This is a genomic window from Nonomuraea salmonea (assembly GCF_042428605.1).
Taxonomy (GTDB): Bacteria; Actinomycetota; Actinomycetes; order Streptosporangiales; family Streptosporangiaceae; genus Nonomuraea; species Nonomuraea salmonea.
Genome location: NZ_JBHMCF010000046.1, coordinates 111134 through 167472, shown reverse-complemented (window position 1 = coordinate 167472; position 56339 = coordinate 111134). Strand labels below are relative to the sequence as shown.

52 protein-coding genes (2 of these 52 running past the window's edge) are annotated in these 56339 nt (G+C 73.3%); 27 read left to right on the top strand and 25 right to left on the bottom strand.

All coding sequences use genetic code 11. The features are described from left to right. Positions 1–219, top strand: partial view of a cytochrome P450 family protein gene (locus tag ACFFR3_RS41120; RefSeq protein WP_379484898.1) — the final stretch only. The gene continues 1002 nt to the left of window position 1, outside the view; only the last 219 of its 1221 coding nucleotides appear in the window; the start codon falls outside the window, past its left edge; its stop codon occupies positions 217–219. A gap of 91 nt (positions 220–310) precedes the next feature. Then, on the top strand, positions 311–1504 hold the full coding sequence (manA, locus tag ACFFR3_RS41115) for a mannose-6-phosphate isomerase, class I (protein ID WP_364380244.1): 1194 nt from the start codon (positions 311–313) through the stop codon (positions 1502–1504). Position 1505: 1 nt separating this feature from the next. On the opposite strand, the gene ACFFR3_RS41110 is transcribed toward manA, so the two are convergent. After that, complete coding sequence (locus tag ACFFR3_RS41110) at positions 1506–3080, bottom strand: FAD-dependent oxidoreductase (protein ID WP_379484897.1); 1575 nt, start codon at positions 3078–3080, stop codon at positions 1506–1508. 90 nt (positions 3081–3170) lie between these two features. On the opposite strand from ACFFR3_RS41110, the gene ACFFR3_RS41105 reads away from it, so the two are divergent. From ACFFR3_RS41105 to ACFFR3_RS41095, 3 genes are all read left to right on the top strand, one after another. Then, positions 3171–3758 carry a helix-turn-helix domain-containing protein gene (locus ACFFR3_RS41105; RefSeq protein WP_345404131.1) on the top strand — a complete coding sequence of 196 codons (588 nt, stop codon included), beginning with the start codon at positions 3171–3173 and terminating at the stop codon, positions 3756–3758. Positions 3759–3894: 136 nt separating this feature from the next. Further along, entirely contained in the window at positions 3895–4482 is a 588-nt protein-coding gene (locus tag ACFFR3_RS41100) for an Rv1733c family protein (RefSeq protein WP_345404128.1), read from the top strand. A gap of 19 nt (positions 4483–4501) precedes the next feature. Beyond that, positions 4502–5047 (top strand): GNAT family N-acetyltransferase, encoded by a 546-nt coding sequence (locus ACFFR3_RS41095; protein ID WP_364380249.1) that lies wholly within the window; start codon positions 4502–4504, stop codon positions 5045–5047. Positions 5048–5050: 3 nt separating this feature from the next. Here ACFFR3_RS41095 and ACFFR3_RS41090 read toward each other — a convergent pair whose 3' ends face one another. Next, complete coding sequence (locus ACFFR3_RS41090) at positions 5051–6439, bottom strand: amino acid permease (protein WP_345404122.1); 1389 nt, start codon at positions 6437–6439, stop codon at positions 5051–5053. A 58-nt stretch (positions 6440–6497) separates the two neighbouring features. Next, positions 6498–8039: a long-chain-fatty-acid--CoA ligase gene (locus ACFFR3_RS41085; RefSeq protein WP_364380251.1), complete on the bottom strand. Its 1542-nt coding sequence runs from the start codon at positions 8037–8039 to the stop codon at positions 6498–6500. A gap of 109 nt (positions 8040–8148) precedes the next feature. Here ACFFR3_RS41085 and ACFFR3_RS41080 point away from each other — a divergent pair, with 109 nt between their 5' ends. From ACFFR3_RS41080 to ACFFR3_RS41055, 6 genes are all read left to right on the top strand, one after another. Further along, positions 8149–8910, top strand: coding sequence for an alpha/beta hydrolase (locus tag ACFFR3_RS41080; protein WP_345404119.1), 762 nt, complete (start codon positions 8149–8151; stop codon positions 8908–8910). A 220-nt stretch (positions 8911–9130) separates the two neighbouring features. Continuing rightward, positions 9131–11635: a hypothetical protein gene (locus ACFFR3_RS41075; protein ID WP_379484896.1), complete on the top strand. Its 2505-nt coding sequence runs from the start codon at positions 9131–9133 to the stop codon at positions 11633–11635. 217 nt (positions 11636–11852) lie between these two features. Next, on the top strand, positions 11853–12383 hold the full coding sequence (locus ACFFR3_RS41070; protein WP_379484895.1) for an SDR family oxidoreductase: 531 nt from the start codon (positions 11853–11855) through the stop codon (positions 12381–12383). 191 nt (positions 12384–12574) lie between these two features. Beyond that, positions 12575–13969 carry a family 2B encapsulin nanocompartment shell protein gene (locus ACFFR3_RS41065; protein ID WP_379484894.1) on the top strand — a complete coding sequence of 465 codons (1395 nt, stop codon included), beginning with the start codon at positions 12575–12577 and terminating at the stop codon, positions 13967–13969. A gap of 27 nt (positions 13970–13996) precedes the next feature. Continuing rightward, complete coding sequence (locus ACFFR3_RS41060; protein ID WP_364380261.1) at positions 13997–15169, top strand: family 2 encapsulin nanocompartment cargo protein terpene cyclase; 1173 nt, start codon at positions 13997–13999, stop codon at positions 15167–15169. A gap of 36 nt (positions 15170–15205) precedes the next feature. Further along, positions 15206–16060 (top strand): geranyl diphosphate 2-C-methyltransferase, encoded by an 855-nt coding sequence (locus ACFFR3_RS41055; protein ID WP_364380263.1) that lies wholly within the window; start codon positions 15206–15208, stop codon positions 16058–16060. Here ACFFR3_RS41055 and ACFFR3_RS41050 read toward each other — a convergent pair whose 3' ends face one another. The 3 genes from ACFFR3_RS41050 to ACFFR3_RS41040 all read right to left on the bottom strand — a co-directional run bounded on the left by ACFFR3_RS41050 (position 16061) and on the right by ACFFR3_RS41040 (position 19221). Further along, entirely contained in the window at positions 16061–17332 is a 1272-nt protein-coding gene (locus ACFFR3_RS41050; RefSeq protein WP_345404101.1) for a hypothetical protein, read from the bottom strand. A gap of 71 nt (positions 17333–17403) precedes the next feature. Continuing rightward, complete coding sequence (locus tag ACFFR3_RS41045; protein WP_364380267.1) at positions 17404–18297, bottom strand: MBL fold metallo-hydrolase; 894 nt, start codon at positions 18295–18297, stop codon at positions 17404–17406. A gap of 87 nt (positions 18298–18384) precedes the next feature. After that, positions 18385–19221: an alpha/beta fold hydrolase gene (locus tag ACFFR3_RS41040; RefSeq protein ID WP_379484893.1), complete on the bottom strand. Its 837-nt coding sequence runs from the start codon at positions 19219–19221 to the stop codon at positions 18385–18387. Between the two features lie 114 nt (positions 19222–19335). Between ACFFR3_RS41040 and ACFFR3_RS41035 the strand changes: the two genes are divergently transcribed. Both ACFFR3_RS41035 and ACFFR3_RS41030 read left to right on the top strand, forming a co-directional pair. Further along, positions 19336–20295 (top strand): class I SAM-dependent methyltransferase, encoded by a 960-nt coding sequence (locus ACFFR3_RS41035; RefSeq protein WP_379484892.1) that lies wholly within the window; start codon positions 19336–19338, stop codon positions 20293–20295. Between the two features lie 100 nt (positions 20296–20395). Continuing rightward, on the top strand, positions 20396–21040 hold the full coding sequence (locus ACFFR3_RS41030) for a Dps family protein (RefSeq protein WP_364380276.1): 645 nt from the start codon (positions 20396–20398) through the stop codon (positions 21038–21040). A gap of 70 nt (positions 21041–21110) precedes the next feature. On the opposite strand, the gene ACFFR3_RS41025 is transcribed toward ACFFR3_RS41030, so the two are convergent. After that, on the bottom strand, positions 21111–22007 hold the full coding sequence (locus tag ACFFR3_RS41025) for an ABC transporter permease (protein ID WP_345404089.1): 897 nt from the start codon (positions 22005–22007) through the stop codon (positions 21111–21113). 198 nt (positions 22008–22205) lie between these two features. Next, entirely contained in the window at positions 22206–23060 is an 855-nt protein-coding gene (locus tag ACFFR3_RS41020; protein WP_379484891.1) for a hypothetical protein, read from the bottom strand. A 150-nt stretch (positions 23061–23210) separates the two neighbouring features. On the opposite strand from ACFFR3_RS41020, the gene ACFFR3_RS41015 reads away from it, so the two are divergent. Both ACFFR3_RS41015 and ACFFR3_RS41010 read left to right on the top strand, forming a co-directional pair. Beyond that, a complete protein-coding gene (locus ACFFR3_RS41015) occupies positions 23211–23960 on the top strand; it encodes an HAD family hydrolase (protein WP_345404083.1) in 750 nt (249 codons plus the stop codon). Then, positions 23957–26863, top strand: a complete 2907-nt coding sequence (locus ACFFR3_RS41010) for a pyridoxamine 5'-phosphate oxidase family protein (protein WP_379484890.1) — start codon at positions 23957–23959, stop codon at positions 26861–26863. Before ACFFR3_RS41015 ends, ACFFR3_RS41010 begins: the two co-directional genes overlap by 4 nt. A 6-nt stretch (positions 26864–26869) precedes the next feature. Here the strand turns inward: ACFFR3_RS41010 and ACFFR3_RS41005 are convergent, their stop codons facing one another. The 3 genes from ACFFR3_RS41005 to ACFFR3_RS40995 all read right to left on the bottom strand — a co-directional run bounded on the left by ACFFR3_RS41005 (position 26870) and on the right by ACFFR3_RS40995 (position 30074). Further along, complete coding sequence (locus ACFFR3_RS41005; protein WP_345404080.1) at positions 26870–27997, bottom strand: esterase-like activity of phytase family protein; 1128 nt, start codon at positions 27995–27997, stop codon at positions 26870–26872. Positions 27998–28259: 262 nt separating this feature from the next. Beyond that, complete coding sequence (locus tag ACFFR3_RS41000) at positions 28260–29066, bottom strand: putative protein N(5)-glutamine methyltransferase (RefSeq protein ID WP_379484889.1); 807 nt, start codon at positions 29064–29066, stop codon at positions 28260–28262. Between the two features lie 258 nt (positions 29067–29324). Next, positions 29325–30074 carry a class I SAM-dependent methyltransferase gene (locus ACFFR3_RS40995; protein ID WP_379484888.1) on the bottom strand — a complete coding sequence of 250 codons (750 nt, stop codon included), beginning with the start codon at positions 30072–30074 and terminating at the stop codon, positions 29325–29327. A gap of 77 nt (positions 30075–30151) precedes the next feature. Between ACFFR3_RS40995 and ACFFR3_RS40990 the strand changes: the two genes are divergently transcribed. Both ACFFR3_RS40990 and ACFFR3_RS40985 read left to right on the top strand, forming a co-directional pair. Further along, positions 30152–30865, top strand: coding sequence for a histidine phosphatase family protein (locus ACFFR3_RS40990; protein WP_345404074.1), 714 nt, complete (start codon positions 30152–30154; stop codon positions 30863–30865). Between the two features lie 10 nt (positions 30866–30875). After that, positions 30876–31331, top strand: a complete 456-nt coding sequence (locus ACFFR3_RS40985) for an NUDIX hydrolase (RefSeq protein WP_364376365.1) — start codon at positions 30876–30878, stop codon at positions 31329–31331. 152 nt (positions 31332–31483) lie between these two features. Here the strand turns inward: ACFFR3_RS40985 and hutC are convergent, their stop codons facing one another. Beyond that, the gene (gene hutC, locus ACFFR3_RS40980) at positions 31484–32263 is read right to left on the bottom strand and encodes a histidine utilization transcriptional repressor HutC (RefSeq protein ID WP_364376362.1); all 780 of its coding nucleotides are present in this window, start codon (positions 32261–32263) and stop codon (positions 31484–31486) included. A gap of 169 nt (positions 32264–32432) precedes the next feature. Here hutC and ACFFR3_RS40975 point away from each other — a divergent pair, with 169 nt between their 5' ends. Genes ACFFR3_RS40975 through hutI form a run of 5 tightly spaced genes read left to right on the top strand, consistent with a single transcriptional unit; the run spans position 32433 to position 39305 of the window. Beyond that, positions 32433–33860 carry a purine-cytosine permease family protein gene (locus tag ACFFR3_RS40975; protein ID WP_345404068.1) on the top strand — a complete coding sequence of 476 codons (1428 nt, stop codon included), beginning with the start codon at positions 32433–32435 and terminating at the stop codon, positions 33858–33860. Positions 33861–33877: 17 nt separating this feature from the next. Then, positions 33878–35533, top strand: coding sequence for a urocanate hydratase (gene hutU, locus ACFFR3_RS40970; protein ID WP_379484887.1), 1656 nt, complete (start codon positions 33878–33880; stop codon positions 35531–35533). 46 nt (positions 35534–35579) lie between these two features. After that, the gene (locus ACFFR3_RS40965) at positions 35580–36803 is read left to right on the top strand and encodes an allantoate amidohydrolase (protein WP_345404065.1); all 1224 of its coding nucleotides are present in this window, start codon (positions 35580–35582) and stop codon (positions 36801–36803) included. Beyond that, on the top strand, positions 36794–38134 hold the full coding sequence (locus ACFFR3_RS40960; RefSeq protein WP_379484886.1) for a formimidoylglutamate deiminase: 1341 nt from the start codon (positions 36794–36796) through the stop codon (positions 38132–38134). Before ACFFR3_RS40965 ends, ACFFR3_RS40960 begins: the two co-directional genes overlap by 10 nt. Before the next feature lie 19 nt (positions 38135–38153). Further along, on the top strand, positions 38154–39305 hold the full coding sequence (hutI, locus tag ACFFR3_RS40955; protein ID WP_379484885.1) for an imidazolonepropionase: 1152 nt from the start codon (positions 38154–38156) through the stop codon (positions 39303–39305). A 7-nt stretch (positions 39306–39312) separates the two neighbouring features. Here hutI and ACFFR3_RS40950 read toward each other — a convergent pair whose 3' ends face one another. The 5 genes from ACFFR3_RS40950 to ACFFR3_RS40930 are packed head-to-tail and all read right to left on the bottom strand — an operon-like array spanning position 39313 to position 44542. Beyond that, positions 39313–39783 (bottom strand): (2Fe-2S)-binding protein, encoded by a 471-nt coding sequence (locus ACFFR3_RS40950; protein WP_364376347.1) that lies wholly within the window; start codon positions 39781–39783, stop codon positions 39313–39315. Positions 39784–39798: 15 nt separating this feature from the next. Then, positions 39799–42066: a molybdopterin cofactor-binding domain-containing protein gene (locus ACFFR3_RS40945; RefSeq protein WP_379484884.1), complete on the bottom strand. Its 2268-nt coding sequence runs from the start codon at positions 42064–42066 to the stop codon at positions 39799–39801. Further along, entirely contained in the window at positions 42063–42617 is a 555-nt protein-coding gene (locus ACFFR3_RS40940; RefSeq protein ID WP_379484883.1) for an oxygenase MpaB family protein, read from the bottom strand. The genes ACFFR3_RS40945 and ACFFR3_RS40940 overlap by 4 nt, the downstream gene beginning before the upstream one ends. Continuing rightward, positions 42506–43276 (bottom strand): hypothetical protein, encoded by a 771-nt coding sequence (locus ACFFR3_RS40935; protein WP_379484882.1) that lies wholly within the window; start codon positions 43274–43276, stop codon positions 42506–42508. The genes ACFFR3_RS40940 and ACFFR3_RS40935 overlap by 112 nt, the downstream gene beginning before the upstream one ends. A gap of 51 nt (positions 43277–43327) precedes the next feature. Beyond that, on the bottom strand, positions 43328–44542 hold the full coding sequence (locus ACFFR3_RS40930; RefSeq protein ID WP_364376338.1) for an oxygenase MpaB family protein: 1215 nt from the start codon (positions 44540–44542) through the stop codon (positions 43328–43330). A 193-nt stretch (positions 44543–44735) separates the two neighbouring features. Here ACFFR3_RS40930 and ACFFR3_RS40925 point away from each other — a divergent pair, with 193 nt between their 5' ends. Then, the gene (locus tag ACFFR3_RS40925; RefSeq protein WP_345409782.1) at positions 44736–45380 is read left to right on the top strand and encodes a TetR/AcrR family transcriptional regulator; all 645 of its coding nucleotides are present in this window, start codon (positions 44736–44738) and stop codon (positions 45378–45380) included. On the opposite strand, the gene ACFFR3_RS40920 is transcribed toward ACFFR3_RS40925, so the two are convergent. Next, positions 45381–46550, bottom strand: a complete 1170-nt coding sequence (locus ACFFR3_RS40920) for a cytochrome P450 family protein (RefSeq protein WP_345404050.1) — start codon at positions 46548–46550, stop codon at positions 45381–45383. It abuts the gene before it with no gap. Between the two features lie 86 nt (positions 46551–46636). Between ACFFR3_RS40920 and ACFFR3_RS40915 the strand changes: the two genes are divergently transcribed. The 3 genes from ACFFR3_RS40915 to ACFFR3_RS40905 all read left to right on the top strand — a co-directional run bounded on the left by ACFFR3_RS40915 (position 46637) and on the right by ACFFR3_RS40905 (position 48945). Further along, positions 46637–47707 carry a TetR/AcrR family transcriptional regulator gene (locus tag ACFFR3_RS40915; protein WP_364376332.1) on the top strand — a complete coding sequence of 357 codons (1071 nt, stop codon included), beginning with the start codon at positions 46637–46639 and terminating at the stop codon, positions 47705–47707. A gap of 222 nt (positions 47708–47929) precedes the next feature. Continuing rightward, positions 47930–48637 carry a TetR/AcrR family transcriptional regulator gene (locus ACFFR3_RS40910; protein WP_345404041.1) on the top strand — a complete coding sequence of 236 codons (708 nt, stop codon included), beginning with the start codon at positions 47930–47932 and terminating at the stop codon, positions 48635–48637. 89 nt (positions 48638–48726) lie between these two features. Then, the gene (locus ACFFR3_RS40905) at positions 48727–48945 is read left to right on the top strand and encodes an EamA family transporter (RefSeq protein ID WP_379484881.1); all 219 of its coding nucleotides are present in this window, start codon (positions 48727–48729) and stop codon (positions 48943–48945) included. On the opposite strand, the gene ACFFR3_RS40900 is transcribed toward ACFFR3_RS40905, so the two are convergent. From ACFFR3_RS40900 to ACFFR3_RS40870, 7 genes are all read right to left on the bottom strand, one after another. Continuing rightward, entirely contained in the window at positions 48946–50493 is a 1548-nt protein-coding gene (locus ACFFR3_RS40900) for a sensor histidine kinase (protein WP_379484880.1), read from the bottom strand. A 67-nt stretch (positions 50494–50560) separates the two neighbouring features. Beyond that, positions 50561–51424 carry an SMP-30/gluconolactonase/LRE family protein gene (locus ACFFR3_RS40895; protein WP_345404032.1) on the bottom strand — a complete coding sequence of 288 codons (864 nt, stop codon included), beginning with the start codon at positions 51422–51424 and terminating at the stop codon, positions 50561–50563. Between the two features lie 52 nt (positions 51425–51476). Continuing rightward, the gene (locus tag ACFFR3_RS40890) at positions 51477–52634 is read right to left on the bottom strand and encodes an MFS transporter (protein WP_379484879.1); all 1158 of its coding nucleotides are present in this window, start codon (positions 52632–52634) and stop codon (positions 51477–51479) included. A 44-nt stretch (positions 52635–52678) separates the two neighbouring features. Further along, on the bottom strand, positions 52679–53158 hold the full coding sequence (locus ACFFR3_RS40885) for an RrF2 family transcriptional regulator (protein ID WP_379484878.1): 480 nt from the start codon (positions 53156–53158) through the stop codon (positions 52679–52681). Positions 53159–53351: 193 nt separating this feature from the next. Then, positions 53352–54230 (bottom strand): pentapeptide repeat-containing protein, encoded by an 879-nt coding sequence (locus ACFFR3_RS40880; RefSeq protein ID WP_364376317.1) that lies wholly within the window; start codon positions 54228–54230, stop codon positions 53352–53354. Between the two features lie 71 nt (positions 54231–54301). Beyond that, the gene (gene uppS / locus ACFFR3_RS40875; protein ID WP_345404020.1) at positions 54302–55078 is read right to left on the bottom strand and encodes a polyprenyl diphosphate synthase; all 777 of its coding nucleotides are present in this window, start codon (positions 55076–55078) and stop codon (positions 54302–54304) included. A 78-nt stretch (positions 55079–55156) separates the two neighbouring features. Next, the gene (locus ACFFR3_RS40870) at positions 55157–55723 is read right to left on the bottom strand and encodes a TetR/AcrR family transcriptional regulator (protein WP_379484877.1); all 567 of its coding nucleotides are present in this window, start codon (positions 55721–55723) and stop codon (positions 55157–55159) included. A gap of 75 nt (positions 55724–55798) precedes the next feature. Here ACFFR3_RS40870 and ACFFR3_RS40865 point away from each other — a divergent pair, with 75 nt between their 5' ends. Next, a protein-coding gene (locus ACFFR3_RS40865) for a DsbA family protein (RefSeq protein ID WP_379484876.1) crosses the window boundary here: on the top strand, positions 55799–56339 show its 5' portion. Its footprint extends 458 nt past the window's final position; only the first 541 of its 999 coding nucleotides appear in the window; it begins with the start codon at positions 55799–55801; the stop codon falls past the right edge of the window.

Sequence of the window (56339 nt, the reverse complement as noted above, 5' to 3'; positions counted from 1 at the left end):
CGCACGCAGACCCAGCACCTCGCCTTCGGCCACGGCCCGCACTTCTGCCTGGGCGCGCCACTGGCCAGGCTGGAAGGCGAGATCGCGCTGCGCGCGCTGTTCACCGCCTTCCCCGGCATGCGGCTCGCCACGCCCGCCAGGGACCTGCCGCCGCTGGACACCCTGCTCGGCAACAGCACCCGAAGCATGCCCGTCCTGCTGGGCCCGCGCGCCCGCTGACCACATGGGCCGCCCCGCGCGGCCCATCCCCGGGTACGCACTCCCCCCGCACGCGTTCTACGCTCCATGAACGACGATTGGAGCCAACGCCGTGCAACACCCCGACCTGCCACCGCCCGCCGCCGTCCTGCGCCTGGCCACCACCATCCGCCCCTACGACTGGGGCTCGGTCACCGCCCTGCCGCGCCTGTTCGGCACGGAGCCGACCGGCGAACCGCAGGCCGAACTCTGGATGGGCGCCCACCGCGGCGCGCCCTCGACCGCCGGCGGCGTCCCGCTGTACGAGCTCATCGCCCACGACCCCGCCGTCACCCTCGGCGCCCCCACCGCCGAGCGCTTCGGCCCCGAGCTGCCCTACCTGCTCAAGGTCCTCGCCATCGAGCGCCCGCTCTCCCTCCAGGTCCACCCCACCACCGAGCAGGCCGAGGCCGGCTACGCCGCCGAGAACGCCCGGGGCATCCCGCTCGACGACCGCACCCGCACGTACAAGGACGCCTCCCACAAGCCCGAGATGGTGTGCGCCCTCACCCCCTTCCACGGCCTGTGCGGCTTCCGCGCCCCCGCCGCCACCGCCGCCCTCCTCGACCGGCTCGGCCTGCCGGGCCTGCGCCCCTGGATTGACGCCCTCACCACCGGCGAGCCGGGAGCCGCGCTGCGCCGGGTGTTCGCCGAGATGCTGGACGACGCCGCCCGCCCGCTGCGCGCCGACGTCGAGCGCGCCCTGCTGGAAGCCGCGGAGGACGACGAGCTGGCCGTCTACGCCGGCATCGCCCGCGCCTACCCCGGCGACCCCGGCATCGCCGCCGCCCTCCTGCTCAACCACGTCGACCTGGCCCCCGGCGAGGCCCTCTACCTCGGCGCCGGAGTCCCCCACGCCTACCTCGGCGGCATCGGCGTCGAGATCATGGCCAACTCCGACAACGTGCTGCGCTGCGGGCTCACCTCCAAGCACGTGGACGTGCCCGAGCTGATGCGCGTCGTGGACTTCACCCCGACCGTCCCGCACCGGGTCGAGCCGGCCGAGGACCCCCGCGGGGCGTACGCCTACCGGCCGCCCGCCCCCGAGTTCGCCCTCACCCGCCACGAGCTGACCGGCGAGCACACCCATCAGCTGCCCGGCGGGGTGCCGCAGATCGTGCTGTGCGTGGAGGGCGAGGCCCGCCTCGGCGACGAGCTGACGCTGCGCCCCGGCGAGTCGGCGTTCGTCCCTGCCGCCGCCCCTTCGGTGACGCTGGCCGGCAAGGGGACGGCGTACCGCGCCGAGCCCGGCGCCTTTACAATGTAGATCACAGACGGCGGAGCGTCAGAACGTTGTCCTTGCGGGTGGTGAGGGTGCCGTCGGGAGCGGTCTGAGGGCGTTCGAACTCGGCGTCCTTCAGCACCTCCCACTCCCCCTCTGCGAGGTCCAGCGACTCGTACACCTCGCGGGGCGTCGGGAGGTGCACGTCGGGGTGGGGGTTGTGCTCCCAGGACGGCCCGGCGGCGTGCCCGGCCACCAGCAGCACCCCGCCGGGCGCGACGGCCGCGGCGGCGGCCCGCAGGATCTCCTCGCGGGGCAGATCGTGCGTTGAGTGCAGGTAGCAGGCGGTGACCAGGTCGTACGTGCCCTCGGGGAAGGACCGGCCGAGGTCGTGCTGCTGCCAGTCGATCCGGTCGGCCACGCCCATGCGCTCGGCGAGTTCGGCCGCCCGGCGCAGCGCCACCCCTGACACGTCGGCCGCGGTGACCCGCCAGCCCCGCTTCGCCAGCCACACCGCGTCGCCGCCCTCGCCGCTGCCCAGGTCGAGCGCCCGGCCCGGCGGCAGGTCGCTCAGCTCGCGGACGAGCACCACGTTCGGCTCGCCGGTCCAGAGCCGCTCGCGCTCGGAGTAGCGGCCGTCCCACAGCTCCTCAGGAGTCACCTCGGCCCGGCCGGCCCGGCGGGCGGTGACGGCGGCTCTGGTCTCCTCCTCGATCAGGTCGGCGTTGATGGCGGCGCCGGCCTTGACGCCCGCCGCCGCCGAGCCGATGACCTGCTCGAACAGGCTGGTGACGTTCCCCGCCGCCCACACGCCCGGCACGGACGTGCGGCCCGTGGGGTCGGCGGGGATGTGGGTGCCCACCACGTGGCCGCCCATCTCCATCTCGGCGGTCTCCAGGCCGAGCGGTGCCAGCGGTCCGACGCGGGCGGTCAGCCGCGTGCCCAGGGCCAGCGCCTGGCGAGCGTGCTCGCGGCCGTCGGCCGTCCGCACGCCGTGGAGCCGCCCGTCCTTGAGGACCAGCTCCGCCACCTCGCCCTCGACCACCGCGACGCCCCGGGCGTCGAGCTGCTCGCGCTGCTCGCCGGACGGCTTGTCCATGGTGTGCAGGAACAGGGTCACGTCGTCGCTCCACTGCCGCCACAGCAGCGCCTGGTGCACGGCGAGCGGGCCGGTGCCGAGCACGCCGATGGCCTGGTCGCGTACCTCCCAGCCGTGGCAGTACGGGCAGTGCAGCACGTCCTTGCCCCACAGCTCGGCCAGTCCTGGCAGCGGGGGCAGCTCGTCGATCAGGCCGGTGGCGACCAGCAGCCTGGCCGCCTCGACGGCGGTGCCGTCGTCCAGCGTGAGGCGGAAGCGCCCGTCACCGAGCCGCTCCGCTCCCGTCACGGCGGCGTTCTCGACGCGCACGCCGTACGCGGCCACCTCCTCGCGCCCGGCGGCCAGCAGCTCCGAGGGCGGCGTGCCCTCGCGGCCGAGGTAGACGTGCACCCCCTCGGCGGGGGCGTTGCGCGGCCGGCCCGAGTCGACCACCAGCACGCTGCGGCGGGCCCGGCCCAGCGTGAGCGCCCCGCTCAGCCCGGCGGCGCCGCCGCCGATCACTACCACGTCGTACGTCTTCATGTCGCGGTCTCCCTTCCGTATGCCAGGCAACTGTGCGCGAGCCGCCGACGAGTTGACAAACTTCGTTGCTGGAATGGCAAGGTGGGATCCATGGAACTCGACGAGGTGCTCCAGGCGGTGGGTCCCCGGCTGCGGGCCCTGCGCCTGGAGCGCGGCATCACGCTCACGCAGCTCGGCAAGAGCACCGGCATCTCGGTCAGCACCCTGTCCCGGCTGGAGTCCGGCGGCCGCAAGCCGACGCTCGAGCTCCTGCTGCTCCTGGCCAAGGCCTACCAGGTACAGCTCGACGAGCTGATCGACGCGCCCGTGACGGGCGACCCGCGGGTGCACATGAGGCCGGTCAAGCGGCACGGCATGACCTACATCCCGCTCACCCGGCGGCCCGGCGGGCTGCAGGCGTTCAAGCAGATCTATCCGCCCCACTACCCGGGCTACCTGCCCGAGCAGCAGGTGCACGAGGGCTACGAATGGCTGTACGTGCTGTCGGGCCGGCTGCGCCTGCTGCTCGGGCCGCACGACACGACGCTGGTGGCCGGGGAGGTGGCCGAGTTCGACACGCGGACGCCGCACGCGTTCATCAACCCGGGCGACGAGCCGTGCGAGGTGCTGGCGCTGTTCGGCAAGCAGGGCGAGCGCATGCACGTACGCGCTCGTCCCGCCGCCCGCAAGCAGGACTGATACCCCAGGTCAGCGTCCTTTTCGAGAGGGATGTGGGGGTTCGTCGGCGCGTTGACGGGCAGGGCGGCGGGGCGGGATCGCGGACTCCCGGACGGGCGGCGGTAAAGGCCCTAAAGTCCGTGCTGGGGGGTGCTCGATGAAGCTGGTGATCGACGGCGTGACGCGGCTCGTACGGCGCTACCGCCCTGACGGCAACCCGCTGCGCCGGCGTACCGACCGGTGGGAGAGCGCGGGGCTGGTGGTGGCGGCGCTGCTGATCCTGCTCTCCCTGTGGCCGGCGACGGCCGCCGCCCGCCAGGCGTACGCGGGCGCCCTGGCCACCGGCGCGGGCCGCCAGCAGGTCCGGGCGACGCTGCTGGCCGACACGCCGGTGACGACGCTGTCGTTCGGCGAGGTGGGCGGCGGCGGCCTGGTCTCGGCGGGCTGGACGACGGCGTCCGGCCGCCGGCACACCGGCAAGGTGTCCGTGCTCTCCCCCGCCAAGGCCGGCGCGCAGCTCACCATCTGGGTCGACAGGTCAGGCCGCCCCGCTCCGCCGCCGCCCAGCGAGGCCGAGCTGCGCATCACGGCGGCGGCGACGGCCCTCATGATCCTCGGCGTGGCCGCCTGCCTCGTGCTGACGCTGTTCGCCGCCTTCCGCCACGCCCTCGACCGCGTCCGCTACCGCGACTGGACCGTCGCCTGGGCGCTCGCCGACGACCACTGGCGCCAAAGCCCGTCCTGACCGTTACGATCACCGTTCCATGACCACGCTGACCGCTGCCCGCATCCTCTCGGCCCGCGTCCTGCTCCGCCCGGCCCAGGATTCCGACCGGAACGGCATCGTCGAGATCATGACCGACCCCGAGGTCCGCGCCCACCTCGGCGGCCCGCACCCGCGCGACGCCGTCGAGTCGTTCCTCGACTCGGCGGGCGTCCCGGCCGTCACGGGACCGGGCGCCTACGTCATCGCCGACCTGGCGACCGACCGCTTCCTCGGCACCCTCACCCTCGACCGCCGCGCACCCGGCCGCCCAGGACACCTCACGGAGGAGGGCGGCGAGCTGGAGCTGTCCTACGTTCTGCGCCGCACCGCCTGGGGCGCCGGCCTGGCCTTCGAGGCGGCGACGGCGGCGCTGCGGGCCGCGGCGGGCGAACTGCCCGACCAGCCGGTGCTGGTCGTCACGCAGACGGCCAACGAACGGTCGATGCGGCTCGCGGCCCTGCTCGGGTTCCGGCCGGCGGGGACGTTCGAGGAGTTCGGCGCGGAGCAGACGCTCGCCGTCGCGGCGCTGGGGGCGTTCGGCTGAGGGTCACCGCAGGGCCGAGTGGCGGCGGCTGTAGGTGAAGTAGATGATCAGGCCGATGACGAACCAGACGGCGAAGCGCAGCCAGGTGTGCGGGTCCAGGAACGTGATGAGCCAGATCGAGAAGACCACCCCGATCGCGGGCACCACCGGCATCCACGGCGTGCGGAACGTGCGCGGCAGGTCGGGCTGCCGGTAGCGCAGCACGATCACGGCCGCGCACACCACCACGAACGCCAGCAGGATCCCGATGTTGGTCAGCTCGGCCGCCTCCCTGATGGGCAGGAACCCGGCGATCACCGCCGACGCCGCCCCGACGATCCAGGTGACGCGGGTGGGCACCCGCCGTACGGGGTGCAGCTGGGCGAACCAGGCCGGCAGCAGCCCGTCGCGGCTCATCGCGAACCACACTCGCGTCACGCCCAGCATGAACGTGAACATGACGGTCAGGATGCCGATGATCGCGCCGGCCGCGATGACCGAGGCCAGCCCGGACAGCCCGACGGAGGCGAACGCCGAGGAGAAGCCGCTCTCCGGGTCGATCTCGCGGTAGTTCTGCATGCCGGTGAGCACGAGCGTGGCCAGCACGTACAGGACCATCGCGATGATCAGCGAGTAGATGATCGCCTTGGGCATGTGGCGCCGGGCGTCGCGCGACTCCTCGGCGGCGGTGCTCATGGCGTCGTAGCCGAACACCGCGAAGAACACGGTCGCCGCGCCGGTGATGGCGCCGCCGATGCCGAACGGGAAGAACGGCGCGTAGTTGGCGGTGTTGATGTGGAAGAACCCGATGACGATGACGAGCAGCACGACGGCGACCTTGATGGCCACCACGAACGTCTCGAACCTGGCGGCGGCGCGGATGCCGAGGTTCAGCAGGTAGGCGATGAGCAGGCACAGCAGGGCCGCGAACAGGTCGACCACGCGCCCCTCGCCGGTGCCGGGCGCGCCCAGCATCCAGGGCGGCAGCGTGAGGCCGAGGTTCTGGACGAGGAAGCCGAAGTAGCCGGAGATGCCGATGGCGACGACCGCGACGATGGCGGTGTACTCCAGCAGCAGGTCCCAGCCGATGAACCAGCCGACGATCTCGCCGAGCACCGCGTAGCCGTAGGTGTAGGCCGAGCCGGCCTTCGGGATGAGGCCGGCGAACTCGGCGTACGAGAGCGCGGCGGCGGCGCTGGCCACCCCCGCGATGAGGAACGACACCAGCACCGCGGGCCCGGCCGTCTCGTGGGCGACGGCGCCGGCCAGCGCGAAGATGCCGGCCCCGATGATGCCGCCCACGCCGATGGCGGTGAGCTGCCACAGGCCGAGGGTCCTGGCCAGCTCCCCCTCGTGCTCGGTGGCGATCTGCTCCACCGGCTTGCGCCGGAAGACGCCACGGGAATCGACCATGACACCCCCACTGCCGATCGTCGCATCCGTGGGGGCGACCTTCCCCCTCGGCAGCGGGCTAACCTGCGGCGCGCCGCCTCAGCACGGTCTTCTGAATCTTGCCGGTGGAGGTCTTGGGGAGATCGCCGAAGTGGACGGCCCTGGGGGCCTTGAAGTGGGCGAGGCGGGCGCGTACGTGCTGGATCAGCTCGCTCTCGGTGGCGGCGGCGCCGGGGGCGAGCGTGACGAAGGCGACGGGCACCTCGCCCCAGTGCTCGTCGGGGCGGGCGACGACGGCGGCCTCCTGCACGGCGGGGTGGGCGGTCAGGACGTTCTCGACCTCGACGGAGGCGATGTTCTCGCCGCCGGAGATGATGACGTCCTTGGCACGGTCGACGAGCCGCACATAGCCGTCGGGGTGCATCACCCCCAGGTCGCCGGTACGGAACCAGCCGTCGGGCGCGGCCTGCTCCGTCGCGGCGGGGTCGCGGTGGTAGCCGATCATGACGTCGTTGCCGCGTACCGCGATCTCGCCCACGGTCGCGGCGTCGGCGGGCACGTCGGAGCCGTCACCGGCCACGACGCGCAGTGGCTGGGCGATCACGTTGCCGACGCCCTGGCGGGCGGCGAGCACGGCGTATTCGTCGGCGTCCAGCCCGCGCCACTCGGGCTGCGGCTGGCAGATCACGGCGGGCCCGTACGTCTCGGTCAGCCCGTACAGGTGGACGACGTCGATGCCGGCCTTGAGCGCGCGGCGCAGCAGGGCGGGGCTCGGCGGCGCGCCGCCCACGCAGGCCAGCGGGCGCGGGTCGAGCTCCCGGTCGGGGGCGTCGGGGTGGGCGAGCAGCGAGGTGAGCACGGTCGGGGCGCCGCACAGGTGGGTGACGCGGTGGGCGCGCACCAGCCGCCACGCCTCGCCGGGATCGACCTTGGGCAGGCACACGTGCCGAGCCCCGGCCAGCGTCACCGCCCACGGGAAGCACCAGCCGTGGCAGTGGAACATGGGCAGCGTCCACAGGTAGCTGCTCGCCGCCTCCAGCCGGGTGTGCAGGGCCATGGCGAGGGCCTGGAGGTAGGCGCCGCGGTGGTGGTAGACGACGCCCTTGGGACGTCCTGTGGTGCCGCTGGTGTAGTTGATCGACAGCGGCGACAGCTCGTCGGTGACGGGCACGAACAGCTCTCGCGCGGTCTCGATCATGCTCTCGTACGCGGTGCCGGAGACCAGGCGCGGCGTGGCCGCGCTCTGCTCGGCCGCCGCCTTGGCCAGGCCGGCCAGCTCGTCGTCGTGCAGCAGCACCGACACCTCGGCGTGACCCAGGATGTAGGCCAGCTCGGCGGCGGACAGGCGGATGTTGAGCGGCACCATGACGGCGCCCGCCGCCGGGACGCCGAACGTGGACTCCAGCAGCAGATGGCCGTTCGTGGCCAGCACCGCCACCTTGTCGCCCGGCCGGACGCCGGCCTCGGCCAGGCCGCCGGCCAGCCGCTGGACGCGCTGCCACAGCTCGGCGTAGGTCAGCCCCAGGTCGCCGTCCACGACGGCCAGGCGGGGGCCGAAGACGGCGGCGGAGCGCTGGAGGAAGCTGGTGGGTGTCAGGGGCTCGTAGGACAGTACGGACATCCGGTCCTCCTGTTCGTGACGCACGATGATCGTACGCACGCGCCGGGCCTTCCAGGGGGGCGTAACATCCGTGCCCGGACGAGGACGAGAGGCGACGAGAGGCGAGCACGTGAGCGAGCACCCCCTGTGGCCGGTGGACGGCGCGGCCACCATCACCGCCTTCCCCGTACGCGCGGCGCGCCCCGCGCCGGCGGTCGTGGTGTTCCCCGGCGGCGGCTACCACCATCTGGCCGGCCACGAGGGCGTCCCGGTGGCGCGGTGGCTGAACGGGCTCGGCGTGGCCGCGTACGTGCTGCGCTACCGCCTCGCGCCGCACCGCCATCCGCTGCCGCTGCTCGACGCCGCGAGGGCGGTGCGCTGGGTCCGCCACCACGCCTCCGCTCATGGGGTGGACCCGGCCAGGGTGGGGGTGCTCGGGTTCTCGGCGGGCGGCCACCTGGCGGGCCTGCTGGCCACCGAGCCCGGCCCGGCGCTGCCGGAGGGCCCGCACGACGCGATCGACCGCGCCGACCCGCGGCCCGGCCTGGCCATCCTGGGCTATCCCGTGACGGTGCTCGACGGGCACCGCGGCTCCGCCGACAACCTGCTCGGCCCCGATGCGCCCGCGTCGCTGCGCGCCGAGCTGTCACTGCCCGGGCGTGTCTCCGCCGCCACGCCGCCGATGTTCCTGTGGCACACGGCCGACGACGAGTCCGTCCCGGTCGCCGGCACCCTTGAACTGGCGGGCGCGCTGGCCAGGCACGGGGTCACGCAGGAGCTCCACGTCTACCCGAACGGCCGGCACGGCCTCGGCCTCGCGGCGGGCGAGAACCCGACGGCCGCCGACTGGACCGCCCGCTGCGCGATCTTCCTGCGCGACCAGGGCTGGTGACCCGAGCCGGGCGGCCCCCGGCCATGGACGCGGTCCTGGGCGGCCGGGAGCGGTGCGCCCGGCCTGGCGGATGCGCCCGGCCTGGCGGATGCGCCCGGCCTGGCCACGCGGGTCACGTCCGCGCGGGACAGGGCCCATGTGGGCGACGCGCCGGGATTACTCATGCGCGGTGGCGCCCGCGGGATTCATCATGGAGTCCCCCGCTGAGGGAGGTGGCGCCATGACGACCGCGAGCACGGGGCACGAGGAGCCTGCGCGCAGGGTGGCGGCCGGGCTGGGACGGCGGCCGGACGGCTTGTCCGGGGTGGTGGAGATCCGGTTGCACGGGGTGGGCGGCACGTCGCCCCAGTCGCTGCTCGACGACCTCGCCCCCATGCAGGTCTCCGGTGACCGCATCGCCGGCTTCTACCGGACGGCCGACCGGGAAGGACGGCACGTGGAGGCGTACTCGTGGGGCGGCCTGACCTCGGGCAGCGCCTGGCGGGTGCTGTGGCTGTTGCTGCTGCCGTTCGCGATGGCGAACATGGCGGCCCGCATGTTCCCGCCGTGGCTGCCGGGCAGGCCGCGCCGGTTCGCGGTGTTCCGGTGGGCGGCCGGGCTGGCGTCCTTCGGGCTGACGCTCAACCTGGTGCTGCTGGCCGCCGCCATCCCGGTCGACTACGTGGCGTACCAGTGCGGGGGCGTGCCGGAGTGCGCGCGCTGGCCGGCCTGGCTGCTGCCGCCCGAGCGGCCCGGCGTACGGATCCTGGTGGGCGCGCTGGTGCCGCTGCTGGTGATCGCCGTCCTGTACCTGCTGGCCCACACCTCCCAGAACCGCTACGACCAGGTGAAACCGCCCGCCTATGACACCGGTGTGCCGCCCAGGGAGACGGGGCTGCGCGAGGGCGAGTTCCCCGGCCTGTCGGACCCCGCGTTCTGGGACGACGTCGAGCACACCAGGACGCTCACCCGCCTGCACGTGGCCGGTGCCGTGGCGCTCGTCGCCGCGCTGGTCGCGTGGACGTCGCACGCGGTCAGGCCGCTGCCTGAGCCGTGGGCGGCGATCGGGGTGGCCGTCCCGCTGGCCGTGATCGGCCTGTGCGCGCTCGCCCTCATCGGCAGGCGGAAAGCCGGCTCGTGGGCGCTGCTGGCGGTGGCGGGGGCGGCGATGGCGCTGTCGGCGGTGCTGGCCGTCGGGCAGCCCCCGGGCGACCCGTTCGGCGCGGGCCCGCACGAGCTGCCCGGCCTCCAGGTGTTCATGAACGGCGTGTACGGAGGCGTGCTCGGCGCGCTCTTCCTCGTCCCCGTCACCCTGGCCGCCGCCGCGTGGACCAGGGCCGACTGGCCCGGCGTGGCCGCGCGGGCCGTGCTCGTGCCGGTCGGGTTCGCCGCCGGGGTGGCGCTGCTGTCGGTGTGGGAGACCGACTACCGGTGGATCTGGACAGGGCTCGGGCTGGGCGTCGCGGTCGGTGCGTTCGCCGTCCTGACGAGCGGGGACGGCCGGCTGGGCGGCAGGTTCCGCTGGGGTGCGCCGTTCGTGGTGCTCGGGCTCGCGGTGGCCGCGCTCAACACGTTCATGCTGGCCACGCTGCTGCTCGTGGCCGAGTGGCTGGGCACGCTGCGGCCTTGCCACGACCCGCACCGCGGCGGCTGCCTGGACGTCCCTGAGCCGGTGACGGCGGAGACGCCGATCGCGGTGTTCCCGATCATCAGGAACGTCATCCCGTACCTCATCGTGGTCCCCGTGCTCCTGCTGCTCTGCTTCCTGCTCTACCAGGGGGTGCGCTGGTGGAGCAGCGGCGTGAAGGGCGGTCCCGGCGTGGCCCGCCACTACCGCGAGCGTTTCGCCGTCCCCGACGGCCCGCTCAAGCGGTGGTGGGCGTCCACGGTGGACGAGCGCCCGGTCCCCGAGTGGCACCGGCGGCTGGCCGAGAGCTGGCCGGCCCGCGTGGCCAGAGCCCGGCGGCTGGCCAGGGTGCCGCGCGACCTCGACCTGCTGCTGACCGCGCTGATGGCGGTCGGCGGCATGGTGCTGGCCTGGGTGCAGTGGCGGGTGTGGTGGCACGACGACCTGCCGTCCAACGCCAACTGGCTCACCTCGCTGTGCGCGGGCGTCGCGATGCTGCTGCCGTTCGTGCTGGTCGGGCTGTTGCGGCTGGGCTGGAAGGACGAGCGCAACCGCCGCCTCATCGGCGTGCTGTGGGACGTCGCCACGTTCTGGCCGCGGCACTGCCATCCGCTCGCCCCGCCGTCGTACGCCGAGCGCGCCGTCCCCGAGCTGCAGCGGCGGCTGTGGTGGCTGCACGACAACGGCGGCGTCCCGCTGCTGGCCGCCCACAGCCAGGGCTCGGTCATCGCGGCCGCCGCGCTCGCCCAGCCCTGCTCCAGGCCGCGCGACGACCGGGTGACGCTGGTGACGTTCGGCTCGCCGCTGCGCACCCTGTACGCCTGGGGCTTCCCCGCCTACTTCGACGACGAGCTGTTCCGCCGGCTCGCCCACGGGCCCGGCGTCCAGGTGGCCCGCTGGCGCAACTTCTGGTGCGACACCGACTACATCGGCGGCCCCGTACGCGACGACGTGGACGAGCAGCTGCCCGACCCGCCGGACTGCCGCTTCCTGTACGGCCAGCCACCGCCCGCCATCGGCGCCCACACCGGCTTCTGGGAGGACCCGCGGCTGCACCGCCGCATCACCGAGCTGGCCTCCGGTTTCCCCTCCCCACCAGGGGCAGGGAACGGCTCTTGACATCCTCCCCCTCGTGAGCGAGGGGGATACCCACGGTCGCCCGTGAGGCCTCCTGCTTCACCGCCGGTCGCCCGCCCGAGAAAGCTCTCGTTGAGGTCTTACACCAGCTCCACAGGCGTTTCACCTCTCCGCCAGCCCGGCGGCGAGGATGTTTTCGATCGTTCGTCCGGTGGCTTGGTCATCACCACCGTCGTCGAACACACTACCGAACCCTGCGGTGCCGCGCGGCGTTTCGACCGCCTCGTGCGCGCGGACGGGCTACGACCGCTGGCGGTCGGTGCTGGCGGTGGACCTGGACGGGCCGTTCCTGTGCGCGCAGCGGGCGGCCCGCCGCATGGTCGCCTCGGGGCGGAGCGGCCGGGTGGTGAACATCACCAGCGTGCACGAGGAGTACCCGAGGATGGGCTCGGGGCCGTACTGCGCGGCCAAGGGCGGGCTGCGCATGCTGAGCCGGGTGCTCGCGCTGGAGCCGGCCGAGCACGGCATCACGGTCAACGCCGTCGCGCCGGGCGAGATCGCGACGCCGATGACCGGGCAGGAGGACATGCCGCCGCAGACCGGCAGCAGGCCCGGCAACCCGATCCCGCGGCCGGGCGACGCCCGCGAGGTGGCGGCCGTGGTGGCGTTCCTGGCGGGGCCCGCGGCGTCGTACGTGACGGGGGCGACGGTGTTCGTGGACGGCGGGATGACGATGATGGGCCCTCAGGGCGCGTCGGCGCTGGGATCGAGTGATTGGCGATCCCTTTAGCCCTTCGCCGCGAGGCGGGGTCGCGCACCAGGTCAGGCGGTTCCCATCACGGGCTCGTCCAAGGGTGGCGGGCCCGTGACATCGACCTTCCGCGATCGCCAGCATTCCTGTCCGCGCAGAGACTCCTACGCTCCGTGTCAATATCACTACTTTTAGTGGCGACTGCCCTGCCGACCCCGCCCGGAGGAAAGATGCCCACGGAGCCGACGGAGACGCGGCTGAGCCTCGACACGAGGGCCGCGCGCAACCTGGCCACCACCACCAAGACCGTCCCGCAGATGCAGGCGATCAGCTCGCGCTGGCTGCTGCGCATGTTGCCCTGGGTGGACGTGCGGGGCGGTACGTACCGGGTGAACCGCCGGCTGACTCATCGCATCGGACGCGGGCGGGTGGCGGTGACCAACGAGGGGGCCGACGACGTCCGTGTCGTGCCGGAGACGCTGACGGAGATCCCGGCCCTGCGCGGCTTCGGCGACCCCGCCGTGCTGGCGGAGATCGCCTCCACGTTCACCGCCCGCGAGGTGCAGCCGAGCGAGATCGTCGCCGAGGCGGGCCGCCCGGTGAACCAGACCTGCGTGATCGCCCACGGCCGGCTCGAGCGCCTGAGCACCGGCCCCTACGGCGACCGCCAGTTCCTCGGCGTCATCGCGGGCGGCGACCAGTTCGGCGACGAGGCGCTGACCGAGGACGACCCGCGCTGGCCGTGCACCTACCGCGCGGCGACGGCCTGCACGGTGCTGGTGGCGCCGCGCTGGGAGCTGCGCCGCGTCGCCGACCGCTCCCCCGCACTGCGCGACCACCTGGCCCGCTACCTGGAGGTGCTGAGCCGGCCCGCCAACCGCCGCGGTGAGGCGGCGGTGGAGGTAGCGGCCGGGCACAGCGGCGAGCCGGCCATCGGCGGCACGTTCGTCGACTACGACCTGCGCCCCCGCGAATACGAGCTGAGCGTCGCCCAGACCATCCTGCGCGTGCACACCCGGGTGGCCGACCTCTACAACCAGCCGATGAACCAGATCGAGCAGCAGCTCCGCCTGACCATCCACGAGCTGCGCGAGCGCGAGGAGTGGGAGCTGCTCAACAACCGCGAGTTCGGGCTGCTCCACAACACCGACTACGACCAGCGCATCTACACCTGGTCGGGCCCGCCCACCCCCGACGACCTCGACGAGCTGATCAGCATGCGCCGCAAGACGAAGCTGCTGCTCGCCCATCCGAAGGCGATCGCGGCGTTCTTCCGCGAGTGCAACAAGCGGGGGCTGGTGGTCGGCAGCACGGACGTGGGCGGTTACGAGGTGCCGGCCTGGCGGGGCATTCCCATCTTCCCCTGCGGCAAGATCCCGATCTCCGGCGCGCGGACGACGTCGATCCTGGCGCTGCGGACGGGCGAGGAGGACCAGGGCGTGGTGGGCCTCTACCAGACGGGCATCCCCGAGGAGTACGAGCCGGGGCTGAACGTGCGCTTCATGGGGATCAACGAGCGGGCCGTGATGTCGTACCTGGTCAGTGCCTACTTCTCGGTGGCGGTCCTGGTGCCGGACGCGATCGGCATCTTGGAGGACGTCGACATCGCCGCCCCGCGCTCGTGACCGGCCGACCCCAGGAAGAGGCATGACATGCCGGACATCTCCCCCAATGGCGCTCCGGTGGCGCGGCTCCTGGCCGGGCCCGCCGGGCTGGGCTCGTCCTCGCTGAGCCTTCGGGCCGCGCTGCTGCCGCACCGGCGCGCGTACGAGGAGGGGGACGGGCACGAGCCCCCCGGTTCGCCGGTGGGGCCCGTGCCCGGGTCCGACCTGACGCCCCTCCCCTACCGCGAGCGCGAGTGGGGCGACGGCACGTACCCGCCGCTGCTCTGCCCCGAGACCGTCCGCGTGGACGACGCGCTCGCCGCGGAGGTGGACCGGCGGCTGACGGCCTGGGCCGGGCGCATCGGCCTGCACGAGGGGCGGATGGAGGAGTTCACCGCCACCGGGTTCGGCCGGCTGGCCACGCTCGCCCACCCCGACACCGACGACCCCGACCGGCTGCTGATCGCCGCCCAGATGAACGCCGCCTGGTGGGCCGCCGACGACTACTACGCCGACGAGACCGATCTCGGCGCCACCCCGACCGAGCTGCCGCCCCGGCTGGCGCTGGTGACCTCCGCCATGGACCCGCCGCCCGACGCCGGCCACTACACCGGGCAGCTCGAGGCGGCCATCGCCGCCGACCCCGTGCTGGTGGCGCTGCGCTCGGCGCTCAGCCACGTCGCCCGCCACGCCACCGACGCGCAGATCCTGCGGGTCCGCAACATCACGAGCCAGATGTACGTCAGCTGGGCCGCCTACGCCGCCTGGCGCTACCTGGAGACGCCGCCGCCCGTCTGGCGCTACCTGGCCGCCCGCCAGCACGACAGCTTCTACACCTCGATGACGCTCATCGACGTCGTGGGGGGCTACCGGCTGCCCGCCGAGCTGTTCGCCGAGCCGCGCTTCCACACCGCGCTCATGCAGGCGGGCACCGCGAGCGTGCTGGTCAACGACCTGCACTCGGCGGCCAAGGAGGCGGCCGACGAGCTGCCAGACTCCAACGTCATCCTGCTCATGGCCGCCGAGGACGGCTGCTCGGCCCGCGAGGCCACCGAGCGCGCCGTACACCTGCACAACGACTTCGTCCGCGGCTTCGAGCAGAGCAGGCAGGCGCTGTCGGCCGTCCCCTCGCCCGAGCTCAAGCGGTTCCTGCGCGGCGCGCAGGCGTGGATGGCCGGGTGCCTCGAATGGCACGGCAGCAGCAGCCGCTACCAGTCCTGACCGTCACCCCGTCCCGTCACTGAGAAGGAGCCGTTGATGACCATGACGCCCCATGCCCCCGTGCTGAACAGCCTCTACCAGCAGTCGGTCGCCGACTACTGGAACACCGAGGAGAACCCGGTCAACCTGCGCCTCGGCGAGGTGGACGGCCTCTACCACCACCACTACGGGGTGGGCGAGGTGGACTGGTCGGTGCTGGAGGGCCCGGCCTCGACGCGGGAGAGCCGGGTGGTCAAGGAGCTGCACCGGCTGGAGACCGCGCAGGCCGAGATGCTCATGGCGCACCTCGGGCCGCCGCGCCCCGACTACCGCGTGTTCGACGCCGGGTGCGGCCGTGGCGGCTCCAGCCTGCTCGCCCACCTGCGCTTCGGCTGCGAGGCCGACGGCGTGTCCATCTCGGAGTCGCAGGTGGCCTTCGCCAACCGGCAGGCCGAGGAGCGCGGCGTCGGCGACAAGGTGCGCTTCCACTTCCGCAACATGCTCGACACCGGCTTCCCCACCGGCGCGTTCCACGCCTCGTGGAACAACGAGAGCACCATGTACGTCGAACTGTCCCTGCTGTTCGCCGAGCACGCCAGGCTGCTGACCCGGGGCGGCCGGTACGTCTGCATCACCGGCTGCTACAACGACGCCTACGGCCTGCCCTCCCGGGCCATCAGCCAGATCAACGCCCACTACATCTGCGACATCCACTCCCGCAGCACGTACTTCAAGGAGATGGCGGCCAACCGGCTCGTCCCGGTCAGCGTCATCGACCTCACCGCGGCCACCATCCCCTACTGGGAGCTGCGGGCCAGGACGCACCTCGCCACGGGGATCGAGGACGCGTTCCTGGAGGCGTACAAGAGCGGCAGCTTCCAATACCTGCTGATCGCCGCCGACCGCGTCTGATCACACGCCTGCTGCGCGCCGGCCGGCTCCGGCGCGCAGCACGTGCGTCCAGGACAGGAGCGGCGCCGCGACCGCGCAGGCGGCGGTGAACCACAGCGGCGACATCCCGATCGCCAGCCGGTCCGTGGCGGCTGCCAGGGCCACCACGGACACACCGGCCAGCCCGGTGGCGGCCAGCGCGGCCAGCGCGAGCCTCCTGCCCCGCCACAGCACGGCCGTCAGCACCACGACGGCCAGTCCTCCTAGCCCGACGGCGGCCTCGAAACCCCGCCACAGCAGCGACAGCGGCTCGCCGAGCATGCTCTGTACGGTGTGAAGGGGCAGGTACCGGGTGAGCCACAGCGGGTCTCCGCTGATCAGCGGCGGGATCAGGACGCTCACACACGCCGCGAGACCGGCGAACCTCACCAACGGCGCGGGCCCTTCATGGGTCAAGGCGGGTGGCCCGGCCGGTAACGGGGCCTGCGGCGGGATGGCCAGGTCGTGGGCGGAGCGGGCCAGCCAGATCACGGTCATGGCGTCCATGACGGCGTACGCCGCGAGGTCCACGCCGGCGACCCGAGCCGGCAGGAGCGCGACGAACATGATCAGGAGGAGGGGCAGGACCTGGGCGGCGACGCCGTACAGGACGGTCGCGCGCCGCCACCGGCCGTCCCGCCACTGGGCCGCCAGCACCAGCACATACCAGAGGGTCCCGGCCAGGCCGCCCAGCCCCGCCGCCTGGGCCGCGCGCTCCCCATCGTGCAGGTCGAACGCGGAGAACACCTCGCCTGCGACCGTCGTCACGTAGCCCAGCAGCCCCGCCGCCAGCGCGAACCCGGCCAAGCTCCACCGCTGCCGCAGCACGGGATGGACGGCCACCACGACCGTGGCCAGCACCGTCGCATCCAGCGCCACGGCCCACCACGGCCAGATCGGCGCGGCAGCGTAGACGACCCAGGTGCCGGCGACGACGTAGAGGGTCAGCCGCAGTCGCCGCTCATCCCGTCCTGCGGGGTGACGGGCCGCTCCGGGCGGTGGGCGCAAGGGGCCGCGGAGGGACTGCCACAGCGTCCAGGACCAGACGGCGCCGACTGCGAGCAGCAGGCCGACGCTCGACCGCGACATTCCAGCGATGACGTCCCGCAGGGTCGGCTCGCCGTCATTGCCGTCGTCGGTCTCCTTCAGGACGGTCAGCCGTTCGAGGGGGCCGATGTCGCCGCCGGTCAGCGCGATGCCGGCGGTGACGGCGACGGCGACGACGTAGGCGGCGGTGAGCAGGAGGGCGGGCACGGCTAATCGGTGGCGGCGCACAGGGGGGTCACACTCTCAAGGAAAGCCAGGTGGACTGGGGTGAGGACGCCTCACCTTAGCGGGTCGGAGTCACCAGGTCGATCTTGCAGGCCAGGCCGCCAGGCGAAGGCCCCGCCTCGCCGCTCGATGCGGCCCAGCCCGGGGAACGGCAGATGGTAGGCGTGCACCGGCACCCCCTCGTCGGCGGCCCACGCGAGCAGCCTGCGGCGCGCGGCCACCGACCGCACCTGGTCGTGGTCCCACGGCGTGCGCCAGTCGGGATGGGCGAGCTGGAGCGGGTCGTAGAAGGTGTCGCCGAGGCAGAGCAGCCGCGCGCCGCGCGAGCGCAGCAGGATCGCGGTGTGGCCGGGGGTGTGGCCGGCGGCGTCCACGGTGTGCACGCCGGGCAGCAGCTCGGCGTCGTAGCTCGCCGGACGCAGCCGCTCGCCGAAGAGCCTGATCGCCTCCAGCGCGGGCCCGCGCTGCTCGTCGGGGATCCGCTGGGCGCGGTCGGACCAGTAGGCCACCTCGGCGGCGTGCGCGTACGCCACCGCGCCGGGGAAGGCCGGCTCGCCGTCGGTCCCGGCGCCTCTGACGTGGTCCTCGTGCAGGTGGGTGAAGACGACGGCGGACACGTCGGACTCCGTCAGCCCGGCCTCGCCCAGGCCGGCGCCGAGCTTGCCGACGTAGGGCGTGAAGGCGGGCCCGTAGCCGAGGAAGCCGGGCCCGAGCCCGGTGTCCACGATCGCGATCCCGTCGGGGGTGCGCACGCACAGGCAGTTGTACGCGCACGTCAGCGTGGTGCGCCCGGTGCCCTCTTCGGCCACCGCGTCCCGGAGCTCGGACTCGGGCACCCCGGTCGCGGGCTGGTAGAAGGAGCCCAGCGGCGGCTCCAGCGGCGGCTCTGACTGACCGTCGCTGACGACGGCGCACTCGAGATCACCGACCGTGAACCGATGGAACATGCGCGGCCCCCTGCCCTGCGGACGTCCCGGCCACCTTATCGACGGGGCGGCGCGCGAGCACGGTCCGAGGCGGGGGCCGACGCCGCCCTACGGCTGGACCGACAGGAACGTCTCGATCGTCCGCACGAAGCGGGGCGGGTCGTCGCGCCAGGGGAAGTGGGCGGCGGAGGGCTGGACGACCGTCTCGGCGGACGGCAGCAGCGCGGCCAGCTTCTCCGCGGCGGACGGCGGGGTGTTGAGGTCCACCTCGCCGGCCAGCACCAGCGCGGGCACGTCGAGAGTGGCCAGCGCCTTTCTGGTGGCGCCGGGGTCGAAGGCGGAGCCGAAGACGGCGGCGGCGTCGGTGTTGCGGGCGGGGGCCTGGGCGGCGTGGTAGCGGCGGGTCTCGTCGTCCCAGCGGCCGTAGAAGAAGGGGTCGAGGGCGTCCCAGTCGGCGCCGGCGCCGGCGACGACGGCTTCGAGCGCGGCGTACGCCCGCGGGTACCAGGGCTCGGCGGCGCGCAGCCGGGCGACGTCGAGGCGGTCCTGGCCGGTGACCTCGACGCCGGCGCCCATGGGGCTGGGGGTGACGAGGACGAGGGCGGCCACGCGGCCGGGGTGGCTGATGGCGTACTGGAGGGCGAGGTTCGTGCCGGCGGAGTGGCCGAGCAGGGTCATGCGGTCGAGGCCGAGGTGGGCGCGCAGGGCTTCGACGTCGTCCACTTGCCGGTCGCACCGGTACGTCTCGGGGTCCGCGGGCGTGGCGGAGCCGCCCGTGCCGCGCGGGTCGAGCTTGATCAGCCGCCGGTGCGCGTCGAGGCCGCCGAGGTCTGCGAGGTAGGCGGAGTCCTGCATCGGCCCGCCGGGCAGGCAGATGAGCGGGCGGCCTGAGCCGGACTCGTGGTAGGCGAGGGTGGTGCCGTCGAGGGCGGTGAGGGCGGGCATGACGACGAGCCTCCCAGCGCCGTGATGTGCAGGCAACGGGATATTCAGCGCCGTCTTCTTGCGTACTGCGCAAGACGGTAGGTCGCCAGGCGCAAGGCCGCTTAGAGTCGAGCCATGACACACCACCACGCGCACGATTCCGGACATCAGGCCGCCCACGGCTCCGACGAGCACGACCACCGGCACGGCGCCGAGCACGCCTCAGGGCACGGGCAGGGGCAGGGGCACGGGCACCACGACCCGCGCGCGTCGGCGGCGATGGCCGAGCTGCTCGATCTCGACGCCGAGGTGCTGCAACCGCACCTGGCCGAGGTGACCGCCTGGATCGGCGAGCTGACCGCCGACCGGCCGCCCTTCCGCCTGCTCGACCTGGGCAGCGGCACGGGCGCGGGCACGTTCGCGCTGCTGGAGCGGTTCGCGGACGCGGAGGTGACGGCCGTGGACATGTCGGAGGACATGCTGCGCCACCTGGAGGCCAAGGCCCGCGAGCGCGGCGTGGACAAGCGCGTCCGTACGCTCCAGGCGGACCTCGACAGCACGTGGCCCGAGGTCGGCACCGTCGATCTGGTGTGGGCGGCGGCGTCGCTGCACCACCTGGCCGACCCCGATCGCGTCCTCGGCGAGGTGCTCGCCGCACTGCGTCCCGGCGGGCTGCTGGTGGCGGTCGAGATGGACTCCTTCCCCCGCTTCCTGCCCGAAGACCTCGGCTTCGGCCGGCCAGGGCTGGAGGGTCGCGGTCACGCCGTGCTGGACGAGCGCCGGGCCGCCGCGCTGCCGACGTTCGGCTCCGACTGGGGGCCGCGGCTGGCGGCGAACGGCTTCACGGTCGAGGCGGAGCGGGAGTTCGTCATCGACCTGCGGCACCCGCTCCCGCCGGCCGCCACCCGCTACGCGGAGGTGGCGCTGCGCCGCATGCGCGGCAGCCTGGACGGCACGCTGGCCGCCGACGACCTGGCGGCGCTCGACGACCTGCTGGCCCAGGACGGCCCGCGCAGCCTGTCGCGCCGCGACGACCTGTCCGTACGCACCCGCCGCACCATCTGGCTCGCCCGCCGCCCTCACACCGGCTTTTGACCACTTTTTGCCAGCCGCTGACACGGGCTGGAGCTCCTTTTGCGGACACACGGGAAGGTTCGAGGACGGACCGGCTCAAATAACCGCTCGGGAGATGATCGTGCCCGCCAAAGGCAGCAGCAAAGCGTCCAAGAAAACGAGCAGCCAGCCGTGGCTGCACGTGGACGGCACCGAGATCCAGGAATACGGCACAGTGCGGACGTGGCCGCTGGCCCTGTCCGACGAGGCCCGCAACTACTCCTGCGGCCGGCTGAACCAGATCCTGGCCGACACGCAGATCCTCTACGCCCTGTACAAGAAGCATCACTGGCTGATGCGCGGCCCGACGTTCTACCAGCTCCACCTGCTGCTCGACAAGCACGCCAAGGAACAGCTCGAACTGGTGGACGAGATCGCGGAGCGGGTGCAGACGCTGGGCGGCATCGCGGTCGGCGACCCGCGGCACGTCGCCGAGATCACCGTGGTCCCGCGCCCGCCGAACGGCGCCGAGGAGGTGCCGGCCATGCTCTCGCGCCTGGTCGAGGCGCACGAGACCATCCTGCTCGCCTCGCGGGACGCGGCGTCACGGGCCGCCGAGCTGGGCGACGACGGCACCAACGACCTGCTGGTCTCCCAGGTGATCAGGACCGGTGAGTTGCAGGTCTGGTTCCTGGTCGAGCACCTCGTGGACACGCCGCTGGTCGAGACGCCGAGCAACGGGGAGACCAGGGCGCCGCGCAAGACGACGACCCGCTCCGGCAAGTGACGGTCCGCACGGGCGATCGAGGCGCCCGGCTCGCTCCCGCGGGCCGGGCGTCCGCCGTCGGCGTGCCGCCCTAGCCGCGCCCGTAGCGGTCCTCGGCCCGCCAGAAGTACCAGGATCCGAGGACGAGCGCGAGGACCGCCCACACCAGGCACGCCAGCCAGACCATCGGCGGCGGGCTGTGGCTGCCGATGAGGATGTCGCGCATCCACTCGATGTACGACGCCGCCGGGTTCAGGTACATCACGGTCGCCACCCATTCGGGCAACCCGGCCCTGTTGACCACCTTGTCGTGGATGGCGAAGAACACGCCGGAGGCGTACAGCCAGGTCCGCATGATGAACGGCAGCAGCTGCCCGAGGTCGCGCAGCTGGGAGCCGAGCCTGGCGAGGATCAGCCCCGCCCCGATGTTGAACATCGTCTGCAGCACCAGCACGACCGGGATCACCAGCCAGAACCAGTTGGGCAGCTCGCCGGTGAGCACCACGATGAGCAGCAGCACGCCCATGGAGATGGCGAGCTGCTGCAGCTCCTGGATCGTGTACGCCAGCGGCAGCGAGGCGCGCGGGAAGTGCAGGGCGCGGATGAGGGACAGGTTGCCCGAGATGGACTTGGCGCCCGCGGTGGCCGTGCGCTGGGTGTAGGTGAAGACGAACATGCCGGTCAGCAGGAACGCGGGATAGTTCGGCACCCGGTCGCTGCCGCCCAGGATGAGGCCGAACATCACGTAGTAGATGGCGGCGTTGAGCAGCGGGGTGATGACCTGCCACAGCTGCCCGAGCGCCGAGCCCGAGTATTTGGAGACGTTGCGCGAGGTGGCGTAGGTCAGCACGAAGTGCCGCCGCTCCCACAGCCGGCGCAGGTAGACGGGGAACCGGGGACGCGCGATGGCGGGGCGCAGGCCGTGGCGGCGGGCCAGCTCGGCCAGGGAGCCCGGCGCCGGTTCCGCGGTCTCTTCCACGTGACTCATGAGCACCTCGCGCTGGTGACCGGAGTGTCGTGCCTCGATCATCCCTCGCGACCCGGCCGGCGGTCCCGTTATCCGCCGGTGCGTCGCGAGTGCTTTGCGGCGTGCGTACGGAAGCCGGGGTCGGTCAGGTCGAGCTGGAGGAGCCGGCGTGGTGCCTCAGGGAACGCGGCACCGAACCTGCGTTCACTTACTGTCGCATCACAAAGGCAGGGTCACGCCCGTCACGGCGAAGCGTTCGACCTCGGCGACGTGGCCGCCGGTCGAGGCGACGACGGTCAGCGTACGGCCGTCACGCGGGGTGAAGGAGAGCTTGCCGGACCACGGCGACTTCCGCCCGCCCGCGCTCACGCAGCAGCGCTCCCCGAGCGGCTGGTCCGAGCCGGGGTGCAGGACCTGGATCCTGATGCTCTCGTCCACGCCGGTGATGCGGCCGCCGACGGTCAGCGGCGAGGTGACGGAGGCGCCGTACGCGGGCTCGGTGAGTGAGAGCGTGGTGTCGTCGGTGCCGACCACCTCCCAGGGAGCGTGCTCGCCCGAGCCGTACCGCATGAGGTGCACCACCGCCGCCACCATCGGCTTCGGCCCCTCCTCCGCCCGCAGGCCGACGTGCACGCGGGCGTGCTCGCCGTCCACGACCGTCTTGACGGCCTGGTCGATCTCGGTGAAGCCGAGGTAGTCGCGGGAGAAGCCGATCGCGGTCGCGGCGGGGTCGAGATGCCACGGCTGGTGGCCGTTCTTCTGGTAGGCGCGCTGCCAGGCGGCCACCTCGTCAGGCCCGGAGAACGGCCACAGCGGCTGGTAGCGGCCGGCGATGAGCAGCCGCGCGGGCGCGGAGGCGCCGGACGTGCGCGGGGCGGGCGCGGGCGTGCCGGACGTCGGCACCTCGCCGGGGTCGGGCGTGACGGTGGAGCCGGGCTCAGGCGCGGTGGCGGCGGGGGTGAGGGTGGCGGTGGTGCCGCCGCCCTCACCCCCGCCGGGGGCGCCCCCGCAGCCCGGCGCGCCCAAGGCGAGCGCGGCCAGCAGGGGCAGCACGCGTACGGTCGTCGCTCTCATGCGGTACCTCCGGCTGACGGGCCATCTGTTGAGGTAGACGTACCCAGGACGGCCTTGGTTCGCGTGCCTCGTCGTATGCCTCGCGAAGGTCCCGGCGGTCGAGGTCTTTGGTCCATGGCTGAGCCGGGCCTGCGCGGGTAGCGTCCGGGCATGACCACCTTCGATCTCACCGCCCTGCGGGCCGTCGTCTTCGACACCGACGGCGTGGTCACCGACACGGCCCGGGTGCACGCGGCGGCGTGGAAGCACGTGTTCGACGGCTTCCTGCGCGGCCGTTCCGCGCCGTTCGACGTACGCGCCGACTACCTGACCTATGTGGACGGGCGGCCGCGGCTCGACGGTGTGCGCACGTTCCTGGCCTCGCGCGGCGTCTCGCTGCCCGAGGGCGGGCCGGACGACGGGCCGGGCGCGCCGACCGTCCACGGGCTGGGCCGAGCCAAGGACGAATTGTTCGTCCGGGAGATCGCGCAGCACGGCGTGGCCGCGTTCCCCTCGACGGTCGAGCTGCTGCACGAGCTGCGCAGGCGCGGCTGCCGCACCGCGGTGGTCTCGGCCAGCAGGCACTGCCGCTCGATGGTGGCGTCGGCGGGCGTGCTGCACCTGTTCGACGTGCTGGTGGACGGCACGGACGCGGCCAGGCTCGGCCTGCCGGGCAAGCCGGACCCGGCACTGTTCCTGGAGGCCGCGCGGCGGCTCGATCTGCCCGCCGGGCAGGTGGGCGTGGTGGAGGACGCGGTGCCCGGCGTCGAGGCGGCCCGCAGGGGCGGTTTCGGGCGGATCGTCGCGGTGGACAGGAGCGGCACGCGGGCCGCCGCGATGCTGGCCGCGGGCGCCGACGCGGTGGTGTCCGACCTGGCGGAGGCCGGCGTCACGGGACGGGTGCCGGTGGGGCGGCGATGAGCGCGTGGACGCTCACGTACGAGGGGTTCGATCCCGAGGGTGAGGGGCTGCGCGAGGCGCTGTGCACGCTGGGCAACGGCCGGTTCGCGACGCGGGGGGCGACGCCGGACGGGGAGCCGCGGACGCCGGGCACGTACCTGGCGGGGTGTTACGACCGGCTCGACTCGGTCGTGGCCGGGCACACCGTCACCAACGAGGACATCGTCAACCTGCCCGACTGGCTGCCGCTGCGGTTCGCCACGCCCGGCACGGACTGGTTCCGTCCGCAGGCGGCCGACCTGCTGCTCTACCGGCACGAGCTGGACCTGCGGCACGGCGTGCTGGTGCGGCTGCTGCGCTGGCGCGACGCGGAGGGCCGCGTCACCCGGGTACGCCAGCGCCGCCTGGTGTCGATGGCGGATCCGTACCTCGCGGCGCAGGAGTGCACGTTCACCGCCGAGAACTGGTCGGGCCCGCTGCGGGTGCGGGCCGCCCTGGAAGGTCGGGTCGCCAACGACGGCGTGGCCCGCTACCGCGACCTGCGCGGCGACCACCTGACCTGCCACGAGGCCGGCTCCGAGGACGACCTGGCCTGGCTGACGGCCGTCACCCGCTCCTCCCACGTCGTCGTGGCGCTGGCCGCCAGGATCGACGCGGAGACCGGCACGACAGCACGTCCGGTGCTGGCGGGTGACCACATCACCTCCGACCACGTGCTCGACCTGGCGCAGGGACGCCCGTCCCGGCTCGTCAAAACCGTGGCGCTGACGTCGTCGCGCGACCCCGCCAGTCACGACCCGCGCTCGTCGGCGCTGCGGCACGTACGCAGGGCGCCGCCCTTCCCCGAGCTGCTGGCCCGGCACATGGCGGCATGGGAGGGGCTGTGGCGCAGGGCCAGGATGGACGTGGACGGCTCCGAGCTGTCGCAGCTCGTCCACGTGAACATCTTCCACCTGCTGCAGACGCTCTCCCCGCACACCGCCGGCCTCGACGCCGGGGTGCCCGCGCGGGGGCTGCACGGCGAGGCGTACCGGGGGCACGTGTTCTGGGACGAGTTGTTCGTCCTGCCGTGGCTCGCGCTGCGCTTCCCCGAGATCTCCGAGGGGCTGCTGCGGTATCGGTGGCGGCGGCTGCCCGAGGCCATGGACGCGGCCCGGCGGGCCGGGCACGACGGCGCCATGTTCCCCTGGCAGAGCGGCAGCGACGGCCGCGAGGAGACCCAGGTCCTGCACCTCAACCCCAAGTCGGGCCGCTGGCTGCCGGACGACTCCCGGCTGCAGCGGCACGTCGGCCTGGCCGTCGCGTACGACGTGTGGCGGCACTTCCTCGCCACCGGCTCGATGCCGGTGTGGTGCGCCGAGATGCTGCTGGAGATCGCCCGCTTCTTCGCCTCGCTCGCCGTCGAGATCGACGGCCGGTACGAGATCCGCGGCGTCATGGGCCCCGACGAGTACCACGAGACCTACCCCGGCGCGGACTTCCCCGGCCTGGACAACAACGCCTACACCAACGTGATGACCGCCTGGCTGATGCGCCGCGCCCGCGAGGCCGCCGCGCTCTGCCCCGACGTCACGCCGCGCCCCGGCGAGCTCGACCACTGGGACGACGTGAGCCGCCGCCTGCGGGTCGACTTCCACGACGGCGTCATCAGCCAGTTCACCGGGTACGCCGAGCTGGAGGAGCTCGACTGGGACCGCTACGGCGGCGTGCGCCGGCTGGACCGGGCGCTGGAGGCCGACGGCGACGACGTCAACCGCTACAAGGCGTCCAAGCAGGCCGACACGCTGATGCTCTGCTACCTGCTGACCGGCGACGAGCTGACCGGGCTGCTCGAACACCTCGGCTACGAGGCGGACGACGGCCTCATCCCCCGGACGATCGCGTACTACCTGCGGCGCACCAGCCACGGCTCCACGCTCAGCGCCGTCGTGCACGCCTGGGCGCTGGCCAGGCTCGATCGGGAACGGTCGTGGGAGTTCTTCATCGAGGCGCTGCAGAGCGACCTGAAGGACGTCCAGGGCGGGACCACCGCGGAAGGCATCCACCTGGGCGCCATGGGCGGCACGCTCGACCTGCTGCAACGCTGCTACCTCGGGGTGGAGCCGCGGCGCGACGGGCTGTGGCTCGACCCGCTGCTGCCCGACCGGCTCGGCGAGGCGTCGATGCCGATCTGCTACCGGGGGCGGCGGCTGTTCATCGACGCCGATGACCACGAGGCACGCGTCAACGGGGTCGCGTGCCGCACCTTCAAGCCAGGAGAGGCCATCATGTCCGGCACCGGCGACCTCGGTCGACGCATCATCCACCACCGCGAGCGCCGCGGGCTGACCCGCGAGCAGGTCGCCGAGCACGCGGGCATGTCGGCGGGCTACCTCAAATACCTGGAGGAGCACGCCGACACTCCCGACGGCGGCACGCTCTACCGGCTCGCCGACGCGCTGGGGACCACGGTGGACGAGCTGCTCGGCGGCGGGCACGACCGGCCGCCCGGCCGTGGCCCCGCCGCCGCGCACCCCAGTCTGGAGACGCTGGACGAGGCCGAGTCGCTGCGGCTGATCGCGCCGGGCGGCATCGGGCGGGTCGCGTTCAGCGGCTCGCACGGGCCGACCGTGCTGCCGGTCAACTACAAGCTGCACGACGGGAACATCATCTTCCGTACGGCGGCGGGCGGGCCGATGGACAAGGACCTGCGTACCGGGCCGGAAGGCGTGGACATCGTCATCGCCTTCCAGATCGACCACTTCGACGAGGCCACCAGGGAGGGGTGGAGCGTGCTGGTGCAGGGGCCCGCGCACCACATGCCGCCCGAGGACACGGCCGACCTCGCCCGTTCCGGGGTCACGCCGTGGGCGGGCGGCGACCGGCCGCTCTACATCCGGATCACGCCGCAGCGCGTCACCGGCCGCCGCATCCACGGCATCTGACGGGTCCTACTGGCCTGACGGGCAGCCCGTGGCGGCGAAGGCCATGAAGCGGGTCGTCTCGCGTTCGTCGAAGTTGTCGTCCGAGCCGATCACCAGCGTGCACTCGCCGCCGGCCAGGCGCGGGCCCCACGACAGGCTCTCCAGGTTCTGCACCGGAGGACGGAACGTGCCGAGGTCGTAGACCAGGCGCTTGCCGACCGGGCGGTAGCCGCCGCGGGCCAGCGAGTCGCGGCCTAGCACGTTGGAGGCGCCGCGCAGGTCGATCTCGTACAGCTTGACGCGGTAGTTCACGCCCTCGATCCAGGAACGTTCCAGCGCCAGGTAGCGGTGGTCGTCGATGGCCAGGATCTCCGACACGCCGGTGTCGGCGTCGCCGGTGGGCGGGTTCGGCGGCTCGGGCAGGCGGTCGAGGCGGTAGGCGTACTGGCCGCGCGGCCTGCCCTGGCGGTCCCAGACGGTGATCCTGGCCAGCGAGCCGCGCTCGGCCGTCGGCAGGGGGCCGTCCTCGTAACGCGGGCCCTCGGTGACGGCCGTGACGGAACGGGCGGTGACCGCCAATCCCTCGAATCCGAAATTACGCCTTGGGCCACGTTCCGTATTCGTCAGCCGCAAATTACGCGGGAGTGCGAATTCGCCCACTTGGCGGCCGTTCAGGTCCGTTCTGCGAATGGCCGGTTGCGAAATGGGGATGTCGGGATTTCTGGCGTCGGGCCGGTCCCCCTCGTCGCCCCACACCAGCCGGCCCGTCCACCGGTCGAACCTGATCGTCTCCGGGTCCGCCGCGCCCGGCCTGCCGTACCCGGGGTACGGGGTGCCGTCCGGGCGGGTCAGCGTGCGGACGCCGGTCAGGCGGACACCGGTGAAGTCGCCGGTCCTGCGGTTGATGTCGAGGTGGCCGGTGTAGAAGCGGGCCGGGTTGTAGCGGTCGCGGTCGTCGGAGATGAGATACCAGGTGCCGGTGCGCGGGTCACGGTCGACGCCGGACAGGCCGCCCACGGTGGTGCCCTGGAACGTCATCTTGTACGGGATGCGCTGCTCGCCGAGGAAGCGCGTGATGCGTACCGGCGCCCGCCGCTCCGCCGCCTCCGCCGCCTCCGCCGCCGGCGCGGTGGCCAGCACCGTGGCGAATGCCATGGCTATTCCGGTTATTCTCCGAGCACGACCCATTTGAGCCTCCGTCCTGGAAATCGACGGAGGCCATGAAAGCGCGAATCAAAAGCGAAGTCCACGAACCACCCAACGGCATGCCGCCCTCCAAAGGCCCACAAATTCCTTCGGGGTGGAGGACGGGTTGGAGGTGGTGGAGCGAAAGACCCGGCCGGGGACGGAGGGAGCGGCCCACGTGCCCCCACGGTGTCCGGTCTCCTCTCCTCCCCTCCTCCCCTCCTCCCCCTGGTCAGGGGGTGGGACGGATGAGGGTGCCTATGACGGTTGTCGCGTCGTACTCCGGTGAGGTGGCGATGCGGGGGAGGAGGCCGGCTGAGCTCACTGCTTCGGCGGTGGTCGCCGCCTGGTTCTGGCTGGTCTCCACCAGGAGGCGGCCGCCGGGGGTCAGCCAGAAGGGGGCGGCGGCGATCACGCGGCGGACGACGTCCAAGCCGTCCTCGCCGCCGTCCAGGGCGAAGCGGGGCTCGTGGAGGCGGGCTTCCGGGGGCAGGAGGGCGACCGATTCCGAGGGGACGTAGGGCGGGCTGGTGATGAGGATGTCGACCCGGCCTCGGAGCGACGACGGCAGGGGGTCGTACAGGTCGCCCTGGTAGACGTGCGCGCCGGGCAGGTTGCGGCGGGCGCAGCGCACGGCGGCCGGGTCGAGGTCGGCCGCGTGCAGCTCCACCCGCCCGGCCAGCCCCGCCGCGACGGCGGCGCCCATGGCGCCGGTGCCGCAGCACATGTCGAGGGCCACCGGCCGGCCCGGCACCTCGCGGGCGAGGGCGACGGCGCGGTCGATGAGGAACTCCGTGCGCGGCCTGGGCACGAACACGCCGGGCTCGACGTGGACGCGCAGCCCGCAGAACGACGCCCACCCGAGGACGTGCTCCAGCGGCTCGCCGGCGACCCGGCGTTCGAGCATGGCGGCGAGGGCGTCGGCGGTGGCGGCGGTCGAGACGAGCAGCTCGGCTTCGTCCTCGGCGAAGACGCAGCCTGCGGCACGCAGCCTGGCGACGATCTCAGCGGAAGGAAGCGACGAGGAGGAGACAGACATGGAAACCTTTCGGGATGCCGTCGGGCGCTCCCGCGGTCACCTAGTCCTGGTGGGCCGCACGGTTACGGGAAGGGAGCACCCGGCCTGACACAGCGGCGATGGGTCTCACCTCCCTGGGACGAGCACGGACGATCACTTCTGCGAGCGCCACGGTACCAGAGCGCTCAACGCCGCTCGTGACGGGGTGCGAGCGGGACGCTGCCGTGCGGATGGATACCGGTCCCCTGGGGCTGGTCCGCCTGGGAGCCGGGCGGCTGGTCAGATGCGGCGGGCGAGGGCGAGTTCGGTGGTGAGGGTCAGGTCGAGGCCGTCGCCCACCAGCTCGCCGACCTCGCCCAGCACGCGTTCGCGCACGTCGGGCGGGAGGATCCGGTACACGGACATCGTGCCGGTGAGGGTGACGAAGCGGTAGGCGTCGTAGCGCTCTGTCCTGGTGTAGCGGCGCCGGTCGAGGTCGGTGAAGCGGGGGTCGTCCTCCAGCAGGTGGCGGGACTCCTCGGCGCGGTCGCCCTCGTTCTGGTGCAGGCTCTGGCTGGCCAGGCCGTACCGCTCGGCCAGCCGGCCGAGTGCGGCGCGCACCCCGTCGTCGGCGGGGATGTAGTGGTTCCAGAACAGCGCCAGCGCCCCTGAGGGGGCCAGCGCGTCATGGGCCAGGTCCCAGCGCCGGTCGGGGTCCACCCAGTGCCAGGCCTGCGCGGAGTAGAGCAGCGCGAAGCGGCGGTCGGGGACGTAGTCCTCGAAGATCCCGCTCACCACCCGCACACCGGGGCACTTGGCCGTGAGCGCCGCCGCCATCCTGGGGTCGGGTTCGACGCACGTCAGGTCGCTCACGTGGGCGGCGAAGCCGGCGGTGGCCTTGCCCGTGCCGGCGCCGACCTCCAGCACCGGCCCGTCGGGCGCGTAGGCGAGCACCTCGGTGACGAGCCGCTCGGGGTAGCCGGGCCGCGCGGCCTCGTACTGCTCGACCGCCTCGCCGAACACCACGCTCCGCCGCCGGTCCACTCCCATGGCGCTCCCCCTTCGTCCGTACGCGAGTGCCGATTCAATCACGCCCGGCGCGGGCGGGCGGAAGGGAGTAGGGTCCGGTGACTGTGAGGGATGAGCGCGACGAGCCGGTCGAATACCGGCAGAGCCGGTTCCGTACGCCGCCGGGCGCGACCGAGGTGCTGCTGGTGCGGCACGGCGAGTCCGAGCCGGCCCGCCCCGACCGGGCGTTCCCGCTGGTCGGCGGGCAGGGTGACCCGGCGCTCGCGCCCGAGGGCCGCGAGCAGGCCGAGCGGGTGGCGCTGCGGCTGGCCGCCGAGCGGATCGACGCGATCTACGTCAGCACGTTGCGCCGCACCTCCGAGACGGCCGCGCCGCTGGCCGCCCGGCTGGACGTGACGCCGGTGACAGAGGCCGAGCTGCGCGAGGTGCACCTGGGCGAATGGGAGGGCGGGCTGTTCCGCCGCATGGTGGCGGAGGGCCATCCGGTCGCCCGCCGCATGGCGCAGGAGGAGCGCTGGGACGTCATCCCCGGCGCGGAGCCGGCGGCGGCGTTCTCCGAGCGGGTCAGGAAGGTGCTGGAGAAGCTCGCGGCCGCCCATCCCGACCAGCGGATCGTGGTGGTGACCCACGCCGGCGTGATCGCGGAGGCGCTCGCGGCGGCCACCGGGTCGCGGCCGTTCGCGTTCCTGGGGGTCGACAACGCCTCGGTGTCGCACCTGGTGCTGACCGAGGCGCGGTGGATCCTGCGCAGGTTCAACGACACCGCGCACCTCGCCCCCTTCTTCACCACCGCCGCCGCGCTGCCCACCTGACCGGGGCCGCGTGGTGAAGAGGCTGATCGCCCGGCTGTGGCGGAGCCTGCGCGGGTCGGTGAAGTGGCGGCTGCTCTACCTGACGCAGGACAAGTTCATGGTCGGGGTGACCGGGGTGGTGCGCGACCGCGACGGGCGGGTGCTGCTGCTGCGGCACCGGTTCTGGTCCGAGGAGCGTCCGTGGGGGCTGCCCACGGGCGGCGCGAAGCGCGGCGAGACGTTCGAGCAGACGGTCGTGCGCGAGGTGCGCGAGGAGACCGGGCTGGAGGTGCGGGTGGGCGAGCTGGTGCTGCTCAAGAGCGGGTTCCGGCTCAGGATGGAGGTCGCGTACGCGGCCGAGTACGCGGGCGGCGGCACCCTGCGGCTGAACGCGATGGAGATCCTGGAGGCCCGCTGGTGCGCCCCCGACGACCTGCCCGACGGCCTGATCCCGTCGCACCGGGCCCTGATCGAGGCGGCCCACTGACCGTGCCCGGTTGACCATGCCCGGTTGACCATGCCCAGTTGGTCGTGCCCAGGCTGGTCGTGCCCAGGCTGGTCGTGTCCGATTGGTCGTGCCCAGCCTGTTCGTGCCCAGCCTGGTCGTGCTCAGCCTGGTCGGGCTCAGCCTGGTCGGGCTCAGCGGGTGTCGAGCGTCCAGTCGGCGCCGAAGGAGCCTTCGAGCCGGTGCCGCGAGCCGGGGTGGAGCAGCCGGGCCACGCTGACCAGCACGTCGCGCGACCAGGTGCGGCGGCGCACGAGCAGGCACGGCTCGTGGCGGCCGATGCGCAGCAGCCTGCGCTGGGCGGCGTCGCCGAGCACGGCCTCCACGATGTGCTCGCCGCGGGTGAGCGGGGCGACCTCGTTGAGGTAGGCGTGGGGGGTCTGCCGGGTGAAGTCGCGGTCGAGGTAGTGGGGCGCGGCGGCCGGGTTGACCAGGCGGTCTTCGAGCTGGATCGGGGTGTCGTCCTCGAAGTGCACGATGAGCGAGCGGTAGACGACGGGCCCCGCGGCGGCGCGCAGCTCGGGGTCGGCGGCGTCGGACGGCTCCTCGCGGACGAAGACGACCTCGGTGTGGTGGCGGTGGCCGTGCCGGCGGATGTCGTCGGCGATGTTCCTGACCTGGAGCAGCGCGGAGGCGGCCTTGGGCGCGGCGACGAACGTGCCGACGCCGGCCCGCCGCTCGATGAGCCCTTCGTGGGTGAGCTCGCGCAGCGCTCTGTTGATGGTCATGCGGGACAGGCCGAGGGCGCTGACGAGCTGGTGCTCCGACGGCAACTGCTGGCCGTGGGCCCACCGGCCGGAGCGCACGCCGGCGCTGATGACCTTCTTGACCCGCTCGTACGCGGGCGCCGAGGCGGGCCCGAGCTGCTGAAACTGGGCGGCGAGCTCGGACTCGACCACCGTGATGGGCACCATGGCTCGGCGGATCCTCCGGTCGGGGGACGGCGGGCGGAGCGATCTCCGGACTCGATGGCCCGAAGTTTATCTTCCTCCCAGGGGTGGCGAGCTGTATATACAGGACTGTACATTTCCCCTCGAACCCCCGTTTCCCCCAGGGCGCGTGACGCGCGAGAGGCGGACCGCCATGACTGACCATCAATCCCTGGGCGCGGGTCCTGCCGTGGAGCGCCGGACGATCGACGTGATCCCCGACGCCGAGCGGCACGGCACGCCGCGCAGCCAGTTCACCCTCTGGTTCGGCGCCAACATGCAGATCACCGCGATCGTGGACGGCGCGCTCGCCGTCGTGTTCGGCGCCGACGCCCTCTGGGCGATCATCGCCCTGCTCATCGGCAACGTGCTCGGCGGCGTGGTGATGGCGCTGCACTCCGCGCAGGGACCGCGCCTCGGACTGCCCCAGATGATCTCCAGCCGGGCGCAGTTCGGCGTGTTCGGCGCCGTGCTGCCGCTGCTCCTGGTCGTGCTGATGTACCTCGGCTTCGCCGCCACCGGCAGCGTGCTGGCCGGGCAGGCGCTCGGCCGGATCCTGCACGTGCCGGCGACCGCCGGGATCCTGCTGTTCGGGCTGCTGACGGTGATCGTCGCGGTGACCGGCTACCGGCTCATCCACACCGTCGGCAGGATCGCGACCGTGATCGGCGTGTGCGGACTCGGCTACCTGCTGATCAAGGTGTTCACCACGTACGACGTGGGCGCCTTCGTCGGCGTCAAGGGCTTCGAGGCGCCGACGTTCCTGCTGGCCGTGGGGCTCGGCGCGGCCTGGCAGCTGACCTTCGGCCCGTACGTCGCCGACTACTCCCGCTACCTGCCGCGCAGCACCAGTGAGCGCTCCACGTTCTGGGGTACGTTCCTCGGCAGCGTCATCGGCTCGCAGTGGGCGATGTCGCTGGGCGCGCTGATCGCCGCCGTCTCGGGCGCGGTGTTCGTCGGCGACCAGGTCGGCTTCGTCGGCGAGCTGGCCGGTCCCGCGGCCGTCGCGCTGCTGATCTACATCGTGATCGTGGTGGGCAAGCTGACGGTGAACACGCTCAACGCCTATGGCGGCTTCATGTGCCTGCTGACGACCGTGACCGCGTTCAACGGCCGCTCGCGGGTCTCGCCGGTGGTGCGCGCGCTCTACATCGTCGGCTTCACCGCCGTGTCGGTGCTGGTGGCGATCATGGCCAGCGCGGACTTCCTGGACAACTTCAAGAACTTCGTGCTGGTGCTGCTCATGGTGTTCACGCCGTGGAGCGCGATCAACCTCACCGACTACTACCTGATCTCCAAGGAGCGGGTGGACATCCCCGCCCTGTACGACCCGGCGGGCCGCTACGGCCGCTGGAACGTCACCGCGCTGGTCACCTACGCCTTCGGCGTGGTCGTCCAGATCCCGTTCCTCGCGCAGAAGCTCTACACGGGGCCGGTCACCGAGCTGCTCGGCGGCGCCGACATCTCGTGGATCGTCGGCCTGCTGGCCACCGCCGCGCTGTACTACCCGTGGGCCAGGCGGACGTCGAACCCGCCCGCGGAGATGATCTATCCGTCCACCGAGCCGGTCGCGGCTCGCTGACAGAAAGGACCCCGCTCATGGAAGGCGCACGCCCGGTCAGAGCCGCCCGTGGCACCGAGCTGACGGCCCTCGGCTGGCAGCAGGAGGCCGCGCTGCGGATGCTGCAGAACAACCTCGACCCCGAGGTGGCCGAGCACCCCGACGACCTCGTCGTCTACGGCGGGACGGGCCGCGCCGCCCGTGACTGGCGCTCCTTCGACGCGATCGTCCGCACACTGCGCACGCTCAAGGCCGACGAGACGATGCTGGTGCAGTCGGGCCGGCCGGTGGGCGTGATGACGACCCACGAGTGGGCGCCGCGCGTGCTGATCGCCAACTCCAACCTGGTCGGCGACTGGGCGACGTGGGAGGAGTTCCGGCGCCTGGAGGCGGCGGGCCTGACCATGTACGGGCAGATGACGGCCGGTTCGTGGATCTACATCGGCACCCAGGGCATCCTCCAGGGCACGTACGAGACGTTCGCCGCGGTCGCGGCCAAGCGGTTCGGCGGCTCGCTGGCCGGCACGATCACGCTGACCGCCGGGCTCGGCGGCATGGGCGGCGCCCAGCCGCTGGCCGTCACCATGAACGGCGGCGTCGCGATCTGCGTGGAGTGCGACCCGTCGCGCATCCAGCGCCGCCTCGACCACGGCTACCTCGACGTCAAGGCCGACGACCTCGCGCACGCGCTGCGGCTGGCCACCGAGGCCAGGGACGCCCGCAGGCCGCTGTCGATCGGGCTGCTCGGCAACGCCGCCGACGTGCTGCCGCACATGCTGGCCGAGGGCGCGCCGATCGACGTGGTGACCGACCAGACCAGCGCGCACGACCCGCTGGCGTACCTGCCGCTCGGGGTGGCCTTCGAGGACATGGCGGCCGAGCGGGACAAGGACCCGGCCGGCTTCACCGAGCGGGCGCGGGCGTCGATGGCGCGGCACGTCGAGGCGATGGTGGGCTTCCAGGACGCCGGGGCCGAGGTGTTCGACTACGGCAACTCCATCAGGGGCGAGGCGAAGCTCGCCGGCTACGCCAGGGCCTTCGACTTCCCCGGCTTCGTGCCCGCCTACATCAGGCCGCTGTTCTGCGAGGGCAAGGGGCCGTTCCGGTGGGCGGCGCTGTCGGGCGACCCGGCCGACATCGCGGCCACCGACCGGGCGATACTCGACCTGTTCCCCGACAACGAGCCGCTGGCCCGGTGGATCCGGTTGGCCGGGGAGAAGGTGCACTTCCAGGGGCTGCCGGCGCGCATCTGCTGGCTCGGGTACGGCGAGCGTGACCGGGCGGGCGAGCGGTTCAACGACATGGTGGCCTCGGGCGAGCTGCGGGCGCCGGTCGTGATCGGCCGCGACCACCTCGACTGCGGGTCGGTGGCCTCGCCGTACCGGGAGACCGAGGGCATGCGCGACGGGTCCGACGCGATCGCGGACTGGCCGCTGCTCAACGCCATGGTGAACGTGGCCTCCGGCGCCTCCTGGGTGTCGATCCACCACGGCGGCGGCGTCGGCATCGGCCGGTCGATCCACGCCGGGCAGGTGACGGTGGCCGACGGCACGGCGCTGGCCGGGGAGAAGATCAGGCGGGTGCTCACCAACGACCCGGGCATGGGGGTGATCCGGCACGTGGACGCCGGGTACGAGGAGGCCGAAGAGGTCGCCGGCCGCACCGGCGTGCGCGTGCCCATGAAGGAGTCCTGATGCCGTCGTCGTCGTTCCGGCCGTTCCGGTCTCGGGAGGGGTGCTGATGCCGTCGTCGTTCCAGGAGATGTGGGCGGAGCTGCTGCCCGTCGGGCGGCACGCGGGGTCCGGCGGTTACCGGCGCTTCGCGTGGACCTCGGCGGACACCGAGTGCCGTGACTGGTTCCGCGAGCAGGCGGCGGCGCGCGGGCTGGACGTCGAGACCGACCGCAACGGCAACCAGTGGGCCTGGCTGGGCGACCCTTCCGCGGGTGACGCCGTGGTGACCGGGTCGCACCTGGACTCGGTGCCGGACGGCGGCGCGTTCGACGGGCCGCTCGGCGTGGTGTCGGCGTTCGCGGCGCTGGACGAGCTGGCCGCGCGGGGCGTGCGGCCGTCCCGCCCGGTCGCGGTGGTGAACTTCGGCGACGAGGAGGGCGCCCGCTTCGGGCTGGCCTGTGCGGGTTCGCGGCTCACGGCCGGGCAGCTCACGCCGGAGCGGGCCGCCGCGCTGCGCGACGCCGACGGGGTCACGCTGACGCAGGCGATGGAGCGGGCCGGCCACGACCCTGAGGCGATCGGCCCCGACGACGAGCGGCTGGCCAGGATCGGCGTGTTCGTGGAGCTGCACGTCGAGCAGGGCCGCCACCTCGCCGGCACCGGCTCGCCGGTGGGCGTGGCCTCGGCGATCTGGCCGCACGGGCGGTGGCGCTTCGACTTCCGCGGCGAGGCCAACCACGCCGGCACCACCCGCATGCAGGACCGGCACGACCCGATGCCCGCCTACGCGGCGACCATGCTGGCCGCGCGGGAGCGGGCCGCCGCGGCGGGCGCGCGGGCCACGTTCGGCAAACTGCTCGTCGAGCCGAACGGCGTCAACGCGGTGCCGAGCCTGGTGCGGGCCTGGCTGGACGCGCGGGCCGCCGACGAGGAGACGCTGGCGCTGCTGCTCGGCACGATCGAGGACGCGGCCCGCGAGCACGCCGCCCGCGAGGGCGTGGAGGTCGGTCTCGAACGCGAGTCGTTCACGCCGGTCGTGGACTTCGCGCCCGCGCTGCGCGACGAGCTGGTGCGGCTGCTGGCGGCGCGCCGGCCGTACGAGGTGCCGGTGCTGCCGACGGGCGCCGGGCACGACGCCGGCATCCTGGCCGCGAAGGTGCCGACGGCGATGCTGTTCGTCCGCAATCCCACCGGGGTGTCCCACTCCCCCGCCGAGCACGCCCGCGAGGACGACTGCGTGGCAGGGGTGGAGGCGCTGGCCGACGTGCTGGAGGGGCTGGCATGCCGGTGACGTACCACGCCGAGCACGCCTGGATCGGCGGCGCGGTCGTGGCGGGGGCGGTGATCGAGGTGGCCGGCGGGCGCGTCTCCGGCGTCCGTACGGGCGTCGCCACGCCCCCGCCCGGCGCCACGGTGCTGCGCGGGCTCACCTTGCCCGGCCTGGCGAACGCGCACTCGCACGCCTTCCACCGGGCACTGCGCGGCATCGCGCAGCGCGGCTCGGGCACGTTCTGGACCTGGCGCGACACCATGTACGACGTGGCAGGCAGACTCGACCCCGGCACCTACCTGGACCTGGCCACCGCCGTCTACGCCGAGATGGCGCTGGCCGGGATCACCTGCGTGGGCGAGTTCCACTACCTGCACCACGGGCCGGGCGGCACCCCGTACGCCGACCCGAATGCCATGGGCGAGGCGCTCATCGAGGCGGCGGCGCGGGCCGGGATCAGGATCACGCTGCTCGACACCTGCTACCTGTCGGCCGGGTTCGGCGCGCCGCCCGAGCGGCACCAGCTCCGCTTCAGCGACGGCGACGCCGCCGCCTGGGCGGCCCGCGCGGGCGAGCTGAAGGAGCGGCCGCACGCCCGGATCGGGGCGGCGGTGCACTCGGTGCGCGCGGTCCCGGCGGACCAGATCGCGACCGTCGCGGAGTGGGCCGCCGGGCGGGCGGCGCCGCTGCACGTGCACCTGTCGGAGCAGCCCGCCGAGAACGAGGCGTGCCTGGCCGCACACGGCCGCACGCCCGCCGCGCTGCTGGCCGAGCGGGGCGCGCTCGGCCCGCGGACGTCCGCCGTGCACGCCACCCACCTGACCGGCGACGACATCGCGCTGCTCGGCGGCTCGGCCACCACCGTCTGCATGTGCCCCACCACGGAACGGGACCTCGCCGACGGCATCGGCCCCGCCGCAGACCTGGCCGCCGCCGGATCCCCGATCAGCCTGGGCAGCGACAGCCACGCCGTGATCGACCTGTTCGAGGAGGCGCGGGCGGTGGAGCTGGACGAGCGGCTGCGCACGCTGCGGCGCGGCCACTGGAACGCCGCCGCGCTGCTGCGCGCCGCCACCGAGGACGGGCACGCCTCACTAGGCTGGCCGGAGGCGGGCAGGATCGAGGCGGGCGCGCCGGCCGACTTCGTCACGGTCGCGCTCGACTCCGTCCGCACAGCGGGGCCGCCGCCGGCGCTCGGCGCGGAGACCGCGGTGTTCGCCGCCTCCGCCGCCGACGTCAGGCACGTCGTGGTGAACGGCCGCCCGATCGTCCGCGACGGCACGCACCTGCTGGTGCCGGACGTGCCCGGCGAGCTGTCCCGTACGATCACCCACCTCACCACGCAGCCGTAACGCGGAAAGGAGCCGTGCCGTGTCCGTCGCCATCACCGGGATCGGCAGCCTGTTCACCAATGACCCCGAGCTGGGCACGATCACCGGCGCCGCCGTCGTGTTCGACGCGGGCCGGGTGGTCTGGGCCGGGCCGCAGGCGCGGGTGCCCGACGCCGACGAGCGGGTGGACGCGGAAGGGCGGGCCGCCATCCCCGGGTTCGTGGACTCGCACGCGCACCTGGTGTTCGCCGGTGACCGCACGGCCGAGTTCGACGCCCGCATGTCGGGCCAGCCGTACACGGCGGGCGGCATCCGTACGACGGTGGCGGCGACCCGCGCGGCGAGCGACGCGGAGCTGGACGCGAACGTCGCCAGGTACGTCGCCGAGGCGCTGCGCCAGGGCACCACGACGATCGAGTGCAAGTCGGGCTACGGCCTGACGGTCGAGGACGAGGCCCGCGCGCTGCGCATCGCGGCAGGTCACACCGACGAGGTGACGTACCTGGGCGCCCACGTGGTGCCGCCCGAGTACGCCGGCGACCCGGACGCCTACGTGGACCTGGTGGCGGGACCGATGCTGGACGCCTGCGCCCCGCACGCCCGCTGGGTGGACGTCTTCTGCGAGCGGGGCGCGTTCGACGGCGACCAGTCCCGCGAGGTGCTCACGGCGGGACAGCGGGCGGGACTGACGCCCCGGGTGCACGCCAACCAGCTCGGCCCGGGGCCGGGCGTGCGGCTGGCGGTGGAGCTGGGCGCGGCGTCGGCCGACCACTGCACGCACCTCGACGACAAGGACGTGGACGCGCTGGCGAGCGGCTCGACGGTGGCGACGCTGCTGCCCGGCGCGGAGTTCTCCACCCGCTCGCCGTACCCGGACGCGCGCCGCCTGCTGGACGCGGGCGTGACGGTGGCGCTGTCCACGGACTGCAACCCGGGATCGAGCTTCACCAGCTCGATGCCGTTCTGCGTGGCGCTGGCCGTGCGCGAGATGGGCATGACGCCGGACGAGGCCGTGGCCGCCGCGACGCTGGGCGGCGCGCGGGCGCTGCGCCGCGACGACGTGGGCCGCCTGTCCCCCGGCGCCCGCGCCGACCTGGTGCTGCTGGACGCGCCGAGCCACGTCCACCTCGCCTACCGGCCGGGGGTCCCGCTGGTGGCGGGGGTCTGGCGCGGCGGCGTACGCGAGGTCTGACGGGCGCTCACATGCGCTCGGCGCCGGCTCTGATCGCCTGCCGGATGCGGGGGTAGGTGCCACAGCGGCAGATGTTGCGGATGCCGTCGAGGTCGTCGTCGGTGATGGCGCGGCCCTCTGCGGCGACCCTGCGCACGAGGTCCACGGCGGCCATGATCTGGCCGGGCTGGCAGTAGCCGCACTGGGAGACGTCGTGGTCGATCCACGCCTGCTGCATGGGGTGCAGGCCGTCGTCGCCGGCGAGCCCCTCGATGGTGGTGACCTCGTCGCCGGGCCGCAGCTCGGAGACGGGCACGGAGCAGGGGCTGACCGCCTTGCCGTTGACGTGGCTGGTGCAGGCCTTGCAGACGTTGATGCCGCAGCCGTACTTGGGGCCTGTGACGCCGAGGACGTCGCGCAGGACCCACAGCAGGCGTACGTCGCCCGGCACGTCCACGGTGACCTGTTCGCCGTTGACGCGGAAGGTGTACTCGGGCACGGGCTGCTCCTCCGCTCAGCGGGTGAGGCCGTCGACCGGCGACGGCGGGACGGGCGGGACGGTGGGCTTGGGGGTGAAGGACAGCGTGCCGTGGTTGATCGGGAACGTGGTCGGCATGGTGCCGGTGGCGCGGCCGTAGGCGCAGGCGACGGCGGCCATCGACGCGGCCACGGCCAGCTCGCCCGCACCGCCGGGCTGGTCGGAGGTGTCGGGCATGATGATGACCCGCACGTCGGGCGGGGTGTTCCACTGGCGGGTGTAGAAGTAGTCGTCCCAGCTCGCCTCGAGGAAGGCGCCGTCGCGCAGGTGCAGGCTTGAGGTGAGGGCGAGCGCGATGCCGTCCATGATGCCGCCCGTCATCTGCGCCTCGAGGCCGCGCGGGTTGACGGTGAGCCCGGCGTCCACGGCGAAGACGACCTTGGTGACGCGCGGCCCTGTCACGCCGTCGCGGATCGGCCGGCCGACGGTGGCGGGCCGGCAGTCGATCTCGACGAGCGCGGCACTGGCCGACTTGTACTCGGTGTGCAGGGCGATGCCCTGCGCGGTCCCGGCCGGCATCGCCCGCCCCCATGACCCGGCCTCGGCGACCCGGTCGAGCACCGCCCTGGCACGCGCGTCGTGCAGCAGGCCGCGGCGGAGCCGGTAGGGGTCCTTGCGGGTGCGGGCGGCGAGCTGGTCGAGGATCAGCTCGCGGGCGCAGGTGACGTCGGGCGAGTAGACGTTGCGCATGCTGCCGGTGTTGAAGCCCTTGCCGGTCTCGCTGAGCAGCCTGCTGCTCACGCCGAGCGTGTACGGCATCGACTGGCTGAAGTGGAAGAACGTCTGGGCGAAGGTCATGTCGCCGACCGGCAGACGGGCGGCCAGCGCGGTGATGATCTCGCCGAGGCCGTGCCCGAGGTCGGTGGAGACGCCGGTGTGCCGCTGCTGGTAGCCGAGCACGGTGTCGCCCAGGTGGGACAGCCGGACCCGGGAGGTGGCCATGGGGTGCACGCGGCCCTGGCGTACGTCGTCGGCGCGGTGCCACATGAGCTTGACCGCCTTGCCGATCTTCTGCGACAGCTCGGCGGCCTCCAGCGCGGCGTCGAAGAAGAGCTTGCGGCCGAAGGAGCCGCCGCCCTCGGTGACGTGCACGGTGACCCGGTCCTGCGGCAGCCCGAGCCGGGCGGCGATGGCCTGCTGGGCGACGATCGGCGACTTCAGCGACGACCAGATCTCGGCGCGCCCGTCGCGTACGTCGGCGATCGCGCAGTTGGTCTCCAGCGCGCTGTTGCCCCGGAAATAGAAGGTGAACAGGCCCTCGACGACCGGTGTGGGCGGCCTGATGCCGAGCGGGATCTCGGCGGCCCGCAGGTCGCGCAGCACGTCGTCGTCGGATCTGCCGGCGACGGTGCCGGGCCGCCAGGTGACGCGCAGGGCGCGTACGGCGTCGATGCACTGGCCGAAGGTGTCGGCGCGGACCGCGACGCCGGTGGAGATGACGGCGACGTCGGTGACGCCCGGCATGGCGGCCACCTCGGCGAGGTTGGCGACGGAGCCGGCCTTGCCGTTGATGGTCGGCGGCCGGCAGACCATCGCCGGTTTCGCGCCGGGCACGTCGAGGTCCATGGTGAACGTCTTGCGCCCGGTCACGGCGTCGCGGGCGTCGACGCGGCCGTGCGGGCGGCCGATGACGGCGAAGCTCCTGCGCTGGGTGAGCTCGACCTGGACCTGGTGGGTGGTGGCGGAGGCGGCTTCGGCGGCGAGCGCGCCGATCCCGATGCTCTGACCGGCGGGACCGACGACGGCTCCGTCCTTCATGGTCAGGCCGCCGGCGGGGACGCCCAGCTCGGCCGACGCGGCGGCCAGCAGCCGCTGCCTGGCGACGGCGGCGGCCACCCTGATCGGGGTGTAGGTGGCGATCGTCGTGTTGGAGCCGCCGGTGAGCTGGTTGAAGATCAGCTCGGGCCTGGCGTCGGCGAGCGTGACGCGGACCCGGTCGAGCGGCACCGCCAGTTCCTCGGCGATCAGCATGGCCGTCGAGGTCGTGATGCCCTGGCCCACCTCGGCTCGCGGCAGCGCGAACGACACCGTGCCGTCGCCGCCGACCTCGACCCTGATGAGGCCGGAGGTCGGCAGCGCGGCGACGGTCATGAGGTCGTTGAGGTCGACCAGCTCGGTGATGTCGGCGGCTTCACCGGCCGCCGCCGGGGCGGGCAGGAGCTGGGCGGCCGCCACCAGGGTGGGGGCCGCCAGCACGTATCCGAGGAAGCGGCGCCGGCCGACGCCCGTGCTCTGTGCGGTCATCGGCCGGGCCGGTTGGTGGCCGGGATCTCGATCTTCGTCTCCTGCCCCTTGGTGAGGTAGAAGAGGATGTACTTGCGCACGGCCTCGTCGATCACCCAGGCGACGCTCGGCACCAGCGGCAGCGGGATGATCCCCTCCCTGAACCTGACGAGTTTCGGCCAGGCGGAGGCGATGACCGGGTCCCACACCGGCTCGCGCGGGATGTCGTCCCAGTCGGCCACCACGTCGCCGACCAGATAGCGGGCCAGCGCGTTGCACAGCGGCCTGCTGATGCTGCCGGGGCTGGTCTGCTCGGCGAGCTGACCGAGCAGGATGTCGGTCAGCTCGACGCCCTCGGGAGTGGGGCCCATGTTCCTCGGCAGGATCTCGTCCGACTGGGCGCCCGCGGCGTCCCAGGTGGCGGGGATGTACTCGTCCTTGATGCCGAGCATGTGCGCGGTCACCTGCCACACGTGCAGGTACGCCTGCGACTCCGCGTCGGTGATCGGCACCCGCCACTCCAGCAGCTTGCGCATGGCGAACGTCGGCAGCGTGTGCCAGGTGACCAGCATGTCCTCCTGGCTGATCGGGATGTCGCCGCCCAGTGGGGCGACTGCTGCAGCAGGTGCCGTACGGCGGCGTGCACCAGCCGGGTCTTGACCGCCTCCACCACGCACGAGCCTTGGGGCCGGTAGGCGTCGAGGTCGCCGACCGCGAACCCGAAGATGCTGGTCTTGGCGACCCGGTCCTCCATGTCCGCGCCGCCCTTGGAGTAGTAGACCGCGCGGGCCTCCTTGGGGATGGCGGTGCTGAGCATGCCGCCGCCGACGCCGTTGAGCAGGTTGAGGTAGAGCCCTCTGGCCTTGGTGAATGTCGCGGCCGTCTCCAGCTTGGCGCGGTCGGCCCAGGACGGGAGCCGCCGGGCCCGTTCCATGAAGTCCCGCAGGTCGGCGGGGAGCCCGGCGGGCAGCGGCTGGTCGTTCCTGTTCCAGTCCCACAGCAGCCGGTTCACCTCCGGCACGTCGCCGCGGTCGAGCAGCGAGGCGACCAGCGGGTCGGCCTCCTCATCCCACACCCACCGCGGGTCGGCGCCGGTCCCGGCGCCCGCGATGGAGCCGCCCGGCGCCCAGGTCCACGCCGCGGCGTGGGCCGGCATCGCCGTCCCGAGTGCTCCGAGCGCCCCGAGTGCGCCTCCCGTGACCAGCATCCTGCGTCTGCTCAGCTCCGCCATGCCCGTGCTCTCCTTCCTCCTGTCGTGGACACCGTGGACACCGTGGACACCTCAGGAGGGCCGGTTGCTCTCGGGGATCTCGATGCTGATCGGCCGGCCCTCCGACAGGAACAGCAGGGCCGCCTTGCGCAGGAACTCGTCGAACGTCCAGTACGCCGCCGGCGCCAGCGGGAAGGGCAGCAGCCCTTCGCGTACCGCGATGAAGGGCCCCCACGACGCCCGTAGCAGCGGGTCCCAGATCGGCTCGCGCGGGATCCTCAGCCAGCCGGCGATCTCGTTGCCGAGCATGAACCGGGTGAACGCGCCGAGAATGGGCTTGCTGAGGATGCCGGCGTCCACGGGGGTGCCCAGGCTGAGCAGGATGTCGGCGAGCTCGATGCCCTCGGTGGTGGGCGCGAGCACGGGGGTGAGCACCTGGTCGGCCTGCGAGTTCGCCTCGGACCACGAGCCGGGGATGTACTCGTCCTTGATGCCGAGCATGTGCGCGCAGAGCTGCCAGGAGTGCAGGAACGCCTCCGACTCGGCGGCGGGGATGGGCACCCGCCAGTCGACCAGCTTCTGCATGACGGTGGTGGGCAGGCTGTGCCAGGTGACCATCATGTCGCGCTGGCTGATCGGGATGTCCTCCTCGGCGCGGCCCGGCCAGTACGGCGACTGCGGCAGCAGGTGGCGTACGGCGGCGTGCACGAGCCGCGTCTTGACGCAGGTCACCACCATCTCGCCGTCGGGCTGGTAGGCGTTGCGCGACATGATGTCGTAGCCGAGCTTGGCGGTCTTGGAGATGCGGTCCTTCATGTCCGCGCCGCCCTGGGAGTAGTAGACCGCCAGGGCCTCCTTGGGGATGACGGTGCTCATCATGCCGCTGGCCAGGCCGTACAGGACGCCGAGGTAGAGGCCGCGCTTCTCGTTGAAGCGGACGGCGGTGGCCAGCTTGCCGTGGTCGGCCCACGACGGGAGCCGCCTGGCCTCCTCCATGAAGTCGCGCAGGTCGGCGGGCAGCCCGGCGGGCAGCGGCTGGCCGTTCTTGGTCCAGGTGCGTAATAACCGGTTGACCTCGGGTACGTCGCCGCGGTCGAGCAGTGAGGCGACCAGCGGGTCAGCCTGCTCGTCCCAGACCCAGCGCGGGTCGAGGCCGGCCCCCGTGCCCGCCACCGAGCCCTTGGCCGACCAGGTCCACGCCTGGGCTGGGGCCGCCGCGGTGAGCGCGCCGATCGCGCCGAGCGCCCCACCCGCCTTCAACACGTTGCGTCTGCTGAGTTCGCCCATGCCGCCGTGCCTCCTCTGTCGCCTGTCGCCGAGGGTTCGAGAGCGCTCTTGGTACGATGAAACAGAACTTGAGTCTGTGTATCATTCATGACAGCACACCGTGACCGGCATCACAAGACCGTGACAGCGGCTGTTGGCGACTGAGGCACAATCGAGCCAGGAGGTGAAGGTGGAATCAGCGCTGTCCGCGTTCATGACGCCGCCCGAGTCGGAGTCGCTGCTCGAACGCGCCTACCTCGAGGCCGTCGAGCGCGTCGGCGACACCGACGAGCTGCGCACGCGCATCCTCGACGCCGCCTACGAGCAGTTCTGCCGCATGGGCATCCGCCGCTCGACCATGGAGGACGTCGCCCGCCGCGCCAAGGTCTCGCGCATCACCGTCTACCGCCGCTTCGCCACCAAGGACGCGCTGGTGGAGCACGTCGTGCGGCGCGAGTTCCGGCGCTACTTCGACCGGTTCCTCATCGACATCGAGCAGGCCGGCACCGCCGCCGACCGGGTGGTGCTCGGGTTCGTCAGCTCGCTGCGCGCGATCCGCGGCAACCCGCTGATCGGCGGCCTCATCACGATCGAGCCCGACCTGGTCGTGCCGTCCATGGTCGCCGACGGCGGTCACACGCTCGCCACCGTCCGGCAGTTCGTGGCCGGGCAGCTGCGCCGCGAGCAGCGGGCCGGCCACGTGTCGGAGGAGCTCGACATCGACCTGGTGGCCGAGATGATGGTCAGGGTCTCGGCGTCCTTCCTCGCCGTGCCCAGCATGGTCGTCGACCTCGACGACGACGAGCAGCTGGCCGGCATCGCGCGGCGGTTCCTCGTGCCGATGCTGGAGCCGGGCTGATCAGCCCAGGGCGACCGGCAGGGCCGCCAGCCGCAGCGTCCCCGGATCGGGCAGGTACGCCGGCTCGCCCTTGATCTCCATGCCGGGGAAGCGGCGCAGCAGGGCGCCGAGCGCGACGCCGGTCTCCACGCGGGCCAGCCCAGCGCCCACGCAGAAGTGCGGCCCGTGGCCGAACCCGAGGTGCGGCACCGGCTCCCTGGTGATGTCGAACCTGTCCGGCTCGTCGAACACGCGCGGGTCCCGGTTCGCCGCGGCCACCGAGACGGTGACCGGCTCGCCCCTGGGGATGCGGACGCCGCCGATCTCGACGTCCTGCGCGGCGAAGCGCGGCACGGTCATGATCTGCGGGGTGCACCAGCGGGCCAGCTCCTCCACCGCGCGCGGCATGAGCGCGGGGTCGGCGCGCAGCGCGGCCAGCTGATCGGGGTGGGCGAACAAGGTGACCAGGGCGTTGGCGATGAGGTTGGCCGGGGTCTGGCCGGCCAGGACCAGCAGCCACACCATGGTGACCAGCTCGTCGTCGGAGAGCCTGTCGCCGTCCTCACCGGCGATGCGGGCCAGGTCGGAGACCACGTTCGCGGACGGCGTCGCGCGCGCCTCGGCGATCGCCTTCTTCGCGCCCTCGATGATCGCCGGCAGCGCCTCCTTGAACGCCTCGCCGTGGCCGCTCGCGACGGCGACGCCGTACTCGCGCCAGGCGGGGCGGTCGGCGGCGGGGATGCCGACCAGCTCGCAGATCACCTCCATGGGCAGCGGCCTGGCGAAGTGCGCGAGCAGGTCGGCCTCCTGGCCCGGCAGCTCGGCGAGCAGGCGGTCCACGACGGCCTCGATGCGCGGGGCGAACTCCACGGCCTTGCGCGGCGTGAACGCGGGCGCGACGAGGCGGCGCAGGCGGGTGTGCTCGGGGCCGTTCATCTCGGACATGGTGCGCATGTAGCGGACGCAGTGCTCGGGGACGTCGGGGCGCAGGAAGCTGCCTGAGTTGATCTCAAGGCGGGGGTCGGCCAGCGCCGCCCTGGCCTCCTCGTAGCGGGTGACCGCCCACAGGTGGCCGAGTCCCGGCACCAGCAGCCGCGCCACGGGGGACTTCTCCCTGGCCGGGGCGTACGCGGCGGCCAGGTCACGCAGCACCGCGAGGTCGGACAGGTCTATCTCCGGCACATCGGTCATGACGCCGCCTCTCATTTCGAATGATGCCATCATCTGAATGTTGACGGTATCTTGTTTTTCGAGCGCACGGCAACGGAGGAGGGCGGTTGGTCCGGCTCACCAGGGCACAGACGCAGGAGCGCAACAGGGCGAAGGTGCTGGCGGCGGCCAAGGAGGAGTTCGCCGAACGCGGCTACCGCGACGCCAAGATCGACGACATCGCCGACCGGGCCGAGCTGACCCGCGGCGCGGTCTACTCCAACTTCCCCGGCAAGCGGGCCCTCTACTTCGCGGTGCTGGCCGACCTGGCCGAGCACGCGCCCGTACGTCCTCCCGACGAGCCCGCGCTGACCGTGCGCGAGGCACTCGGCGAGGTCGCGCGGGCCTGGGTGACCCGGCTGCCGCTGGTCACCGACGGCGAGCACGAGCCGAGCCGGCTGGGCATGCACCTGCTGCCCGAGATCCTCGCCGACGAGGCCACGCGCAAGCCGTACGCGCAGCTCATGCGGCTCAACGCCATCTTGCTCGGACTGGCCATGGAACGCCTGCGGCCGCCCCGCGAGCCGGACGGGCGGCTCGTGCGGCTCGCCGAGTCCGCGCTCACCGTCCTGCAGGGGGCCGCGCAGCTGTCGGCGGCGGCGCCCGGGTTCGTCGATCCGTTCAACGTCATCAGGACGTGCGAGCAGCTCGCCGGCCTCGACCTCGACGACCGCTGGTTCCAGGCCCCCATGACCCCCTCGGTCCTGTCCCCTGCCACCTCCTGGACGCCGCCGTCCGGGACCGTCGACGCGGTCTCCGGCGAGCCCGCTCACCCGGAGCGCGACGGGGTGGTGGCGGTGCTCGGCCTGCACCGGCTCTCGGCCGCCGAGGAGCTCGTCCGCGCCGCGCCCCCCGGCGCCGAGCTGACCGTCGCCATCGTCACCGGCGCCCCCAAGGAGCTGCTCCCCCTGGCCCGCCTCGTCATCGCCGAAGTGGTCACCTGCCTGCGCCAGGCCTTCCCCCGCGCCGCCTGGCCCCGACTGCGCGTCCTGTACGACGACACGGGCGCGCTGGCTTCGGCCGCCGGCGTGGCGGACCCGGACGACCGCACGGAGGTGGCGCTGCGGGTGCGCGAGGGCCACGTGGAGCTGCGAGCCGCAGGCTTCGGCGCCTGCCACGCCGCCGCCCTCCACCCCTGACCTGCGGGTGGGGCGGCGTTCGCATTCCGGTGGAACCGGGGTGGGTGGGTGCGCGGTCCAAGGTAAGGGCGACGCTCACGCCGGCGTCCAGAGCGGGCTCGACACCGCCGGGAGGCCGGCCGACGCCGCCAGGCGGCCCTTCCCGTCCGGCACGTGCCGGGCGTCGCCCCCCGCCAGCTCCACCGCTCTGCTTGCGGTGGCATGCCCTTCATAATGGGGACCGTGGTGGAGCAGGAGGCCGGGGCGGTCGTCGGGCGGCGCGAACGCAAGAAGCAGGCCACCAGGGCGGCCCTCAGCGCGGCCGCGCTCCGCCTCTCCCTGCGTCACGGCGTCGAGAACGTCACCGTCGAGCAGATCGCCGGTGAGGCCGACATCGCGCTGCGCACCTTCTTCAACTACTTCTCCAGCAAGGAGGAGGCGGTCGTGGCGACCCTCTCGGCCGCCGCCGAGCAGCTCATCGCCGAGTTCCGCGCCCGGCCCCCGGAGGAGACGGTGCTGGCCGCCTTCAGGGAGGCGGTGCTCACCGTCATGGACGCGAGCGACACCGGCGGCCGGGACCACATCCGGGCGCTGCGGCTGGTCAGGACCACGCCGTCGCTGGTGCCGTACGAGCTGGCCGTGCTCGCCGCCCAGGAGCGGGCCCTGGCCGAGGCGATCACCGAACGCATCGCCCCGCCCTCTTCCGGGGCGGTCTCCTGGGACGCCGGCCTGGACGAGGACGAGAGCGTCTATCCGATCGTGTGCGCCGGCGCCGTGCTGAGCGCGCTGCGCGTGGTGCTGGATCGGTGGTCGCGCCAGGCGGGCGAGAGCGGCCTGCCGCCTGACATCGCGGTGCTGCGGCGCCGGTTCGACGCCGCCATCGCCGAGCTGGCCGCCGGCCTCGACCGCCCCGGCAGCGCGCCGGCCGAGCCAGGCCGGACCCTCACCTGAACGAGCCTGCAACCCTCCGGCCGGGCCAGGCCCCGTCCCCGCCTGAGCGAGCCCGCGGCACTCCGGTCGAGCCCCGCCTGAAGGGGACGGTGCTGCCGTACGTGTGGGGTGTGCACGCCGTGCGGCGGCTGTCGGCGGCGGTGGCCGCCACGATGGGCACGGTGGAGGTCATCGCGGGGGCGGTGATGGCGTGGGGGTTCGCCGGGGAGACGCTGGGCGTGCCGCGGGTCGCGGGCGGCGTGGTCGTGTTGTGCGGCGCGGTGCTCGCCCGCCGTTCGCATCGCGCTCCCGACCGCGTACTCGCGTGATCACTCGCCGCCTCTGGGCGGCAGGTCGGCTTGGAGGAGCCAGCCGCCGTCGCCGTCGGGGCCGGAGTCGAGGGTGCCGCCCAGGGCGCGGACGCGTTTGCGCATCCCGGCCAGGCCGTGGCCTGAGGAGGGCAGGGGTTCCGACGTGGCCGGCGCGGGGCCGTTGTGCAGCTTCACCGACAGCCCGCCACCGGAGGCGGCGACCGTGACCCGGACGCGGGTGCCGGGGCCGGCGTGTTTGAGCACGTTCGTCAGTCCTTCCTGGACGATGCTGGCGGCGCACGTGCGCAGCACCGGCGAGACCGTCGCCATGCCGGGGTCGAGGCCGAGGTCCACGACGAGACCGGCGGCGGACATGCGGCGGGCCGCCGCGCGGATCAGCTCGGCCGCGTCGAGGTGCAGGTCGGCGCCGTGCAGCAGGTTGCCGAGGTCGCGCAGCACCTGGTTGCCCGTCTCGCGGATGTCGGTGAGCGCGTGGCCGACCGGCCCGTCGGGAGCGGCGTCGCAGGCGTCGCCGGCCCGCAGCACCATCGCGCCGACGTGGCCCGCCACCAGGGTCTGGACGTCGCGGGCGATGTGCTCGCGCTCGGCCAGCAGGTCGGCGCGGGCGCGGGCGAGCGTCAGGCGCACGGCCTCCTCGGCCCGCAGCCGCTCGGCCGCGGTGACGGCGCGGCGCATGCCGAAGTAACGGCCGACCGCGATGGGCATCGCCACCAGCGTCATCAGGAAGAGCACGCGCAGGGTGGTGATCCTGCTCAGCGGCTCGAACACGGCCACCGCGACGACCACGCAGCCCGCCGCGTACGCCAGGGCCGTCCGCGCCCACGACGCCACCCGCATCGCGAACACCCCCATCGCCACCATCAGGAGCAGCATGCCGGTGTCGGCGGCGCGGTGCAGGTGGGCGTCCGCGGCGATCAGCAGCACCCCTTCGACGGCCACGACCAGGCCGGGCAGTCTCCTGGCCACGCCGAGCGCCAGCCCGGAGACGACCGCGGCGACCTGGACGATCGCGACCGGATGGCCGCCCGAGTGCCAGACGTCCCATGTGCTCAGCACGGCCAGCAGCACGCCGCCGGCCGCCAGCAGCAGGTCAGGGGTGACGTCGCGGGTGCTGCGGTGCAGGTAGCCGCCGATGACGGCGGGTGCGGCGGGCAGCAGGAGCGCGAGCGCCATCGTTCCGGCGGTGACGCCGGGGCCCGCCACGGTGAGCGCCGTGGCGAGCATGGCGGCGGCCATCGGGCCGCGCGCCGCCCTGAGCCCGGAACGGTAGCCGGTCAGGCACAGCGCCACGCACAGCAGGATCTGCGCGCTGTCCGTGCCCGGCGCCAACCGGCCGGCGATCACCACGAGGGCGGCGAGGTAGACGGTGACGGGGGCGGGGCGCTGGCGTACGACGCCCATGGGCAGGCCGGCCAGCAGCGCCGCGGCGAACTCGGGCGGCGTCGGCGACGCGGTGCCCTCACTCGCGTAACCGTTGATCACCAGTTCCAGGGCGACGGCCGAAGCGGCGAACAGCCCATCCAGCGACACACCGCGCGAACGCATGCGCTAACGCTACCGATTGATCACCTCACCCGGGCACATCCTCGCGCCGAACGCGTTCTCGGCACGGTCAGAGCGTGGTGGGGAGGACGGGCAGGCCGTGGATGCCGGGGTCGGCGGCGAAGAGGGCGCCTGCCTCGGGTTGTTCCGTGCGGTCCACGTCCAGGGCCGAGGTGGTGATGTAGAGGCGGTTCAGCTCTTCGCCGCCGAAGGCGACGGCGGTGACCTTGCGGACCGGGAGGGTGATCACCGCGTCGAGCCGGCCGTCGGGGGCGTAGCGGTGGACGGCGCCGCCGTCCCACAGGGCCACCCAGACGCCGCCCTCGGCGTCCACCGTCAGGCCGTCGGGTGCTCCCTGCGAAGGGTCCACGACGGCGAAGGGGCGCCGGCCGCTCAGCCCGGTCTCCTGCTCGTAGTCGAGGACGTCCACGCGGCCGGTCTCGGTGTCGGCGTAGTAGGCCAGCCGGCCGTCCGGGCTGAAGCCGAAGCCGTTGGAGATCGTCACCTCCGGCAGCACCACGCGCAGCTCGCCGCCGGGCCCGGCCACGTAGAACGAGCCGCGGCCGGGGGCGGAGTCGTAGGCCATGCTGCCGATGTAGAAGCGGCCGTCGGGGTCGCAGCCGCCCTCGTTCATGCGGACGCCGGGGTCGGTCCACGCCTCACCGAGCGAGCGCAGCGGGGCGTCGAGGTCGTCGGAGTCGGCCAGCAGCAGCTCGCGCTCGGCGGCGACGACGTACCCGCCGGAGACGCGAGGGCGCACGACGGCGGCGACCTCGGCGACGTGGCGGCGGCGCACCTCGCCGCCGGGCGTGAGCGCGAGGACATCGCCGGCCAGCATGTCCACCCACCGCAGCCCGCCCCACCGGCCGGACCACACGGGTCCCTCGCCGTGCTGGGCGACGGGGTCGGTGACGGTGTACGCGGTGATGGTCATGCCGCTTCTCCTCCATGATCGCCGGGGTAGGCCAGCCTAGTACGACGCAGGGTCAGACCCGGCGGGTGGCCGCGACCAGCAGCAGGGCGAGCACCGCCAGCGCCGCGCCCGCCGCGTACGTCACCGCCACCCCGTACGCCAGCGTCAGCCCGCCGGCGAGCGTGCCGGCGCCGATGCCCACGTAGATGGCCGACGCGTTGAGCGAGACGACCAGGGACGCCTCCCCGGGTGCGACGCCGATGAGCCGGTGCTGCTGGGGCGGTGTCTGGCACCAGGTGCCCGCGCCCCACCCGGTGGCCAGCAGCCCGACGAGGACGACGGGCACGTCCTGCGAGCCCGCCAGCCAGCCCAGCCCGGCCAGACTGGCGGCCATCACGACATATCCGGTCATGAGCACTCGGCCGGCGCCCCACCGGTCCGTGGCGTACCCGGCGGCCAGGTTGCCGAGGACGGCGCCCAGCCCGTACAGGAAGAGCATCGACGCCGTCGACTCCACGCCGACGGCGCGCATCGCGGGGGCGCTGTAGGCGTAGACGGTGTAGGTGGCGGCCATGCCGAGCACGGTCAGTGCCAGCACGGCGGGGACGGCGGGCCGCCGCAGCACCCTGAGCCGTACCCGCAGCGGCACCGGGGGCTCGCCGGGCAGCGCCGGCAGGATCACGTACACGGCGGCGGCCACCACCACGCAGGCTCCCGCCACCAGGCCGAGCGCCGCCCGCCAGCCGAGCCACTGCCCGGCCAGCCCGCCGAGCGGCACCCCGGCCGCCGTCGCCACCGTGAGCCCGCCGACGACCGTGGCGAGTGCCCGGCCCCGCGCCTCGGGCCGCGACAGCGCCGCCGCCACCGCCCCGGCGTTCGGCGTGAACGCCGCCGCTCCCGCCGCCGCCACGACCCGCGTCACCAGCAGCACCGCGAATGTCGGCGCGAGCGCCGACCCCAGGTTCGCCAGCGCGAGCAGCAGCAGCGCGCCGGCCAGCAGCTCCCGCCGCGACAGGCGGGCGGTCACGGTGGCGAGGACGGGCGACAGGATCGCGTACGCCACCGCGAACGCGGTCACCGACTGCCCCGCCGCCGTCTCGCTCACCTCCAAGGACGCGGCGAGCTGCGGCAGGAATCCCGCCACCACGAACGCGTCCGTCCCCACGGCGAACGCCCCCGCGGCCAGCACCGCCACGGGCGCGAACGTGCGCTTAACCGGGACATCTAACATCCCGTTTCACCTCCTGGGTGTGTCATGACTCGGGCCGGGCCCGGTCAGGTGGTGAGGCGGGCGTAGTGGCGGCGGAAGCGGCCGGGCGCGGACGGGGCGGCCTCGCGCATGAGGTCGGCGACGGTCTGCGCCGCCAGCTCCCTGCGCCAGGCCAGCTCCGCGCGCCGCATCGCGATCACCACGCCGCACGGCTTCGCGAACGCGGTGGGCGGCTCCTCGGCGCCCGCCCCCTGCCGGCGGATCTCGGTGCACCTGAACGCTTCGTCCCGGCCCTCGATGGCGGCGACGACCTCCAGGAGCGTGATCTGTTCCGGCGCCTTCGCCAGCCGGAACCCGCCCTTCACCCCGGGCACCGAGGTGAGGATGCCGGCGCGTACCAGGTCCTGGAGCCGTTTCTTGAGGTAGACGGGTGGCAGCTCGAACAGCTCGGCCAGCCTCCCCGTCGGGATCGGCGCCTCGTCCTGCAGCCAGGCCAGGGCCAGGCAGCAGTGCAGGCCCCACTCGACCCCTTCACCCATTCGCATGAAAGGGGATACTACATGTCCCGTTTCAGATCGGGGCAAGGGGCTCCGGTGCGCGCCGGGTCCTGAGGCGGGTCCCGCCCCTCCAGGCGGGGCGGACCTGAGGAGTCCCACCCTTCCAGGCGGGGCGGACCAGAGGGGTCCCGCCTGGAAGAACGGGGCGGGGCCATGGGCGGCTCCCGCCCTTACCGGCGGGTCAGCGGCGGGGACGGGGGTGGCGGGGCTTGGTGGTGCGGCGGGGCGCGCGGGATTCCTGGGTGCTCGCCGTCCAGTGCGGCGGGCGGGTCAGCGTGGCGGGGAGGCGGGTGGTGGGGGCACCCTTGGCGGCGTTGACCTGGGCCTGGGTGAGGAAGATGGCGCCGGTGAGGTCGGCGTCCGTGAGGTCCGCGCCGCGCAGGTCGGCACCGATGAGGTCGGCCTGCCGCAGGTCGGCCCCACGCAGGTCGGCGCCGATCAGGTACGCCCCGCGCAGGTTCGCCCCCCGCAGCCGCGCGCCACGAAGCCGGGCGCCGATGAGGTCGGCGCCCCGGTGCTGCCGGCCGTCGAGCCCGTGGCGTACCAGCTCGCTGGCCCGCAGCAGCACCTCGTTGACCCGCTCGCGATGGGCGGCCACGTCGAAGCCTTCGAGCACGCCGGCGCTCTCACGGGTGACCTTCTCGGTCTCCTCCAGCAGCGCGCGGGCGCTGTCGTGGACGGGCACGGCGGCGGGCAGGGTGAGGATCTCCGCGAGGTACCACAGCAGCTCGTGCAGCCCGCGCATCACCGGGAACACGGCGTACATCTGCCGGGCCGTCTCCGGCTCCTCCCGCCAGCTCCGCCCCGCGTACGTGACCTGCGAGACCTTCTGCCCGGCCCCGAAGCAGTCGAACACCGTGCAGCCGGAGAACCCGCGCTCGCGCAGCCGCGAGTGGATCGAGCAGCGGAAGTCGTCACGCAGGTTGGTGCAGGGCCGGCCGGCGTCCTTGTCCACGGCGAAGTCGGCCGACGCCGAGAACGGCAGCGCCACGCAGCACAGCCCGAAGCAGCTCTCGCAGTCGGACAGCAGGCCGAGCTCTCGCGGGTGGGTTCCGGGCACCGGGCGGGTCTCCTCTTCACGTACGGGACGGCAGCTCAAGGGTACTCGCGCGGCGGAGAGCGGGGCCCCGCTCAGCCGCCGTAGCGCCGCTGCCTGGCGGCGAAGCTGCGCAGCGCGCGCAGGAAGTCGATCTCGCGGAAGGCCGGCCAGAACGCCTCGCAGAAGTACAGCTCGGAGTAGGCCGACTGCCACAGCAGGAAGTTCGACATGCGCTGCTCACCGCTGGTGCGGATGACCAGGTCGGGGTCGGGCTGCCCGGCGGTGTAGAGGTGCGGCGCGATGTCGTCCACGGTCAGCGTCGAGGCCAGCTCGACCATCGACTGCCCGGCTTCGGCCCGCTCGTACAGCAGCTCGCGCAGCGCCTCGACGACCTCCTGGCGGCCGCCGTAGCCGATGGCGAGCGTGAGATGGAACCCGGTGTCGCAGGTGCGGGTGGCCTCGACGGCGCTCTTGAGCGCGCGGGCGGTGGTGTCGGGCAGCATGTCGAGCATCCCGGCGACGTGCACCCGCCAGCGGGCGTCGGGACGGTCGAAGCGGTCGGTGACCATCTGCTCGATCACCCGCAGCAGGAACGCCACCTCCTCGTCGTTACGCCGCTGCAGGTTCTCGGTGGAGCACAGGAACACGGTCAGGTGCTTGATGCCGATCGTCTCGCACCACGAGAGCACGTCCTGGATGTGGTCGGCGCCGTACTTGTGGCCCATGCTCGGGTTGGCCATGCCCATCTGCCTGGCCCAGCGGCGGTTGCCGTCCATGATCAGGCCGACGTGGCGGGGCAGCGGGCCGGACGTCACCTGGCGGCGCAGGCGCCTGGCGTAAAGGGAGTGAAGGAGGTCAGTGGTGTGCACCTACCAAGAATGGCGTGGGTGAGGGTCAGGAATCTGATCTTTCCTGATTTCCACCTCCGGCAGGTGTCCAACGGGACGCTAGGGGGTCGTCTGCCGGAACAACTTCCAGAACGCCAGCGCCGCCCCCTCCGGCCCGCCGGGGCAGGCGGCGATCACCCAGTGGGCGATGACGCCGGCCAGGGCGCCGGCCAGGTAGGCCGCGTGCACGTCGGCCGGCACGTCCTCCCATCCCGGCGGCCGGTGGCCGGCGGCGAAGCGGCGGGTCAGCTCGCCGGTGAGGCGTTCGCGCAGGCGGGCGGAGAAGCGGGCGCTGCCGTGGGTGCCGAGCATGCGGGCGTACAGGGTGGCGTGGTCGGCGACGTACGCGAACAGCTCGGCCAGCGGATCGGGGGCGCGGTCGCGGGGGGCGTCGAGCGGGCACAGGGCGGCGGCCCTGGCGACGGCGGCCAGGGTGTCCTCCATGGCGTCGGTGACGAGCGCGTCGACGTCGGGGTAGTGCAGGTAGATCGTGGCCCGGTTCACCTCGGCGCGCTTGGCCAGCGCGGACATGGTGATGGCGGCGGGCTCCTGATGGGCGGCCAGGTCGCGCACGGCCTCCTTGAGGCGGGCCCGGGTGCGCACGGCGCGGGGGTCGTCCGGGTTCACCCTCCTCACTATACGACATTCATCGCTTAAGCGACATGTGTTGACTAATCGACATTTGTCGCATACTTTGCTGGCATGCGTATTGAGATCTGGGCAGACGTGGTCTGCGGCTGGGCCCACATCGGCAAGCGGCGGCTGGAGAAGGCGCTCGCCTCCTGGGACGGCGAGCCGGTCGAGGTGGTCTGGCGCCCGTACCAGATCGACCCGTCCGCGCCCGCCGAGGCCGTGCCGATGGCGCAGGCGCTGCTCGACCCCGTGGCCGACGAGGCGTTGCGGGCCTGCTCTCCCGGCCTGTCCCCCGCCGAGAACCGGGCGCGGGTCGCCGAGGTGGCCGCGTCCGAAGGGCTGGGCGCTCAGTGGGGCTCCTCCTACCGGGCCGGCACGCTGGAGGCGCACCGGCTGATCGCTCTCGCGTACGAGGAGGGCGGGGCCGCGCTGCAGGACCGCGTGGTGGAGCGGGTGCTGAACGCCCACTTCGTCGAGGTACGCGACATCAGCGACCTCGCCGTGCTGACCGAGATCGCGGCGGACGCGGGCCTCGCCGAGGCGGCCGGCTACACCGGCGCAGGCCCCGACCGGCAGACGCTGCCCGGCGCCGAGCTGACCAGGGAGCTGC

Bases quoted from the DNA above. Each gene is read 5' to 3' on its own strand.
- ACFFR3_RS41110 (WP_379484897.1), bottom strand. From the start codon at position 3,080: ATGAAGACGTACGACGTGGTAGTGATCGGCGGCGGCGCCGCCGGGCTG.
- ACFFR3_RS41105 (WP_345404131.1), top strand. From the start codon at position 3,171: ATGGAACTCGACGAGGTGCTCCAGGCGGTGGGTCCCCGGCTGCGGGCC.
- ACFFR3_RS41100 (WP_345404128.1), top strand. From the start codon at position 3,895: ATGAAGCTGGTGATCGACGGCGTGACGCGGCTCGTACGGCGCTACCGC.
- ACFFR3_RS41095 (WP_364380249.1), top strand. From the start codon at position 4,502: ATGACCACGCTGACCGCTGCCCGCATCCTCTCGGCCCGCGTCCTGCTC.
- ACFFR3_RS41090 (WP_345404122.1), bottom strand. From the start codon at position 6,439: ATGGTCGATTCCCGTGGCGTCTTCCGGCGCAAGCCGGTGGAGCAGATC.
- ACFFR3_RS41085 (WP_364380251.1), bottom strand. From the start codon at position 8,039: ATGTCCGTACTGTCCTACGAGCCCCTGACACCCACCAGCTTCCTCCAG.
- ACFFR3_RS41075 (WP_379484896.1), top strand. From the start codon at position 9,131: ATGACGACCGCGAGCACGGGGCACGAGGAGCCTGCGCGCAGGGTGGCG.
- ACFFR3_RS41065 (WP_379484894.1), top strand. From the start codon at position 12,575: ATGCCCACGGAGCCGACGGAGACGCGGCTGAGCCTCGACACGAGGGCC.
- ACFFR3_RS41060 (WP_364380261.1), top strand. From the start codon at position 13,997: ATGCCGGACATCTCCCCCAATGGCGCTCCGGTGGCGCGGCTCCTGGCC.
- ACFFR3_RS41055 (WP_364380263.1), top strand. From the start codon at position 15,206: ATGACCATGACGCCCCATGCCCCCGTGCTGAACAGCCTCTACCAGCAG.
- ACFFR3_RS41045 (WP_364380267.1), bottom strand. From the start codon at position 18,297: ATGTTCCATCGGTTCACGGTCGGTGATCTCGAGTGCGCCGTCGTCAGC.
- ACFFR3_RS41040 (WP_379484893.1), bottom strand. From the start codon at position 19,221: ATGCCCGCCCTCACCGCCCTCGACGGCACCACCCTCGCCTACCACGAG.
- ACFFR3_RS41035 (WP_379484892.1), top strand. From the start codon at position 19,336: ATGACACACCACCACGCGCACGATTCCGGACATCAGGCCGCCCACGGC.
- ACFFR3_RS41025 (WP_345404089.1), bottom strand. From the start codon at position 22,007: ATGAGTCACGTGGAAGAGACCGCGGAACCGGCGCCGGGCTCCCTGGCC.
- ACFFR3_RS41020 (WP_379484891.1), bottom strand. From the start codon at position 23,060: ATGAGAGCGACGACCGTACGCGTGCTGCCCCTGCTGGCCGCGCTCGCC.
- ACFFR3_RS41015 (WP_345404083.1), top strand. From the start codon at position 23,211: ATGACCACCTTCGATCTCACCGCCCTGCGGGCCGTCGTCTTCGACACC.
- ACFFR3_RS41010 (WP_379484890.1), top strand. From the start codon at position 23,957: ATGAGCGCGTGGACGCTCACGTACGAGGGGTTCGATCCCGAGGGTGAG.
- ACFFR3_RS41005 (WP_345404080.1), bottom strand. From the start codon at position 27,997: ATGGCATTCGCCACGGTGCTGGCCACCGCGCCGGCGGCGGAGGCGGCG.
- ACFFR3_RS41000 (WP_379484889.1), bottom strand. From the start codon at position 29,066: ATGTCTGTCTCCTCCTCGTCGCTTCCTTCCGCTGAGATCGTCGCCAGG.
- ACFFR3_RS40995 (WP_379484888.1), bottom strand. From the start codon at position 30,074: ATGGGAGTGGACCGGCGGCGGAGCGTGGTGTTCGGCGAGGCGGTCGAG.
- hutC (WP_364376362.1), bottom strand. From the start codon at position 32,263: ATGGTGCCCATCACGGTGGTCGAGTCCGAGCTCGCCGCCCAGTTTCAG.
- ACFFR3_RS40975 (WP_345404068.1), top strand. From the start codon at position 32,433: ATGACTGACCATCAATCCCTGGGCGCGGGTCCTGCCGTGGAGCGCCGG.
- hutU (WP_379484887.1), top strand. From the start codon at position 33,878: ATGGAAGGCGCACGCCCGGTCAGAGCCGCCCGTGGCACCGAGCTGACG.
- ACFFR3_RS40965 (WP_345404065.1), top strand. From the start codon at position 35,580: ATGCCGTCGTCGTTCCAGGAGATGTGGGCGGAGCTGCTGCCCGTCGGG.
- ACFFR3_RS40960 (WP_379484886.1), top strand. From the start codon at position 36,794: ATGCCGGTGACGTACCACGCCGAGCACGCCTGGATCGGCGGCGCGGTC.
- ACFFR3_RS40945 (WP_379484884.1), bottom strand. From the start codon at position 42,066: ATGACCGCACAGAGCACGGGCGTCGGCCGGCGCCGCTTCCTCGGATAC.
- ACFFR3_RS40940 (WP_379484883.1), bottom strand. From the start codon at position 42,617: ATGCTGGTCACCTGGCACACGCTGCCGACGTTCGCCATGCGCAAGCTG.
- ACFFR3_RS40935 (WP_379484882.1), bottom strand. From the start codon at position 43,276: ATGGCGGAGCTGAGCAGACGCAGGATGCTGGTCACGGGAGGCGCACTC.
- ACFFR3_RS40930 (WP_364376338.1), bottom strand. From the start codon at position 44,542: ATGGGCGAACTCAGCAGACGCAACGTGTTGAAGGCGGGTGGGGCGCTC.
- ACFFR3_RS40925 (WP_345409782.1), top strand. From the start codon at position 44,736: ATGACGCCGCCCGAGTCGGAGTCGCTGCTCGAACGCGCCTACCTCGAG.
- ACFFR3_RS40920 (WP_345404050.1), bottom strand. From the start codon at position 46,550: ATGACCGATGTGCCGGAGATAGACCTGTCCGACCTCGCGGTGCTGCGT.
- ACFFR3_RS40900 (WP_379484880.1), bottom strand. From the start codon at position 50,493: ATGCGTTCGCGCGGTGTGTCGCTGGATGGGCTGTTCGCCGCTTCGGCC.
- ACFFR3_RS40895 (WP_345404032.1), bottom strand. From the start codon at position 51,424: ATGACCATCACCGCGTACACCGTCACCGACCCCGTCGCCCAGCACGGC.
- ACFFR3_RS40890 (WP_379484879.1), bottom strand. From the start codon at position 52,634: ATGTTAGATGTCCCGGTTAAGCGCACGTTCGCGCCCGTGGCGGTGCTG.
- ACFFR3_RS40885 (WP_379484878.1), bottom strand. From the start codon at position 53,158: ATGCGAATGGGTGAAGGGGTCGAGTGGGGCCTGCACTGCTGCCTGGCC.